Raw genomic sequence first — 57,671 nt, forward strand, 5'->3', positions numbered from 1 at the left:
ATGCGAATTGCTGAAAAAAGTGCGGTAGGAATTTCAACTGTTTTTGCAGAAACACATACGGAACACCATGCTAACTGTGGTTGTGGTCATCAACATATTCCGGATCCTGACGCTTTGAATCAAAGCACAAATATAAAAGAAAGCGTATTGATTATTTTGAGTATCGGTATGCGTCCTTGCTCCGGTGCGATTTTTGTTTTGTTCCTTGCTTATATGTTGGATTTGTTCCCTTGGGGCATCGTGGCAACATTAGCGATGTCGCTTGGCACGGGAATCACGTTATCGGCATTTGCTTTGTTGGTGCGTTATGCTCGCTCAACGGCGATTAAAATCGGCCAATGGTATCGTCGACCTTTTGCTGACATAAATATTGAAACTGTGGCGAAATGTCTTGCCGGTATCATGTTGATTTTCTTTGCACTAGCGTTGATTTATGGAACGACCTTGCCGGTAAGCGGAGGTGCGACACTATTTGCGAGATAACGAGATAAAAAGAGGCGAGAATAAAAAGGATTCAGCAGAAAAAAATAAAAGCCCATAAGGAGGCTATGGGCTCAAATTCTTTCGGTATGCTTTAGTTTTTATAAAAGGAGACAAATAAAAACTATCCAAAAGAAAAAACTGGCTCCTCCTGCTGGACTTGAACCAGCGACATATGGATTAACAGTCCACCGTTCTACCGACTGAACTAAGGAGGAATAAATTTGGTATCAAAAGATAGGCCGCGTATGTTACTTATCCCTCTATAGGTTGTCAACACCTAAAATAAAAAATATTTCCCCGTTTTTAGTGTGATATTTCTATCCACAAACTCTGTGGATAAGTTTGTGAGTTATTATTTTAAAAAGCATCCCGCCCCCGATAAAATCAGGCTTTATTGAAATTCGATATAAAATTGATTGTAAAATAACATTTTTTTATTTTTCAAATAGTTAACAAAAATCTAGAGAATTTTTTAAAATTTTTTTATAAATTTGTGATTCAGGCCACTTGACAAATATAACTCTGTGTAAAACTTCATTTTTTATCACTCAATGTGGCGTGATAAATGTGTTAAAATGCGCAGCATTTAGAATATACCGTAAAAAAATGACCGCACTTTATGTCAGAGAAAATTAATACCAAGCCTTTTATCCTTCATTCCGATTTTAAGCCCTCCGGCGATCAGCCACAAGCCATTGCCAAGCTCGCCGAAAATTTAGAAGACGGCTTGGCGCACCAAACTTTACTGGGCGTTACCGGCTCCGGAAAAACCTTTACGATTGCCAATGTGATTGCGCAGTTAAACCGACCGGCCATGTTGCTTGCCCCGAATAAAACCCTCGCGGCGCAGCTTTATGCGGAAATGAAAGCCTTTTTTCCTGAAAATGCGGTGGAATATTTCGTTTCTTACTATGATTATTACCAACCGGAAGCCTATGTGCCGAGCAGTGATACCTTCATTGAAAAAGATGCGTCTATTAACGATCAAATCGAGCAGATGCGTTTGTCGGCGACTAAGTCTTTTTTGGAACGTCGGGATACCATTGTGGTCGCCTCAGTTTCCGCTATTTATGGTTTGGGCGACCCGGATTCTTACTTGCAAATGATGTTGCACTTGCAGCAAGGGGCGATAATCAATCAGCGTCAGATTTTGGCGAAGTTGGCAGAATTGCAATATACGCGTAACGATCAGGCGTTTCAGCGCGGTACATTTCGTGTACGTGGGGAAATTATCGATATTTTCCCGGCAGAATCCGACGAGCGCGCAGTACGTATCGAATTATTTGATGATGAAATTGAGCGTTTAAGTTTATTCGATCCACTCACAGGAAGTAGCTTTGGTGCCGTGCCACGTTTCACCGTGTATCCAAAAACGCACTACGTCACACCGCGCGAGCGCATTTTAGATGCCATTGAAAAAATTAAAGTGGAACTGGCGCAACGACGGGAATATTTCATTAAAGAGAATAAATTGTTAGAAGAACAACGCATTAGCCAACGTACTCAATTTGATATTGAAATGATGAACGAATTGGGCTATTGCTCGGGGATTGAAAACTACTCACGTTATCTGTCGGGCAGAGATGAAGGCGAACCGCCGCCAACCTTATTTGACTATATGCCGTCCGATGCCATTTTAATTATCGATGAATCTCACGTCACCGTGCCGCAAATCGGCGGGATGTATCGTGGCGACCGTTCCCGTAAAGAAACGTTGGTGGAATATGGCTTCCGTTTGCCTTCAGCGTTGGATAACCGTCCGTTGCGTTTTGAGGAATTTGAACGTTTGGCTCCGCAAACTATCTATGTTTCGGCTACCCCGGGGCCTTATGAGCTAGAAAAATCCGGTGCAGAAATTATCGATCAGGTTGTGCGTCCAACAGGCTTACTCGATCCGCAAATTGAAATTCGTCCGGTGTCTATTCAAGTGGATGATTTGCTTTCTGAAGCGCGTCAAAGAGCGGATAAAAATGAGCGCGTTTTAGTGACGACGCTGACTAAAAAAATGGCGGAAGATTTAACGGATTATTTGGATGAACACGGGATTCGAGTGCGTTATTTGCACTCCGATATTGATACCGTAGAGCGGGTAGAAATTATCCGTGATTTGCGCTTAGGCGAATTTGATGTGTTGGTCGGGATTAACTTATTACGGGAAGGCCTGGATATTCCTGAAGTATCACTCGTGGCTATTTTAGATGCGGATAAGGAAGGCTTCTTGCGCTCCGAACGTTCTTTGATTCAAACCATCGGACGTGCCGCGCGAAACTTGAATGGTAAAGCGATTTTGTATGCGGACAGCATCACCAAGTCTATGGAAAAAGCCATTACGGAAACCAATCGCCGCCGTGAAAAACAAACGAAATACAATGAAGATCACGGCATTGTGCCGCAGGCGTTAAATAAAAAAGTGGGCGAATTGTTAGACATCGGTCAGGGCGCCAATCAAAAAGCGAAAGCCAATAAACAACGCGGAAAAATGGTGGCAGAACCGACCGCACTTTATACGGTGCCAACCTCACCGAAAGAATATCAACAACAAATCAAGAAACTGGAACAGCAAATGTATAAATTTGCGCAAGATTTGGAATTTGAAAAAGCCGCTGCGGTGCGGGATCAATTACAGCAATTGCGGGAAAGTTTTATGCTATCAGGCGAGTAAAAGTGCGGTCGTTTTTTCCGGTATTTTTAATAAAAAAGGCGAAATCAATTCGCCTTTTTTGTTTTTTAAAGATGCTTATTGCACTAACAAATAGAAGTTGCTGTCACCACGGATAATGTTTAATGCAATGGCGGACGGTTTGCTATCCAAGGCTTTGCGCAATTGACCTAAGTTTTCGACTTTTTGGCGGTTAATGCCAATGATGACATCGCCATTTTTCAAACCACGTTGTTCCGCTAAAGAATTTGGTTTGATTTTTCCAATAGACACGCCTTTCATGCCTTTTTCATCGTAGTTATTCAATTCTGCGCCATCCAATGCCGGTAATAGGCTATTGGCGGTGGTTTGGGTTTGCTCGTCTGATTGTAACGTAACTTTGGCGGTATTGGATTTGCCATCACGTAAATAGGTCAGCTCAATTTGTTTACCTGCGCCGGAAGTCGCGATTTTGGCACGCATTTCCGCAAAGCTAGAAATCGCTTGACCGTTCATTGCTGTGATGACATCGCCTGCTTTTAAGCCGGCTTTATCGGCAGCAGAGCCCGGCATCACTTCGCTCACGAAAGCACCTTTTTTTGCTTCGATATCAAAAGCTTGAGCTAAATCGGCATTTAATTCTCCGCCTTTAATGCCTAACATACCGCGACGAACTTCACCAAATTCAAGAATTTGTTGCACGAGATTGTTCGCCATGTTGCTCGGAATCGCAAACGCAATACCCGCGTTGCCGCCACTTGGAGAAATAATGGCGGTATTAATGCCGATGAGTTCGCCGTTTAAATTGACGAGCGGGCCACCGGAGTTACCACGGTTTACGGCAGCATCTGTTTGAATATAGTTTTCGTATGTGCCGCTGTCAGAGCCCATGGAGCGACCTAAAGCAGACACGATACCGGAGGTCACGGTTTGTCCTAAACCGAACGGATTACCAATAGCAACCGTGAAATCGCCTACGCGTAATTTATCGGAATCCGCGAGTTTAAGTGCGGTCAAATTTTTCGGATTTTCTACTTGAATCAATGCCACATCAGACATTTCGTCAGCACCGATCACTTTCGCTTTAAATTCGCGGCCATCGTGTAATTGCACGGTAATTTTGTCGGCATCTTTAATCACGTGGTTGTTTGTTAATACATAACCTTTTTCCGCATTGATAATGGCGCCGGAACCAATACCTTTGAAATTACGCGGTGCGCGATTGCGATCGAACATGTCCGGGCCAAAGAAGAATTTAAATTCTTCCGGAATATCATCATCCATTTCAGCTGAACTGCCTTTTTGTTTTCCTTCGACGGAAATAGACACCACGGAAGGTAATACTTTTTCCAGCATTGGTGCCAAGCTTGGAAGTTGCTGTCCTGCTACGATGGAAACTGGTGTTTCTGCTTGGCTCATCATTGGGGTTGTTAAAATGCTTAATCCGAGAGCAATGCCGGTTAAAACAAAATGACGTTTTTTCATTAAATGTTCTCCAATCAAAAAAAATAAAAAACGAAATCTCAATGAGTTTCGGTGATGACTATGACAAGTAAAATGGTTGAATGTTCTTGGTTTTTTATTTAATTCATGAGGAAAAAGAAAAGTGCGGTGAGTTTTTTTAATAAATGTTCAAACAATAAAACGCCCTTCAATTGAAGGGCGCTTATTGAATTATCTTTCTGCCTTGAATAAACCTGAAGAACCTTCGGAATAGTCTTTCGGTGGATCTTCTGTTTTAGACGGGGAAACGTTGCCTTTTTCATCCAATAAACTGTGTTGGAACAAGGTGCTGTCGTTCAGTTCCGGCAGTAGTTGAGTCGAGGAGCGTGCAAGATGTTGGTACAGTTTTTGATAATCTTGCGCAAGAGATTTCAACAAATCGGCGCTTTCCGCAAAATGTTTTTCCAATTGTTGTTTTTGGCTTTCCAATTGCTCTTTTGCGACTCGCAATTCCGCTTCGGTTTTCACTTGTTTTTTGGTGGACTCTTTTGTGAGTCGTAATAAGAAATAACCAATAACAAAACCCACCACCAAACCGATTAACGCGGCTTGCCACATTTCAGCTGTCCAAGTTTGCATAAATAACCTCCTCTAATTTATGTGAAACAATTGGCTAAATCATAGCCTGAACCGCTTTCTATTTCCATGTGTTAGATCACAGAACGAAAATTTTCCGGGAAATAAAAGGGCGAATATTCTTTCGCCCTTTAAAAACATTTTGAAAAATGACCGCACTTTATGACCAATTTTCGCGTTTTGCTTTTTGTAATTTGGCGTAGGCAGCCAGTAATTTTTGATGCTCATCGAAATTGGCAAGGGTTTCATCGCTAGCAGGCAAATTATAGAACGGATTTCCACCTTGAATCGCGCCCCACGCAAATGCTACCGCGTCTTTGCCGTACATTTTCTCGAACACCGAACGATATTGTTGCGGATCGCGGTGTTCATCCATAAACAATTCAAGGCTGCTGATTAAGCAACGATAATAGTTGGCGCGTTCGGCGGTGAACACGGAGCTGTTCATGTTATATGTCCAGTTCGCCCAGTCTAATGCCATGGCCAAGTCGCCTAACGCGAGATAAAGCATGGATTTTAATTCGCCGATGCGCAAGGTTGTCCAGCCGCTGGCTTTCGGTGCCACGATGCCGATAAATTCGCGTACGCGGGTGGCATCGTCAATGCCTTGTTCATCCAGTTCCCCCAGCAGTTCTTGATAGGTTTCTTGGTCGTGGTGAAAGTGCGGTAAATCCAACAGGATTTCACGCCAGTCCATGCCCATGTTGCTGTTGGCGTAAATTAAGTCGTCTGCCGGATAAATATCGGACATGCCCGGCACGATGATGCGGCAGGCGTAAACACCTAAGTGGTTATAGTCCATGATGTAAACCTCTTTGCTTTCCTCGCGGAGAATCGTCATGAGGTTATCATATTCTTCATGGGTATCTTTGCCGGAGAAGTTCCAATCGGCGAACTCGTAATCCGGAGTGTCTTTGAATAAATCCCAAGAAATTAAACCGCTAGAATCAATGAAGTGGGTTTCCAAATTGGCGTGTTCGGCCACATCATCGTTATTGAATGACGGCGGGGCGAAAACGTCTAACTCTTTTAGGCTACGACCTTGTAATAATTCCGTGACGGTGCGCTCTAATGCCACTTGGAATTTTGGGTGTGCCCCGAAAGAGGCAAAACACGTGCCATTGGTCGGGTTGAGCAAAATGACACAAATCACCGGATATTTGCCGCCAAGAGAGGCGTCATACGCCAAAATCGGGAAACCTTCCTGTTCCAGTTTGTCGATAGAGGCTTGAATGGAAGGATAATGAGCCATCACTTCCTGCGGAATTAACGGCAGGCTGATCGCTTCGGCGATGATTTTATTTTTCACATAGCGCTCAAACACTTCGGACAATCCCTGCACGCGCGCTTCAAATTGGCTGTTGCCAGCGGACATGCCATTGGAAACATAGAGGTTAGAGATAATATTTTGCGGAATATACACCATCTGTTGATCTGATTGGCGTACATAAGGCAGCGCGACAATACCTCGCTCATAGTTGCCTGATTGTAAATCCACCAAAAGTTCAGGTGTCAGCTCCTGATTCGGATCGAAATGTTCAAATAAATGATCGTCTAAAATGCCTTGAGGCAACAACGCCTCGTCTTCAATCGGGAACCATTTTTCGTTTGGATAGTGCACAAAATCGCTGTTGGCAATGTCTTGCCCTAAATAGAAATCCGTCCAGAAATAGTTGGTGGAAAGACGCTCAAAATATTCGCCCAATGCGGAAGCTAATGCCGCTTTTTTACTGGCGCCCTTGCCGTTGGTGAAACATTGCGGACAGTCTTTGTCGCGAACATGTACCGACCACACGTTTGGCACGGGATTTAACCACGAGGCTTCTTCAATGTTAAAGCCAAGTGCGGTCAGTTTTTGTTGAAATTTTTCAATACTTTCCTCAAGGGCGGCATCTTTGCCGGGAATAAAAGTTTGTTCGGTCATAATGTTCCTATTTTTGATGTATTTTTTTCTTGAATCGCCAAGAAAATATGAATTTTTCCCCTCTTCCGTAAATGGGTGAGGGGAAAGTGTAACTAAATTTAAAGCGGCAGCCCGGCGAGCACGGCATAACCTTCTTGCATGCCATGTACGCGATAGTCTGTATCTGCTTCAATAAACGCCGCTTGCCCTTGTTTCAACGTGAGTTTTTGTTGTGCGGCTTCCAATGTGATTTCGCCCGCCATCACTAAGAGAATCGTGCCGTTTAAAGTGCGGTCGGAAATCTCGGTGTTTTTTGCGTAAGGCATATTGCTCAAGGCAAAATCGGCAATGGGCGTGGGGTAGGTGTAAACCTGATTTTTAGGCGCCGGCGCGATAATTTGAGGGACGATTTCACTGCAATCAATGATTTTTAGTAATTGTTCGATATCAACGTGTTTTGGCGTTAGACCGCCACGAATGACGTTGTCGGAACAGGCCATTAGTTCAATATTTTGTCCGCGTAAATAAGCATGTGGCACACCAGCTGCTTGGAAAATACCTTCGCCGACCTGCAAATTAACAATGTTGAACAAGTAGAAACTCATTAAACCTGCATCTAACTTGTCGAGGGAAATCTGCATGGCGTGTAATGTGTAAAGCATCCAGTAGTCTGGATCCTGCATGGCAAGCTGATTTTGCTCGTAAGCCTTCTGTTGGCTATCAATAATCGGCAAGAGCCATTGTGCTAATTGATCTTGTGTTGCCAACATAATGTCTGCGTAAAAATCCGCTAAATCTTGCGAGGCTAATTTTGTTGCCAGATCCGCAAGTGACGGGCGTTGACGTAACGTATCGAGAATTTGGGCTTTGGTTTTAAAACCATGTAAAAGCCAAAAATCGGACAAAGCAATCATCATTTCCGGCTTATGGTTATCGTCCTTATAGGTGCGCTTCGGATCATTTAACGGAATGCCTACTACATTTTCTTGCGCGAAGCCGATTTTAGCTTGTTCTTTGGTTGGGTGTAACTGAATGGAAAGCGGATTGGCAACATCTAAAACTTTCAGCAAATAAGGCAAATTATCCCCAAATAATTGGCGGCTTTGTTGTCCAAGTGCGGTGGGATTTTGGTGTAAAAAATCGTCTAATGATATTTCCTCTTTTGTGCCAATAACCTGTGACGGTGCCGATGGGTGAGCGCCAAGCCAGTATTCGGCATAGTGAGATTCAGTTTTATCAATATGCAATAAATGAGGAATATAACGTTCACCGCCCCACACATAATGTTGAAGGCGACCATTCAGCGGATAAATACCTGCCATAATTTGCTCTCTGTTAGATTTGCTGTTCTATAAAATCGGGGCGCATTCTAGCATATTCTCACCTTTGGCTGTTGCTATAGAAAAGCTTTTTTTATACATTTAGCAGCGTCTAACATTTCTTTTTTAACCAAATTAAATGTAGACGTTTCAGACCATTGAATGAACCCTAGGAGGAATAAACATGGCACAAGGACATTATGAATTAAAAGTCGCGAAAGACGGTCAATTTATGTTCAATTTGATTGCTACTAACGGACAAGTGATCTTAACCAGCGAGCTTTACAAAACCAAAGCCTCTGCGCAAAACGGCATTGCCTCCGTGCAGAAAAATGGCGTTGATGAGAAAAATTTTGAATTTCGCACGACAAAAAGCGATCAACCGTATTTCGTGTTGAAAGCGGCTAACCATCAAGAAATCGGTCGTAGCCAATATTATTCCTCACAGGCCGCCGCACAAAAAGGCGTGGAATCCGTGATGAATAATGCTTCAACCGAAGATATTCGTGAAATTGCGGCATAACATGCAAGAATAAATAAACATTATCGGCACTGAGGTGCCGATTTTTTTATCTAAAATCAGTGTGTTAATCAGAAAACAGGTTTTCTTTTTAAAATGCGATCTTCATCATATTTTTTACTGACGTATTGAAGTAATATTCCACAAAGCACTTTGCCTTTGAAGGGAAAACACCAGATCTGGTAAGTGTGGTATTTGGGGCATAAACCATGTCGTAAATTAAGGAGAAAACGTATGTTTAAACAGCTTCAACAGGTTGGTAAGGCATTTATGTTGCCGATTGCCATTTTACCTGCAGCCGGTTTGTTACTAGGGATTGGGGGCGCATTGTCCAATAAAGCCACCGTGCAAGCCTATCCATTATTGGATCATTCTGTTTTGCAAGGTGTGTTTCAGATCATGTCGGCAGCCGGTTCGGTGGTGTTCGGCAATTTGGCATTATTGCTTTGTATCGGTTTGGGCATTGGTTTAGCCAAACGGGATAAAGGGGTTGCGGCGTTGGCGGCAACCGTCGGCTATTTGATCATGACCGGTACGATTGCAGCATTGATTCCGCTGTTCTCACCGGAAACCAAAGGAATTGATACAGGGGTGATCGGTGCTTTGGTGATGGGCTTGATTACCGTCAAACTGCACAATAAATATCATAATATTCAATTGCCTCAAATTTTAGGCTTCTTCGGCGGTTCACGTTTTGTACCGATTGTCACCTCCTTTGCGGCGATTTTTGTCGGCGCCATCTTCTTTTTAATTTGGCCGACATTTCAAAATTGGTTGTTGTCTGCCGGTGAACATATTGCTTCTATGGGCGCAATCGGAACATTCTTTTATGGCTTCCTCATGCGCTTATGTGGTGCAGTAGGCTTACACCACATGATTTATCCGTTATTTTGGTACACCGAATTAGGCGGTACGGAAATCGTGAATGGTGAAACCATTATCGGCGCACAAAAAATCTTCTTTGCCCAATTGGCGGATCCGAATCACCAAGGTTTATTTACCGAAGGTACACGTTTCTTCGCCGGCCGTTTTGACACCATGATGTTCGGCTTGCCGGCAGCTTGTTTGGCGATGTATCACTGTGTGCCGAAAGCGCGCCGTAAAGCCATTGGCGGGTTATTCCTTGGTGCAGCGTTGACCTCTTTTATTACAGGAATCACCGAGCCTATTGAATTTATGTTCTTATTCGTTGCACCTTGGTTGTATGTTTTCCACGCCTTTTTAGACGGCGTTTCCTTCTACATTGCCGACATTTTGAATATTTCCATCGGTAACACGTTCTCCGGCGGATTTATTGACTTCCTGTTATTTGGGATCTTACAAGGCAATGAAAATACCAACTGGTTTAATGTGATTTGGGTCGGCGTATGTTGGGCGGCGCTATATTATTTCAGCTTCCGTTTCTTAATTACCCAATTTAATGTGATGACTCCGGGACGTGCAGAAGAGCAAGAAGAGAGCGTGGAACAACAAACCTCTTCTTTAACGGAAAACGCCCACGAGATCATCAGAGCCCTAGGTAGTGCAGAAAATATTGAGAACGTGGATGCTTGCATTACTCGTTTGCGGGTGGCGGTGAAAGATGTCAAATTAGTGGATAAACCACGCTTAAAAGCGTTAGGTGCCGTTGAAGTGTTGGAAGTCGGTGGTGGCGTTCAAGCGGTTTATGGTGCTAAAGCAGTATTATATAAAAGCGAGATTAACCAGATTTTAGGTAAAGAAGATTAATTTTTTCTTCGCTATGAATGTGAACGGTCAGAAATAGATTTATTTCTGACCGTTATTTTTTTCTTCAAAGACTAAAGATCTTCGGCTTGTTTCAACGCTTCTGCCGGTTGTAAAAACGCCGGGATTTTTGACCGCACTTTTTGCGGATTAAGCGTCAACGGGTAGGTGCGTTTTTGCGTCACGATAACCGTCAGCGGGGCAAACCAACCGGCGGTTTGATGGGATAGCGCCAAATTCCGCTGTTCCAAAATATCAAAGTTGAGTAATTCCAACCAATCGATGATCCGCCAAATGCAATAATGACGCGCGGGGAAGTCTCCCATTTTTGATTTAAAAAATAGGCCGTTAAGCGGATTAAACAGACTGAGAAATAAATAGCCGTCATCATTGAGAACGCGGTGAGTTTCTCGCAACACTTGATGGGGATCTTGGACAAAATTCAGCGTGTTGGCCAACACACAAGCATCCAACTGCTGTTGAATAAAGGGGAGTTCGGTGAGCTTGGCTTGTACAACTGAATGATGATCGTCTAAAAGTACGGTCAAATTTTCCGCTATTTTTTCGCTGAGGCTAATTTGGTGGCGCAAGGGCAAATCACATTGGATTTCTGCGCTAAGTCCGCCAATTTTCAGAATCTGATAACCACAAATTTTTGTAAACCAAGGGGCAAAATAAGCGTTTAATGCGTTACAATAAGCGCGCCCATTTGGCAGTTGTTGCCAACCGGTGGGCATCGCCAGTGACTTTTCATATTTAGCACGCCACATCATGGTAACTCCGAGGTTCTATGTTAATTCCGATTCCTGCGTTAAACGATAATTATATTTGGCTTTATGCACGGGAAAATTTACCGTTGCTCATCGTTGATTTGCCTGAAACCGACAAGCTGTTTCACTTGTTGGAAGAACAACATCTCTCCGTTGATGCGTTGTTGCTCACGCACAACCATGCGGATCACACGAACGGTGTTGCGGCGTTCAAGCAACGTTTCCCACAAGTACCGATTTATGGTCCGGCAGAGTGTGCTGCTTGTGGGCTGACGCAGGTGATTAATGAAGGCGACCTTATCACCGAACATTATCGAATTCAAGTATTGCCCAGTGGCGGGCATACGGCGCAGCATGTGAGTTATTGGGTGGATGGGCATTTGTTTTGCGGTGATGCGTTATTCTCCGCCGGCTGCGGACGGGTGTTTACCGGTGATTATGCGCAAATGTTCGCTACCATGCAGCGTTTTGCAGCGTTGCCTGACGACACCATCGTTTGCCCGGGGCATGAATATACGTTAAGCAATTTGGCGTTTGTGCAAAACATTTGGGCAAACAAAAGTGCGGTGGAAAATCATCGTGTTTTGGTGGCGCAATTACGGGCTGAAAATAAACCAAGTCTACCCACCACGATAGGCTTGGAAAAACACATTAATCCGTTTTTAACGGCAACTAACTTGGCGCAATTTACCCAATTACGCCAAGCAAAAGATACGTTTTAGAAATTTGATGCTTCGCAATAAAATTGCAGATTAATGGCTTTTTTCTTGCGCTAATTTGCCCAAACATGGGCAATTCAGCTAGAATATAGCCCGTTTTTATGTCTATTTTTTATATTTTAGTGGGATAAATGTTGCCGTATTTGTTGTGTCAACATAATAAAGTGCGGTGATTTTTCATGTATTTTTTATGACGATTTTAGTTCTTGGTATTAATCACAAAACCGCCTCTGTTGCCTTACGGGAAAAAGTTGCTTTTTCTGACGAAAAACGTGCTTTTGCTTTGCGTCATATTCGGCAAATTGAATTAGCCGAAAGTGCAGTGATTTTATCCACTTGTAACCGAACTGAAGTTTACCTGCACAATAAAACCGTCCCGCCACAAGAAACGCAACATTGGATTCGCCAAGCTGTACAATGGTTCGCTGAAATTCATCAACTGGACTTAGCCGAGCTTCAGCGTTGCCTTTACACTTATGAAAACCTGCCTGCCGTCAATCACTTAATGGAAGTGGCGTGTGGCTTGGATTCATTGATTTTAGGCGAGCCACAAATTTTGGGACAAGTGAAGCAAGCTTATCAAATGAGCGAGCAGCACTATCAACAAGAACAGCAAGCTATTTCCGGCGAATTATCCCGTTTATTTCAAAAAACATTTTCCACGGCAAAACGCGTGCGTACAGAAACCAATATTGGTGAAAGTGCGGTATCTGTGGCATACGCTGCTTGCAGTTTAGCGCGCCAAATTTTTGAATCGCTGAGCGAATTAACCATTTTATTAGTGGGCGCAGGGGAAACCATTGAATTGGTTTGTCGTCATTTATTGCGTCACGGTGTAAAAAACATGGTGATTTCCAACCGCACTTTAGCCCGCGCAGAAGCCCTCGTGGAGAAATTGGATACAACGGCGAATATTCAAATCCTGCCGTTAGAACAGTTACAGCAGGGCTTAAATCAAGCGGATATTGTGATTAGCTCTACCGGCAGCCCGCATATTCTGATGAGCCGCAACATGGTTGAAAAGGCGCAAATCATGCGCCGCTATCGTCCGATGTTGTTGGTGGATATTGCCGTACCGCGTGACATTGAAGAAAGTGCGGCGGAATTAGACAGTGTTTATCACTATACGGTAGATGATTTACAAAATATCATTCAACATAATTTAAACCAACGGGAACAAGCCTCTGCGCAGGCAAAGGAAATTATTCAGGCGGAATGCGCGGATTTCTTTGCGTGGTTGAAAGTCCATCAGTTTTCTAATTTGATCCGTCGTTATCGTGAAGAGGCGGAGCTTACTCGTCAGGATTTGCTGGAAAAAGCGATAGCTTCCTTACAACAAGGCGAAGAGGCGGAACAAGTACTACAAGAATTAAGTTATAAATTAATGAATAAATTGATCCATTCGCCGACAAAAGCCATGCAAACCATGGTGAAAAACGGTAATGCGGTGGGTCTGCAAACCTTTTCTAAAGCCTTGGGAATGGACGATGAATAGCCGTTCCGAATGTATTTAAATGCCGTTTAAAATCAGTCAATTTACTTTTACGGGAGAAAAAAATGCGAGAAAGTCCTCAAATCGCGAACGTTGATCTAGTAAAACAAATGAATAGTGCGGTGGTGTATAAGCTCATCGATCAGCAAGGTCCTATTTCCCGTATTCAAATCTCTGAAATAAGCCAACTTGCTCCGGCAAGTGTGACTAAAATCACCCGTCATTTACTTGCTCGCGGTTTAATTAAAGAAGTAGAACAACAAGAATCTACCGGTGGGCGTCGTGCAACCTCGATTGTGGCGGAACATAAACATTTTCGTTCTATTTTAGTGGGCATTGGACGTGAGCATTTAACGTTAGCCATTATGGATTTGTCCGCCAAATTAGTGAATAAATCCGTTTTTACGCTTGAGAATTACCCAACACCACAAGCATTTGAACAGTTTTTATTTCAACGCTTGGATGAATTTATTCAAGAAAATCAAAAACGTAGCAGTGAGTTTATTGCTATCGGTATCACTGTTCCTGGTTTTGTGGATGTTAAAAGCAACATGATTGAACAGGTTCCGCACTTTGACTTAAGCACGCCTTGGGACTTGGCAAATCACGTTGCCGAACGTTTCAATTTACCTACCTATATCGGGCATGATGTGCGTAGTTTAGCTCTTGCGGAGCACTATTTTGGTGTCACGAAAGATTGTTACGATTCGTTGCTATTGCGTATTCATCGCGGTGTTGGTGCGGGAATTGTGATTAATCACGAACTCTTTTCCGGCTATAAAAAGAATGTGGGCGAAATTGGGCATATTCAGGTGGATCCGTTAGGAAAACGTTGTATGTGTGGCAATGTGGGCTGCTTAGAAACCGTTGTGAGTAATTCAGCGATTGAAAATAAAATGTCAGAGTTATTGGAAGACGGTTACCAAAGTAAATGGCTTTCTTTGGAAGCCCATGACATTGAGGCAATTTGCAAAGCCAGCAATAAGCAAGATGCGGTAGCCACAGAGTTAATTGAACACGTTGGTACACAAATCGGGCGTGTGTTGGCAATGAGCGTCAATATGTTTAATCCGGAAAAAATCGTGATTTCCGGTGAAATAACCCAAGCCAAAAATGTCTTATTTGCCGCAATTCGTCGCACCTTGGAAAGTCATGCCTTGCCGGCGTTTGTCCAAAATACGCCATTAGTCGCATCAGAGCTTAGCAATGAAGATGTGATAGGGGCTTTCGCCTTAGTGAAACGTGCGTTGTTTGACGGCAGTTTATTGCGCCGTTTAATTGAAGAATAAATCTTCAAGAGAAAAGAGCGGTCCTCAAAAAGAATATTTTTGAGTGTCGGAGTGACTAAAAATCATTTAGGTTGAGTGAGGAGTAAACTAAGCGTTGAGTAAAATTAACGCGATTTGTTTAATCTCTATCCGAATGATCTAATTTTATTTATTTTCCCAAAAAAATGGTTGACGAGTAGGGGCAATATCCGCATAATACGCCCCGCAAAGTCAATGAGATGATTGCAAATAAATGGCTATGTAGCTCAGTTGGTTAGAGCACAACACTCATAATGTTGGGGTCACAGGTTCGAATCCCGTCATAGCCACCATATTTGCGGGACTGGCGAAATTGGTAGACGCACCGGATTTAGGTTCCGGCGCCGCGAGGTGTGTGGGTTCAAGTCCCTCGTCCCGCACCATTTATTTCATTGATATCAATATAGTAGTTGGGGTATCGCCAAGCGGTAAGGCACCGGGTTTTGATCTCGGCATCCCTAGGTTCGAATCCTAGTACCCCAGCCATACTATTCTCAGTTTCTACTTCTAATAAAAATCTATTGGGGTATCGCCAAGCGGTAAGGCACCGGGTTTTGATCTCGGCATCCCTAGGTTCGAATCCTAGTACCCCAGCCACCTTCTTTTTCTTCCCTCTAAGTTAATTCGACTTGAATTGATTTAATGAAAATTTTTATCGCAATTACCTACCGCACTTTTTCTTATTGAAGGCATTGGATTTTTTAGTCTTGGTATTTCTCCCAAGAAGAGTCATCCAAAATTTTACCAAAATGGCTTTCGATTAGTCGTTTAGTAATATCCGTTTGTGGATCGGTGAAAATTGAACGTGTCTCACCATATTCAATCATCACGCCGTCTTCCATCACTAAAATTTCATCGGCAATATGCTTAATAATCCCCAAATGCTGACCAACATAAATATAGGCAAGTCCCAGTTTGTTTTGTAACTCGAGCATTAAATTAGTCAGTTGGGTTTTGACCGTGGTATCTAATGACCCGACCGCATCATCAATAATGATAATTTGTGGATCTAAAATTAACGCTCGAGCAAGGGCAATACGCTGTTTTTGGCTCACGGAAAGCGTATTAATTTTGATGTTGGCATGATCAGGATGCATTCCCACTAATTTCAAAATGTTAAAAATTTTCTGATTTCGTTCTTGCTCGTTTAGATGGGTGGCTAATAACAAGGGGGTATCAAGAATTTGCCCTACATTGAGACGTGGATTAAACGCCGTATTCGGATCCTGAAACACCATGCGGATATGTTTGGAGCGATAGTTGTAATCACCGAAAGTGAGTGGTTTATCTTTGAATAGGATTTTGCCTGAAGTGGGTTCGGTGATGCCTACGATCATTTTTGCCAGGGTAGATTTTCCTGAGCCATTACGTCCGATAATCGCCAATGTTTTGCCCGCTTCGAGGGAAAAACTGATTTCTTCTACTGCGCGAAAATGACCGGGGTTAAGCAGACCGAGCGTATTTTTAAATGATTTTGTGAGATCTTCCACTTGTAATAATGGCATTTTCTTTCCTTTATTCTTGATCGGAGCTTAAAGTGAGCGGTTGAATCAATTCTTTTTCTTTGATTTTCTTTTCCCGTAAATTGATTGGGAAATGGCAGAAAAATTCATGCTGTTTAATACGAAGTGCGGTTGGTTTTACGATACATTTTTTCTGCGCAAATGGACAACGCGGGCCAAGACGACAGCCAATCGGCATTTGTTCCAGTAGAGGAACCGAACCTTTGAGGGTGCCAAGCTGACCTTTAAAAGGCAAAGGTTGGGTGAAATCCGGAATGGAATGCAACAAGGCTTGAGTATAGGGGTGATGTGGGGTTTCTAAAATATTCTCTTTAGGGCCGGATTCCGCATTCTGTCCGCAATACAGCACAATAAACGAATCACACCATTCGCTGATAGTGTTGATGTCATTACTGGCAAGTAAAATGGATGTACCTTGGTTTTGATTCATACTTGAAAGCAGACGGAATATTTGCACTTTTGTAATCGACTCCACTGAATTTGCCGGTTCATCGGCAATCAACAAACGAGGTTGGTTTGCCACGGCAATGGCAATCATGACTTTTTGCCCTTCTCCTTCCGTTAATTCATGAGGGTAACTGCGCATGATATCTTTGTGTTCTTTGATTCCGACGCGGTGCAGTAACTCAATGGCGCGACGTTTTTTCCAATTAAATAAACGTTGCCACCAACGACCTTTAAATGTCCATCCCGGGATACTTTGGATGAGTTGTTTACCAATTTTCTGGCTAGGATCAAGACAGGTTAACGGGTCTTGGAACACCATTGAAATTTCTTTACCCACAAGTTTACGACGTTGTGCCGGTGTGAGTTTTAGCAATTCAACATCATTAAAACGGAAACGATCAGCGGTAACAATCCAAGAATCTTTAAAGGCATTACAGATAACTTTAGCAATGAGGCTTTTGCCCGAACCGGATTCACCGACTAAGCCGCAAATTTCCCCTTCATCAATTGTAAAACTGACATTATCGACAATACGAATTAACCCATTTGGAGTTTGGATATCAATGCGAAGATTGCGAATATCTAAGAGTGCCATAGTTATCTACTCATAATATTTGGTAATTGCTCGGCATAGCCCATTGGTAAACACCAAGCCAATTAATACGCTGATGATAATTGCAAGTCCCGGCAGAATAACCGTCCAAGGGGCTAAATAAATTAATTCTAAGGAGTCTTTTATCATCGCCCCCCATTCCGGTGCAGGGCGTTGCGCGCCGAGAGAAATAAAACTGAGGGCACTAATATCCAAAATGGCAATTGTAAATGCGCGGGAAATTTCTTGAATATATTGTGGCGCAATGTTGGGTAAGATGGTTTCTTTCAGTAATACGCTGTTAGAGATGCCGTCTAAGCGTAACATCAGTACATATTCTTTTTTGAGTTCAGCTTGAATACTACGATAAATTTCATGTACGAAATAAGGCAGTAATGCCAAGGTGATTGCCAACATGGCGTTAATTAAACTTGGTTCCATTAAGGTAGCGATAATGATTGCCACGAGTAACACCGGAATGGTGAGGAACGCATCTAAAAAATGCCCCAGTACACGAGATTTAATGCCTTGCGACATGCCTGCCCAAATGCCAAGCCCACCGCCAATAAGGGCGGTCAGAATAACCACAATAATCGCCGTGCCAACGGTGTAGGTGGTGCCGATAATAATACGACTGAGCACATCCCGACCAATATCATCGGTTCCTAAAAAATAGGCGATCTGGCCGTTATTGGCCCAAGAAGGCGGCATAAGTTCTTGTCCGATAAATTGCATTTCAGCAGAGTAGGGGGCAATGAATGGACTAAAAAGTGCGGTCAAAATCAGCACTAAAAGAGCATAGAAACTGAAAAGCGCAATGCGATCTTCTCGGAAGAGTGCCCAAATATGCTTTAATGTGTCGCTTTCGCGAAAATCTTCAGGTTCTCTATCTTGCATGCCAACCCTTCTTATTTAACGGATCCAAAATAAAGATTAAGCTTTCAGATGCCACTTTAATGATAATAATACAAAGCCCGATAGTAATGATGCCGGCTGAAATACTGTTGTAGTCTTGCTGTGTGACGGCATCAATTAACCAACGTCCGATTCCCGGCCAACCTAAGGTATTTTCAACCAACATACATTGTGTAATCACCAACGTAAATAAACGGGTGGTGTGAGGAATTAACAAAGGCAAGGTGTTGCGTAAAACGTATTTACGTAACACGCTAAATTTCGACCAACCTCGTGTAGAAGCAACTTTGACGTAGTTTTGCTGGAAGATAAATTCTGCTCGCTGTTGTACTAAACGTACGATTTCCATGGTGGGTAAAATGGTTAAAACTAAGGTTGGTAATGCCAAGTGTTGTAAAACGTTTTGGATGATTTTAATCCGATAAGGCGCTTCAACAAACCAAACGTCAATAATTGGGAAACCGCTAATCGGCTTGATTTCATAAAGTAAATTGTATTGCCCGATTGCAGAAATTTCCCATGCATTAATTGCAGAAAAATACAGTAAAATCGGCGCAATCCAAAATACCGGCAAGGAGAGGCCAACAGCAGATAAAGTGCGGATGGTTTTTCCGATAAAATTAGCAGGATAAATTGCACCGATGAGCCCAAGGGGAATACCGAACAATGTTGCCAGTAAAATCGCACAAAAACAGAGTTCTAATGTTGGTGGGAGCACGGTAAAAATAGTCGATTTAAGGGCTTCGCCACCGTTATAGCTGATGCCTAAGTCACCTTGGATAAGGCGCACCAAATAATGAAAATAGCCACTGTAAAAGTGCGGTGTCATTAATTCGGCATTAAGCGGATCTTGCATCAAAATCAGGTAACTGATTAATGTTAGGATAAGGAACGTTAAAACGAGAAAAACACATTGTCGAATCAGAGAATTAAACATTACTTGTGTCCTTTTCGTAGTGATAGCGTCGAGAAATTCAAAGTGCCGAAGGGGCTCATCTCAATATTTTGTACGCGCCCATTGGCGACCAAAACTCGTTTGACGTTTGCAATAGGGATGATCGGCAATTCCGATAAAATTAATTCCTGTGCTTGGTTGTAAGCTTCGGAACGAATCTGTTGATTGGAACTATCTAATGCACTATCCATGATGTGATCGAATTTTTCGTTGCACCAGTTGGATAAATTGGTAATTTCGTTTGAGGTGCTACAACTTAAAATCGGGCGCATAAAACTGTCGGGATCTAAATTTCCCCCGAGCCAACCGGTTAAAATCATGTCGTAGTCTTCAGATTTATTATGTAATTGCTCAATTAAAAATGTTCGTGTAACCGGACGAATTTTCACTTCTACGCCGGCATTCGCAAGATCTGATTTAATTAATTCTGCCATTTTAAGCGGAGCCGGGTTATATACCTGTTCTTCATTAATCACCCACATCGTCAAGCTTAATTTTTTATCTTGTAACACTTGTTTGGCTTTCAATGGCATAAAGTCATACTCAAAATCCGGCGTATTCACGCTTGAAGCCCACGAAATATTCGGAATAATATTATTCGCCACTGTCGCTGTGTTGTGATAAATCGTTTTAATGATTCTTTTTCGATTAATGGCTTGTGAGATTGCGTGTCGCAATGCTGGATCTTGAATTGCTGTTTTTTGGAAATTAAACGCCAAATACGACAAATTCATCCCTTCAACACTTTTCATATAATAGCGTGCGTCATTTTCCTTCAGTAACCCTAACTGACTGACTTCCGGATAGGAGGCAATTTGGCATTCACCGTTAAAGAATTTCACTAAGCGCCCAGTGCGATCTGCGGATAAATCAATCAGAATGTCATGAATTTTAGCTTCTTTTTTCCAATAGTCTTCGTTTTTTTCTAAACGCACATATTGATTGCGGAAATAGTTTTTGACTTTATACGGGCCGGTGCCGACAGGCAAGGTATCCAGTTGCACTAAATTATCATCGGCATTGAGCTGTACGGCATATTCTTGCGAGAAAATAATGGCGTATTGACTTGCTAAGTGAGACAAAATAGAAGCATCAGGTTTGAATAAGGTAATCTCTACCGTATGCGGATTGATGGCTTTCACCGATTCAATTTTTTGGTTTAGCTTAATGCTTTCAAAATAAGGAAAGCGCACCTTTTTCGCCTGTTCATGGAAAATACGATATTGCGGATTTTTATAGCTGACGGAGGTTTGTTCTAACGTCGGTAAGTATGTCTCATAACCTAACACCCGATTGAGCGAAAACACGACATCATCCGCATTAAAATCACGGGTCGGTTTAAACCAATCGGTCTGATGGAATTTAATCCCGCGACGTAAATGAATGGTAATCACTTTGCCATCTGGCGAAAGCGAGTAAGATTGTGCCAATACAGGGATTGGCTCGGCAGCCGTATTCGAAATTTCAAACAGTTTATTGTAAATCTGCTCTGTTACCACGTTCATACTGGTTCCCGCATCCGCCGTTTGCGGATTAAAGGAAAAGCCGGAGGCGTGTGTGCAATAAATTAATCCATTGTCCGTCAGTTCTTCGGGCACGCGCGGTGCCGCCATCGCAGAATTTACTGCAAAAGCAAACAAACAAACGGGCGCAATCAATTTTTTATACAACATCATAAACGGATCAACAGGCTAAAATGAATGCCAAATTGTAAGATATATTCCGTGGATATTCTAGCGAATCTGCCGCTTCTGGATATTTGTCGCCCAAAATGACCGCACTTTTTTCAGTAACTTAAGCAAGTCGGTTGGTATTACGTGAGATGTGGGGGGGGATTTTTCGATGCATTTTTAGTATCTAGGCTAAAAAGTGGCTTGGCATAAATTGGCCTAATCAGATTACTGTCATGTTGATAAGACTGAATCGTGTCTGTTCAGCTTAACCTAATAGATGAAAGCAAATTGCAAGGCGTTTTTTGTATTTGTTTGAATAGTATTGAATATGTGAACAAATTCCAGTTGTTTTTGCCCCCAGTATACTGGGGGTTAGTTTCTTTACATAGAGACTAACAAAACATCTTGCTAAATAAAATTTTCTTAATACAGAGGATAATATGCTAATCCCGATTTTTGTTAATGGTCAAAGAAGATACCAAGATAACCGAGGTAATCAATACAAGTACGATCTTTCTCAACCAATGGATCAAATAAGTTATTCAACTGATATTGATGCGCAAATGCGAGATCAGACATCAACTAATCCAACTCGTAATCCAAATGGCGGTGGAATTTATGAATAAACGCTTAAAAACGGGTATATATATTATAGGACTATCTTTAATTTCAAGTGGCTCAGCCGTTTCAACACAGGTTGTTGCAAAAGAAAATAACTCAGATATTTCTCTGGTTGAAGTAAAAAACATTATTCAGATCAAGAAATTATCGATTTTATGATTAAAAGTGGATTTAAGTTTATCTCTGATGCTGACGATTCTTTAGTCTTTAAATTACGTGGTGAAAAAAATGCAGTAATTATTACGAGCGACGATATGGGTTTTGAATTTTTATCTTGGGTAATCTCTGAAAAAGGGTTTTCGTTGGAAAAATTAAATAAATTTAGTCTTGAGTCTCAACAAATGCCGAATCTTTTCGTAGATGAGAATAAAAAAGTTATTTTTATTAAATATAATCTGCCTTCGAGAGAGGGGTTTTCTAGCAATCAGATTGTTGATGCAGCTCTATATGTTACAGCTATGGGAGCCAAAATTAATAAAGCCAAAGATAGGTTAGAAAATTAATTGTATAAAAATGTTAACCAATAGTAGATAGTGTTTCATCAAATTAGAGACATCTAAAATTGGAAAAGGGAATACATCGATTTATTCTTGTTGGTACTCTTTTAAAATAGTTCTTTCCTAGAACTTGGGATTATAGTGATAGCCTTGTAACACAACAAATTTTTCATTTCTAAATACTACTGACTCAACACAGATCATGTATCAGCACTGTTTTTTGTCAGAATAAAACATATGCTTTTTCCACCGCACTTTTCTTCCATTATTTCCTTAATCCCAAGCAAATTAAGCGCCTCTTCATTTTTTCGGTATAATATCGCCCATTATCTAGTCATATAGCCTTAATCATAAAGAACGAAAACTATGCTAAATCACCTGCAAAAAGAATTAAATGAACTGGTTAATCGCGGTTTGGATCGTACGTTACGAATTGCCGTGACGGGGTTGAGTCGAAGTGGGAAGACTGCCTTTATTACGAGTTTAATTAATCAGTTGTTACATATTAATCACGTCGATAATAGCCATCTTCCTTTGTTTGATGCGGCACGCCGACATGGCATTATTGCGGCAAAGCGTATTCCGCAATTGGATTTGTCCGTTCCTCGTTTTGATTATGAAGGCAATCTTAACTCATTGTCGCAACAACCACCGAAGTGGCCACAGTCCACCAAAGGCGTAAGTGAAACACGTCTGGCGATTCGTTATCAGCGCAGTGGCGGTTTATTGCGTCATGTGAAAGAAAAAGGGACGTTGTATCTGGATATTTTTGATTATCCGGGAGAGTGGCTGTTGGATTTGCCGTTGTTGGATTTGGATTTTCAGCAATGGTCGCTGGAGTTGCAACGACAGTTTAATACGACACATTTGAAATTGGCGCAAAGTTGGTTGGAAAAAACTCAAAACGTGAATTTAACTGCGCCGGCAGATGAGGATATTTTGGCGCAACTTGCCAAGGATTACACCGATTATTTATGGCAATGCAAACAGCACGGATTGCATTTTATTCAGCCGGGGCGATTTGTGTTACCAGGTGAATTAGACGGTGCGCCGGCTTTGCAATTCTTCCCTTTGTTGCATTTAACCGAATCACAATGGCAACAATTGAAGAATGAAGCGAAAGAAAACAGCTATTTTGCAGTGTTGCAAAAACGCTACGATTATTACCGTCGGCACATTGTGAAAGATTTTTATCAACAGTATTTTTCCACCTTTGATCGGCAAGTAATTTTGGCAGATTGCTTAACGCCGTTGAATCACAGCCGCGAAGCGTTTGAGGACATGCAATTAGCGTTACATCAACTGTTTCGTAATTTTCATTACGGCAAACGTAATTTCTTGAACCGTCTTTTTTCGCCGAAAATCGATAAATTGATGTTTATTGCCACAAAAGCAGATCATATCACCACCGAACAGTTGCCGAATTTGGTCAGCCTCATGCGCCAGTTAGTCCAGGAAGGCGGGCGTTACGTGGAGTTTGCCGATATTACTACCGATTACACCGCCATTGCGTCTATTCGGGCAACGCAACAGATGGTGGTAAATCAACATGGTCGTCAATTTAAAGCGATTCAAGGCGTGCGGAGTAGCGATTTGCAAAAAGTCACGCTTTATCCCGGCAGTGTGCCGAGTAAATTGCCGAGTGCTGATTTTTGGCAACATCAAAAATTTGAATTTGATCAGTTTGAACCGCGCCGTTTAGAACAAGGCGAAAACATACCGCACTTACGAATGGATGCCGTATTACAATTTTTACTGGGCGATAAGTTATAACAGGAGCAAGCAGAATGGAAAAAACGATTTTTAGTCAACAGGAGCAGGTTGAACAACAGGATGCTTTCATCGCCAAGCAGGAATTTCATGAAGAACAGGCTGTGCCGGATACGGATGCAGACAATGTGCCGTTGGAAGGTGAATTGTTAGAAGTGCAATTTGAACAAAGTGTTCAACCGCCACCGCGTTGGTGGAAACGTGCCCTGATTGGCGCCGCACTTTTATTTCTTACGGCGACAGTGGCGCAGTCCGTGCAATGGCTGGTGGATACTTGGCAGCAAAATCAATGGATCTATTTTGCCTTTTCCTTGGTGTTATGTTTAGCGGTGTTACTTGGTATTTCTGCCATCATCGGAGAATGGCGACGTTTGGTGTACTTGCGTAAGCGGGGTGAAATGCAGCATCAAAGCCGTGAATGGCTAAAAAGTGCGGTCGTTTCTCACGGTGAATTTCCAGTAGAAAGCCATCAACAAGCGATCGCATTGTGTGAGCAAATGGGCAAATTAATGAAGCTTGATCCACAACAAAGCGATTTGGCGAAGTGGCGTCAGCAAATGAACGAATCTTATTCCGTGCCGGAAGTATTGCATTTGTTCAGCCAAAATGTATTGCTCCCTTTTGATAAACAGGCCAAAAAACTGATTAACAAAGCAACGACGGAATCGGCCGCATTAGTGGCAATTAGCCCGCTGGCGTTGGCAGATATGTTTTTTATTGCTTGGCGCAACATCCGTTTGGTCAACCAAATTGCACGGCTTTATGGCATTGAATTGGGCTATGTCAGCCGCCTTCGTTTGTTGCGCATGGTGTTGGTGAATATGGCCTTTGCCGGAGCGACAGAATTGATTCAAGATCTTGGCGTGAATTGGCTCTCGCAAGATCTTACAGCTAAACTTTCCGCCCGTGCCGCACAGGGAATTGGTGTTGGTTTACTGACAGCGCGATTGGGTATTAAAGCCATGGAATTTTGTCGTCCGTTGGCATTTGAGGCGAATGAAAAACCGCGTTTATCTCATATTCATAAAGAATTATTGAGTCATCTCGGCGCGAGTATTTTTGAGAACTTGAAAGTGAAGCAAAAAGATAAAGTGTAAACTGTAAATAAAACTTGCCAAAGTGGTTGGCGATTTTTTGTTGTAACGGTATCATGACAACCGTTTTCTATTGAATGTGCTTTTTACTTCTCGAGGCTTTTTATGGCAACGTCCCCAAATATTGATGCTTTTTCTCATATCGTGACGCGAAATCCGCAAATGCAGGACATTATCGCCAAAGCGAAAAAATTTGCCTTATTGGATGCGCCATTATTGATTCAAGGGGAAACCGGCACAGGAAAAGATGTGATTGCCAAAGCTTGCCATGATTTTAGTGTGCGTCGGAACAAGGAATTTCTTGCGGTGAATTGCGCCGGTATTCCGGGAGAAGATGCGGAAACGGAAATGTTCGGGCGACGCAATAAAGATGGCGAATTTATTGGTTTTTTTGAATATGCGGATGGCGGCACGGTGTTGTTGGACGGGGTAGAGGAGTTGCCCTTAACCTTACAGGCAAAGCTGCTCCGTTTTTTAAGTGATGGCACTTTTCGTCGTGTGGGTGAGGAAGAGGAACATTACGCCAATGTTCGCGTGATTTGCACCACACAACAGCCACTACAACATTATGTAGAACAAGGCAAAATGCGCAGTGATTTATTTCATCGATTAAATGTGCTGACGTTAAACTTGCCTCGGTTGCGAGATCGCGTGGAAGATATTGAACTACTAGCTCGTCAATTTATTCGTGAAATCAGTGAAAGACTCGCCATTTCCGCACCGCACTTTGATGCTGAATTTTTACATTATCTTCAACAATATCCTTGGTTCGGTAATATTCGTGAACTCTATAATGCCTTGTACCGCGCAGTTTCTTTAACGAAAGACAATCAGTTGCGCATTGAGGATCTAGGCTTGGAAACATCAGTCTCTGTATCGCAAGAGGTGGAGGGCTTGATGATGGAGGGTGCAACCTTAGAGGAAATGGTGGGACGATTTGAAGCGGCAGTGCTGACCAAATTTTATGCCCAATACCCTAGCTCCCGAAAACTTGCCGCGCGTTTAGGGGTTTCCCACACGGCAATCGCCAATAAATTACGCCAATACGGGATTGGCAAATCCTAGTCTTCTTCCGGCTAAATTGGATTAAATGCTTCAAGTGTCGGAAAACGTTTCACCAGTTTCAGCCATTCTGTTTTTTCAAGACGAATACTCAATAAAAACTCACCATATTCACTGATTTCTTCTTTTTCCACGCAATTGAGTTCATACAGCGCATGACGAATTTTTCCTTCTGACGGTGAAAGTTGAAGTGGGAATTGGAGAATATAGTCTGTTAAACGAACACGAATAGCTTCCAATAAAAGTTCAAGGCCATCTGCAGAATTAGCCGAAATATAGACCGCACTTGGCTGGTGTTTTTCATCGTATTCGATGTGTGGCGTTACGTTTTCCAGTTGATCAATTTTGTTGTACACCAATAATCGTGGCACATCTTGTGCACCGATTTCTTCCAGCACTTGATTCACCGCCTCGATATTTTCTAATTTGCGGGGATCGGCGCAATCAACCACATGGAGCAATAATGCGGCTTCGGTGGTTTCCTGTAGGGTGGATTTGAAAGCAGAAATTAAATCGTGGGGCAAATCCCGTAGAAAGCCTACTGTGTCCGCCAAAATCGTTGTGCCGACATCTTTTAAACTGAGACGGCGTAATGTGGGATCGAGCGTAGCAAATAACTGATCCGCCGCATACACATTGGCAGCGGTCAATAAATTAAACAGGGTAGATTTTCCGGCATTGGTGTAACCCACTAAGGAAATGGTCGGGATATCTGCTTTTTGGCGCGTTTGACGATTCTGATTACGTTGCTTGGCAACTTTTTCCAAGCGATTTTGTAACTGGTTGATACGCACTTTAATTAAACGGCGGTCGGTTTCCAGTTGAGTTTCACCGGGACCACGCAACCCCACCGCACCTTTTTGTTGATCTAACCCGGTTTTACGACGCACCAAACGTGTGGCGAGGTGTTTTAACTGGGCCAGTTCCACTTGTAATTTCCCTTCGTGAGAGCGGGCGCGTTGAGCGAAAATATCTAAAATTAAGCCGTTGCGATCCACCACGCGACAATCACACAAGCTTTCTAGATTACGGGCTTGTGCAGGCGTTAACGTATGATTTACTAAAATTAAATCGGCTTGGTATTGTTTGACCGCATCGGCAATTTCTTCCGCTTTGCCTTGCCCAACAAAATACTTGGCTTGTGGCGAGCTGCGGCTACCGGTAATGACGGTGAGAATCTCTGCCTGGGCAGATTTGGCGAGGAGTTGAAATTCGTTTAAATCATCTAAATTTTTCTGCCCATCAAAAAAACAGTGCACGATAATGGCATAGTTCAATGCGTGATGTTCATTTTTTTGGGGATTTTCAGACGCAAAAAGTGCGGTGGAAATTTCTGCAGAATCCACCGCACTTTCAGTTAAACGTTGTTGAGTTAAATTACCGAGTAAATTAGCCAATATTTTCCGCTTTGTTATTCTGCTTGAGCATCAATATTGTTTTCTACAGAAGGAGTTTCCTGTTGTTGTACTTGGTGTTGTTGCTGTTGGTTCGCATTGTGATGCGCGACAGAACGTGCTGGAACAACAGTTGAAATTGCGTGTTTATAAACCATTTGATTTACGGTGTTTTTCAACAAAATCACGAATTGGTCAAACGATTCGATTTGCCCTTGTAATTTGATACCGTTTACTAAATAGATTGAAACGGGAATGCGTTCACGACGTAGTGCATTCAAGTAAGGATCTTGTAGAGATTGTCCTTTTGCCATTTTTCTTTCCTTCTTTTTGTAAAAGATGATGAATTAAAACAATACAGCAAGCTGTATGCCTCCGCGAATCAATATAGCAACAATTATATTGAAAGTCACTAGGCGCAATCTGTGTTTTACGCTTTCGTTGAAACCGAGGTTAATACTTTTTCAAGGGCTTGAGCCGGTTGCAAACTATCCAACCATTGAATCGGTGATGTCCAACCACGTAGCCAAGTGATTTGGCGTTTTGCTAATTGGCGGGTGGCGCAGATACCACGAAAAACCATCTCATCGTGGTCATAATCACCGCGTAAATATTCCCACATTTGGCGATAACCCACACAGCGAATAGACGGCAGGTTCTCGTTTAAGTCGGGACGACGGTACAATTTTTCGACCTCTTGCTGAAAACCAAGTTCAATCATTTTGTGAAAACGCTGCTCAATTCGAAGATGTAAGACCTCTCGTTGTTCCGGTGCAATCGCAAATTGCAGAATGTCATACGGCAAGGCTTCGCCTTTTTGTGCTGTTAATTGCGTTAAGGTCTTACCAGTTAAATAAAAGACTTCTAATGCGCGGTTAATCCGCTGCGAGTCATTCGGGTTAATACGTTGTGCTGAAATCGGATCGATTTTACTGAGTTCTTGATGTAATCCACCCCAACCGATAAGTGCTGCTTTTGCCTCAATTTCCGACCGCACTTTGTCGTCTGCGGAGGGGAGGGGCGACAGACCTTCCAATAAGGCTTTGTAATACAACATTGTGCCGCCCACCAATAAGGGAATTTTGCCTTGTGCGCTAATCTCTTGCATTTCGCGTAAAGAATCTGTGCGGAAATTCGCCGCAGAATAACTTTCCGCCGGATCGCAAATATCAATTAAGCGATGAGGTGCCAGTGCCAGTTCGGCTTTTGAGGGTTTCGCCGTGCCAATGTCCATGCCGCGATAAATCAGGGCAGAATCGACGCTGATAACTTCCACGGGAAGCTGTTGGTGCAACTGGATCGCCAAATCCGTTTTACCGGAAGCGGTTGGCCCCATTAAAAAAATCGCTAAAGGTTTGTGTTCTGAATGCTGCATAGTTAGCGGGTTAATTGAGTTAAATAAGGCTGCCAGTCAATTTCGACGAGTAAATCTAACAGGCGAATTTGCTTCTGTTTCGCGAGTAACTGTTCTGTTTCGGTGAGTAAATTTACCGCATCGGCAAGCACGGTGATTGGCGGGGAGGCTAAAGGTGCCAAAAGTGCGGTCAAAAATTCAGGTAAATTTTCGAAAGATTGATCTAATAACGACACAATCATGTGTTGTAAGTTTTGTTGGCGCAAATGTGCCGATACTTTTTGTAACGTAATTTTATGTTGCGCTGCTTCTTCCATAAAAACAAAGCCGACTTGCTCGAAATAGGTTTTTTGTTGAAGCCATGCCTGCCATTGCGCATCTGATAAACGGAAAATAATCGGAATCAACAATGGTTGAGAGGTTGGTAACAAAGTTAAATTCAGCGTTTGTTTGAGTTGTTGCAAACGCGCAAGCGAGAGCAAATAAAAACGTTGTTCTTGCTGTAACAACAAGGCTTCATGTTGAATTAATGCAAGGGCGTGCAAGAAATTGGTATTTGGTTTTTTGACTTCGGTTACGTTGCTTTGCACGAGTTTTTCCGAAGACGTCCACAATGCGTTATGCGCCTCGAGTACCTTCGGTGTTATCGGCTCACGAGGGGACGAACCACCATAAAAGTGCGGTGGATTTTTTTGCTGTTTTGGCTGTTCGTGATATCGGTTTTCCGAGTAGGCATTCGCAGAATAAACTGTTGTCGGTTGGGCAAATATATTTTGTCCCGCAGCCGAGCGATTAGGTTTTGTCTGTGTGGAAACTTCCCATACACCGGCAGGTTCTTCCACGCCACATTCTGTTGGCGGTGTATTCAACGGTATTGGCTCGGAGGCTAATGCATTGCTGATGCCTTGGGTGATGAAATCATGTACCAAACGAGATTGCTGGAAACGCACTTCATGTTTGGTAGGATGTACGTTCACATCAATATCATTTGGATTAAGATCAATAAACAGCACAAAAGCAGGGTACTGCTCGTTGGTTAAATAGTCGGCATAGGCTTGTCGAATAGCGTGGGTAATGATTTTATCGCGCACCATTCGCCCATTTACATAACAATAATTTAAGTCATTTTGCGGACGATGAAAGTGGGGCATAGCTACCCAGCCGGACAAATGCAGATCATCGTGTTTCCAATCAATTTGCAACGCATTCTGAATAAAATCATCGCCACAAATCGCCGCAACACGTTTTAATTTTTGTTCATTCGTGACCGCACTTTTGTATTGGCGTAATACTTTGCCATTATGTGTGAGGGTAAAGTTGATATTAAATTTGGCTAATGCAATACGGCGAATGACTTCATCAATATGAGAAAATTCGGTTTTCTCGGAACGTAAAAATTTGCGGCGGGCAGGGGTGTTAAAAAATAAATTTGCCACCTCAACCGTTGTCCCCACCGGATGGGATGCGGGTTGAATGGTGGTTTCCATGTCGCGTCCTTGGGCATAGACCTGCCAAGCTTCGTTTTGTTCTGCAGTACGAGAGGTGAGGGTTAAACGAGAAACGGAACTGATACTGGCAAGAGCTTCGCCACGGAATCCCAAGCTTAAAATGGCTTCCAAATCGGCAAGATCAGCGATTTTACTGGTGGCATGACGGGCAAGCGCTAAAGCCAATTCTTCCTTGGCAATGCCAATGCCGTTGTCGCGAATCCGAATAAGGCTTGCGCCACCGTTTTCTATATCAATTTGAATTTTATCGGCACCGGCATCCAGGCTGTTTTCCACCAATTCTTTTACCACCGAAGCAGGGCGTTCTACCACTTCTCCGGCAGCAATTTGGTTGGCTAATTGTGGCGATAAAATACGTATAGTCATTATTTTTTCCCTGGATTATCGTCAAGCAGTTGGATTTTTTGTCCGCTTAACACTTTGCCATCTTTTAATTTAGGATTTAATTTCAACAGTTTATTCGGTGAAACTTTATATTCACGCGCGATGGAGTAAAGCGTTTCATTTTTTTGCACCGTATGGAATTTCGGTATCGCTTCTTTGACTTCCACCTTATTTTTACTTTGCTCTTTCGGCTTAGTAGGGCTGTTATTGGATTTCTCTTGTTTTTTATTTTTTTCTGTAGCCTTAGTTTCTGCCGGTTTGGTTTCCTTGGCGTTTGGGGCGTTTGTTTTTGGTGTTTTCTCTGTTTTTACCGACTGAGTTGGTTTTGCTTCTTCTATTTTTGCATCTCCTGGAATTTTGAGGGTTTCACCCACCAAGAGTTCTTTTCGCTTGAGTTTATTGAGCGTAAGGATGTCAGCAGAGGAAACTTTATATTTTAGGGCTAATTTACCTAAGGATTCGCCTCGTTTTACGCTGTGACGAATGCCACTATCTTTAATGTCGACAGATTTAATCTCTTGGGGTTTTTCCTGAGAAACTTGTGTTTGACTCTCTTTTTCTTCAACGTTTTCCTTGACGTTATTTTTGCCGTTACTTGGAATTTTAATGGTTTCGCCGATTCGTAATTCTTTGTGTTTTAATTTATTCAAAGCAAGAATGTCCGCTGCTTTTACGCCGTATTTGGCGGCAAGTTTTGTTAGACTTTCCCCAGATTTTACGGTGTGGCGTAAGGCGCTATCGTTTGTCTCAAGTGCGGTAGATTTTTCATCTGTTTTTGCCGTGGCAATTTTAGGTTCGTCTTTATAGTTTTTACGGCGGTATTCCACTAGACCGTTGTAAATGACTTGGGCGATTTTTTTACGGTATGCCGGCGTACTTAATTTAAGCTCTTCTTCTTGATTCGATAGAAAACCGGTTTCTACCAAAATGGAGGGAATATCCGGTGAGCGCAAAACACCAAGGCTGGCATGACGTGGTGTTGGACGGCTTAAAGAGGCAATTTGGGAAAAATGGCGTAAAACGATATTGCCCAATTCATATCCTACGCGTTGGCTATGACCAAATTGTAAATCCAATACGGTTTGATCTAAGTATTTTTCATTATGTGAAGCAAGCACGTTACCGGCACCGCCGAGTAATTCCGAGCGTTTTTCATGATCTTCCAGCCATTGCCCCATTTCATCATTGGCGCGGCGATTGGAGAGAACCCACACAGAAGCGCCGCGTAAATTCGGGGTTTCGGAGGAATCGGCATGGATGGAAACTAAATAGTTGGCTTTATATTTGCGGGCGATTTCTGAACGCTGTGGCACGGAAATAAAATAATCGCCGTTACGGGTAAGTACTGCACGGAAGTGAGGATCTTTATCCAGTAACGCTTTCAATTCTTTGGCGATGGAAAGTGTGACATTTTTTTCATAAATTTTGAGATTGTGTCCGATTGCGCCGGGGTCTTTTCCGCCATGGCCCGGGTCGATCGCTATCGTCCAAGTATTATTTGCAAACGCCGAGAGTGCAAAAAAGAAAAGGCTGTTAATCAAAAGAAATCTAAACATCGTTTTGGGTTTCATTGTGATAAAAGGTTAATTCAGTTTTTCAATAATGTGTCGACCGGTTTCAGATTTAGCAATTAATTCAATATTGCGGGCATGTTTGGCGTAATGAATATTGACGAGTAAATCCGGTGCAGAGAGCAAACCGACACCTTTTTCAGCCCACTCAATTAAACAAATTGTGTTTTCTGCGAAGTAATCTCGGATGCCCATAAATTCAAGTTCTTCCGGATCAGACAGGCGATATAAGTCAAAATGATAAATATTTTTTCCTGAAATTTTATATTCTTCCACGAGCGTATAAGTAGGGCTTTTTACATTGCCTTGATAACCCAACGCTTGAATCATGCCACGGCTTAGTGTGGTTTTTCCCGCACCGAGTTCTCCGTTTAGATAAAGTGTAATGCCTTTATGATTTGGCACTTGGCAAATGGCATCAATGAGTTTTTTGCCAAAATCACACATGGCATTTTCATCAGAAATATATTGAATTAATGTTTCAGTCATCTTCTTCGCCGATTGAAAAATAAGGCTGGATTGTACCGCACTTTGAGGGAATTATGTAGTTTTATGATTGCGTAACGTTGCCAAGAGTCATGGCGCAAATTTCATCATTAAAGTTGCGAACTAGGCAAAAAAAATCCCCCGCAAAAGCGAGGGATTGTGAATTTGGAGCGGGAAACGAGGCTCGAACTCGCGACCCCGACCTTGGCAAGGTCGTGCTCTACCAACTGAGCTATTCCCGCAGAGATTTGATGTTGAGAATGGAGCGGGAAACGAGGCTCGAACTCGCGACCCCGACCTTGGCAAGGTCGTGCTCTACCAACTGAGCTATTCCCGCATTCACATCAAATGAATGAGACGGCATTATACGAATATTTTTAGGCAGTGCAAGTATAAAATCATGAAAATGATGCGCTTGTTTATATATTCGTCGATTTAGTCCATCTTTAAAAAATGTTCTCGATAGTAAGCGAGTTCTTTGATGGATTCGCGAATATCGTCTAAGGCCAAATGGGTGTTTTGTTTACTAAAGCCGTCCAGAATTTCCGGTTTCCAGCGGGCGGCTAATTCTTTTAATGTACTGACATCAAGGTGGCGATAGTGGAAGTAGTCTGCAAGCTCGGGCATATATTTAAAGAGAAAGCGTTTGTCTTGTGCCACACTGTTGCCACAAATCGGTGATACCCCTTTCGGCACGTATTTTTTGAGAAAATCTAAGGTTTGTAATTCGGCGGCGCGTTCGGTTAATTTGCTGTTTTTAACACGTTCAACCAGCCCATTGGCGGTGTGGGTTTTCACGCACCAGTCGCTCATTTTATTGAGTAATTCGTCAGATTGATGGATGGCTAAAACAGGGCCTTCGGCAAGAATATTTAAATTTTTATCGGTCACAATCGTCGCGATTTCAATAATGCGTTCTTTTTCCGGATCTAAGCCTGTCATTTCAAGATCAATCCAGATCAGATTTTGTTTATCTAATGTCATTATATAAGGTATCCTATGCGAAAATTTTCCTTATTCTAGCGAAAAACGCGAGAAAAAACGACCGCACTTATATGAGTAAACCTAAATTAACGCAAAATCAAAAACGCCGAATTCAGTCCAATAATCATAAGGTATTACATCGCCATCAGAAGAAAGACATTGATTGGCAGGATGAGATGTTGGGCGAGTCGCAGGATGGCTTGGTTGTTACACGCTATGCCCGTCATGCGGATGTAGAAAATGTGCAAGGCGAGATTTTTCGTTGTAACTTGCGTCGTACATTAGCGAGCGTTGTTGTAGGGGATCGCGTGATTTGGCGGCAAGGCAATGAACAATTGCAAGGGGTGAGTGGCGTAATTGAAGGGGTTCATGGGCGCAAAAATGAAATTTCCCGTCCGGATTATTATGATGGCATTAAAGTCATCGCTGCCAATATTGATCGTATTATTATCATTTCTTCCGTACTGCCAAGTTTGTCACTGAATATTATTGATCGTTATTTGGTGGTATGCGAAGAAGCCAACATTGAACCAATTATTGTGTTGAATAAAGCCGATATGCTGACGGAAGAACAATGGCAAGACGTGGATTCACAGCTGAAAATTTATCGTGATATCGGCTATCAAACGTTGATGGTTTCAGCGCAAAATAAAAAAAATCTGGAAAAACTGACCGCACTTTTATCGGATGGCGTGTCTATTTTTGTAGGGCAATCCGGTGTGGGAAAATCCAGTTTGATTAATGCCGTTTTGCCGAATGTGGCGGCGCTGGTCGGGGAAATTAGTTCAACCTCGGGTCTTGGACAACACACCACGACCTCTTCTCGTTTATATCATTTACCGCAGGGTGGTAGTTTAATTGATTCACCGGGCATCCGTGAATTTGGTTTGTGGCATTTGGAAGATGAGCAGATTACAAAAGGTTATCGAGAATTCCAAACCGTGCTGGGCACCTGTAAGTTCCGTGATTGTAAGCATTTAAATGATCCCGGATGTGCCTTACGTCAGGCGGTAGAAGAAGGCAAGATCAGTGCTGTTCGCTATGAAAACTACCATCGCTTGTTGACCAGTAAAAAGGAAATGAAATCGCAGCGACATTTTTCTGCTGAATAAAGGTGGTTTACCATTTTTTAGGTATGACATGTTAACTTTTAGTTAATGAAATGACCGATTTTTCTTTTTTTTTGTGATCTAATTCAAATTTTAAGCCAAATCGCCTTGCGCATTCATTGTGTTCGTCTGATACTGCATCATATTTATTTTTATTATTTAAATAAATATTTAACGAATCCCATCCACTTTTTCCAGAGGAAAATCATATGTATTCAAAAGATGTTGAAATCACAGCACCTAACGGCTTGCATACTCGTCCGGCGGCACAATTTGTAAAAGAAGCAAAAGCATTTGCCGCAGATATTACAGTTACTTCTGCAGGAAAAAGTGCGAGTGCAAAAAGTTTATTTAAATTACAAACATTAGCCTTAACTCAAGGGACGGTGATTACGATTTCTGCTGAAGGTGAAGATGCGGAAAAAGCGGTTGAGCATCTTGTTGCATTAATTCCTACGTTAGAATAATTCTGTCGCCATAATTTGCGTTCTTATGTTTTTAATAAAAGCATGGAGAGCCGTGAGTTATGGCTTTGTTTTATTTGTTCGGTGATTGATTTTTGTTCAATTTACATCAATGAATTTAGATAATAGAGAAGGTCATTATGATTTCAGGAATTCCAGCCTCTCCCGGCATTGTTTTTGGTAAAGCGCTTGTCCTTAAAGAAGAAAAAATTGTTCTGGATACGCAAAAAATTAAAGAAAGCCAAATTGATGCCGAAATCGCGCGTTTTTATGAAGGGCGCAGTGCGGCAGTTGAACAATTAAATTCAATTAAAGATCGTGCTTATGCTTCTTTAGGGGAAGAAAAAGCGGCGATTTTCGAAGGCCATTTAATGATTCTGGAAGATGAGGAGTTAGAGGAAGAAATTCTTGATTATCTTCGTTCAAATAAGGTGAATGCTGCCGTAGCTGCCAATGTAATTATTGATCAGCAAGTCGCCATGTTGTCTGAAATTGATGACGAATACCTAAAAGAACGTGCCGGCGATATTCGCGACATTGGCAATCGATTGATTAAAAATATTTTAGGTATGCACATTGTTGATTTAGGCGAAATTAATGAAGAAGCGATTTTAGTTGCCTATGATTTAACGCCGTCTGAAACGGCACAGCTAAATTTAGACAAAGTGTTAGGTTTTGTGACGGATATCGGCGGTCGCACATCACATACGTCCATTATGGCACGTTCTCTTGAGTTGCCTGCAATTGTAGGGACGAACAATGTTACTGAGTTGGTGAACACAGGTGATTTCTTAATTCTTGATGCCTTAAATAATGCGGTTTACGTTAACCCTTCCCAAGACGAAATCCAGCGTCTAAAAACGTTACAAGCGAAGTTAGCAGAAGAAAAAGCCGAATTGGCAAAATTAAAAGATTTACCGGCATTGACGTTAGATGGACACCGCGTGGATGTGGTGGCCAATATTGGGACCATTCGCGATGTTGAAGGTGCCGAGCGTAACGGCGCAGAAGGCGTGGGTTTATATCGTACTGAATTCTTATTTATGGATCGCGATCAGCTACCAACCGAAGAAGAGCAATTTATTGCTTATAAAGAAGTAGTAGAAGCCATGAATGGTAACTTGGTGATATTGCGTACCATGGATATCGGTGGAGATAAAGAATTACCGTATTTGAATTTGCCGAAAGAAATGAACCCATTCCTCGGTTGGCGTGCTATTCGTATTGCGTTGGATCGTCGTGAAATTTTAAATGCGCAATTAAGAGCGGTGTTACGGGCATCCGCTTACGGTCGATTAGCCGTTATGTTCCCGATGATCATTTCTGTGGAAGAAATTCGAGAACTTAAATCTGTGATTGAAGAATTAAAAGTTGAATTACGTAATGAAGGCAAAGATTTTGATGAAAATATTCAAATCGGTGTTATGGTGGAAACCCCATCCGCTGCGGTGAATGCCAAATTCTTAGCAAAAGAGGTCGATTTCTTCAGTATTGGTACGAACGATTTAACCCAATATACGTTGGCTGTGGATCGTGGCAATGAACTCATTTCTCATTTGTATAACCCAATGAGTCCGTCTGTGCTGAATTTGATTAAACAAGTCATTGATGCGTCACATGCGGAAGGAAAATGGACCGGTATGTGCGGTGAATTGGCTGGTGATGAAAATGCCACGATCTTACTATTAGGTATGGGCTTGGATGAGTTTAGTATGAGTGCAATTTCTGTGCCACGCATTAAGAAATTAATTCGTAACGTCAATTATCAAGATGCAAAACTCTTAGCTGAAAAAGCGTTACAGCAACCAACGGCAGCAGAAATTGAGCGCTTAGTTGCTGATTTTTTAGCAGAAAAAGCATTAAATTAGATACAATTTTCGCTTTTTAAGCTAGAATACGACTAGATTTTAAACTTCAGGAGATGATAAAAAATGGGTTTATTTGACAAACTATTTGGATCAAAAGATAAGAAAGCAGTTGATGTAGAAATCTATGCGCCGCTTTCCGGTGAAATTGTGAATATTGAAGATGTTCCGGATGTTGTTTTCTCCGAAAAAATTGTTGGTGATGGTATCGCAATTCGCCCAACCGGTAACAAGTTGGTTGCTCCGGTGGATGGCGTCGTAGGTAAAATCTTTGAAACCAATCACGCGTTTTCTATGGAATCCAAAGAAGGCGTTGAGTTATTCGTTCACTTTGGTATTGATACCGTTGAATTAAAAGGTGAAGGTTTTACTCGCGTGGCGCAAGAAGGTCAAAGCGTTAAACGTGGTGACACCATTATCGAATTGGATTTAGCTTTATTGGAAGCCAAAGCGAAATCTGTGTTAACCCCAGTGGTGATTTCCAACATGGATGAAATCAGCAATATGGAGAAAAAATCCGGTGAAGTGGTTGCCGGTGATTCCGTTGTGTTGGTGTTGAAAAAATAAATAGATTTTAAAGCAGTGAAAGGCTTACTTGTTATGAGTAAGCCTTTTTTATAAGTTCAAAAACACATTGAATAATGACCGCACTTTGATTGCCGCAAAAGTGCGGTCATTTTTTTCAGCGTTTTTAGTTTTCAATACCTTTGTGACGCAGCAACGCATCTAACTGTGGTTCACGGCCACGGAAGTTTTTGAACAAGGTCATCGGTTCTTCAGAGCCGCCTTTGGTGAGAATTTCATCCAAGAAGGATTGACCTGTTTGTGGATTGAAAATCCCTTCCTCTTTAAAACGCGAGTAGGCATCTGCCGATAAGACTTCCGCCCATAAATAGCTGTAATAGCCTGCCGCATAGCCGCCGGCAAAAATATGGCTGAAACTGTGCGGCATTCTTCCCCATTCTGCGCCAGGGATGACGGCAACTTGGCTTTTCACTTCGTGTAACATCGCTAACACTTGATTTTGCTTGCTCGGATCAAATGTGTGGTGCAAGCGGAAATCAAATAGCGCAAATTCTAATTGACGCAAAACAAACATTGCCGCTTGGAAGTTTTTGGCTTTGAGTAATTGGCTGAGCTTTTCTTTTGGTAGCGGCTCTCCGGTTTGATAATGACCTGAAATGAACTGTAGCGCCTCTTCTTCCCAGCACCAGTTTTCCATAAATTGGCTCGGCAATTCCACCGCATCCCAAGGTACACCGTTAATGCCGGCAACATCGGCTACATCAATTTGAGTCAACATATGATGCAATCCATGACCGAATTCATGGAATAGCGTCGTGACTTCATCATGCGTGAATAAGGCAGGTTGATCGCCAAGCGGGCGGTTGAAGTTACAGGTTAAGTACGCCACTGGTTTTTGTAGGCTGCCGTCAATCTTTTTACGACGACCGATACAATCATCCATCCAAGCGCCACCGCGTTTATGTTCACGAGCGTATAGGTCTAGATAGAAACTGCCGCGTACCTCGTCTTTTTCATCAAGCAAATCGAAGAAACGGACATCTTTATGCCAGGTTTCGACGCCATGGCGCTCTACCGCGCGAATATTGAAAATGCGTTTAATCAATTCAAATAAACCGCTCAATACGCGATCTTCCGGGAAATACGGACGCAATTCTTCATCGTTAATGGCATATAAGTGCTGCTTTTGTTTTTCGCTGTAAAAAGACAGATCCCAAAGTTCAAGTGTGGTCAAATTATAGTGCGTTTTGCAGAAGTCTTTTAATTCTTGTAATTCACGTTCGCCTTGGGCTTTAGAGCGTGTGGCGAGATTTTCTAAGAAATCCAACACCTGCTGAGGATTTTCTGCCATTTTGGTGGCGAGAGATAATTCGGTGTAAGTGTTGAAATCCAATAATTTGGCTAATTCCACGCGTAGGCTAAGGATCTCCTGCATAATTGCCGAGTTATCCCATTTACCGGCATTTGGCCCTTGATCGGAAGCGCGGGTGGCAAAGGCACGATACATTTCTTCGCGCAATTCACGGTTTTCACAATAGGTCATGACCGGAATATAGCTTGGGTATTCCAAAGTGAAGCGATAGCCGCTGACACCTTTGCTTTCCGCAGATTGTTTAGCTGCTTCCAGTGCCGATTCCGGCAAGCCTTTGAGCTGGCTGACATCTTCAACGATCTTTTCCCAGCCCATGGTGGCGTCTAATACGTTATTGCTAAATTGTGAATTCAGTTCGGACAAACGGGCAGCAATTTCGCCATAGCGTTTTTGTTTTTCTGGCGGCAAGGAAATGCCCGATAATTTGAAATCGCGTAGGCTGTTTTCAATGGCTTTCTTTTGCGCTTGAGTATAACCGGCAAATTCAGGGCTATTTTTTAATTGTAAATAGGCTTCATATAATCCCTGATGTTGACCGAACCACGTGCTGTATTCGGCTAATAATGGCAAGCAAGCTTGATAGGCTTCACGTAATTCCGGGCTATTTTTCACCGAGTTTAAATGAGAGATTGGCGACCATACTTTGCTGAAACGATCACCGGCTTCGGTTAACGGTAGAATGAAATTTTCCCAAGTAAAGTGCGGTTGATTTACCACGCGTTCTACCGTTTCGCGGTTTTCTTGAATAAGTTGTTTGATAGCGGATTCAATGTATTGCGGTTCAATTTTAGAAAATGCCGGAAGTGCGGTTGGCGTCAGTAATGGGTTTGTCATTAAGCTATCCTTAATATAAATAAACGTAGTGAGTAAAATTGGGCTCGATTTTATGATTTCAAGCTTGAAAAATCTACCAATTCAATTATTATTGCGAATAATTTTTATTTTGAGGTGTGCAATGAAATACTTTTACATTGGATTAGGGTTTATTTTTTTAGCGTTAGGTCTTATTGGTATTGTTGTGCCTATTTTTTTGCCGACCACGCCATTTTTGCTTTTAACGTTGTTTTTCTTTACAAAAGGTTCGACACGTTTACATAACTGGTTTGTGGGCACAAAGATTTATCAAGCACATTTAAAAGATTTTCATGAACAACGCGCTTTAACTAAAAAAGCCAAAATCTACATTTTGAGTTTTTCCACTACGATGTTGTTAATGGGGTTTTATTTCACACCAAGCATTGTCGGCAAAAGCATTATCATGAGCGTGTTATTGATTAAATATTGGTTCTTCTTTTTCTGGATTAAAACCCTCGAAGCAGAATAAGCTTCAAACATTCGTGTATAATGAGCGCAACTTATTTCATGAATGTATTTCAATGCGTAATTTCCTCTTTAAAAGTGCGGTGCTTTTTTTAGGTGTTTTTTTTCTCAACGGATGTGATGAACACGCTCAAAAGCCCGCCGAATCCTCTCTAACGGTTGATGCATCTGCAACGCCGGAATTCTCTCAATCCCGTCGCCAATTATTGGTTCGCGGTGTTTACTCCGATTTATTTCTCAACCCACAACAAGCATCTAACATTGAGCAAGCTGCCTTTTTGCGTGATCTTTTTGAAGGATTGGTGATTTACGATACCAAAGGCAATATTGTTCCGGCAGTGGCGGAAAATTGGCAAACTCAAGACAATAAAACGTGGCTATTTAGGTTACGCGAAACTGCTAAATGGTCTAATGGTGAATCCGTGACGGCTCAGCAATTCGTGGCAAGCTGGCAGGCATTGGCGAAATCTAACAGCCCGCTAAAAGATTATCTGGCGTACATGAATCTGCTCAATGCGGAGAAAGTATTAAAGCAAGAACTGCCACCAGAGGCGCTGGGAATTGTGGCGGAAAACGACCGCACTTTACGTTTCACTTTAGATAAACCGACACCGTATTTGCCACAAATGTTGGCTCATAGCAGCTTGTTGCCGCAATATTTAAAACCTCATGAAGGCATCGTGACCAACGGGGCGTATCAAGTCAGCGGTCAGCAAGGTGAACGCATTCATCTCGAACAAAATCCTCACTATTGGGCGAAAGAAAAAGTTTCCTTCAAAAACGTGGATTATCAAAAAATCACCTCAACACAGGAGGTGAGTGCGTTAGATATTGTGTGGCAACCGCAACAATACGTTGAACAGACACAATATTTCCCGCAACTCTGTACTTATTTCTACGTGTTTAATTTCAACATGCCACAATTGGCACAAAGTTCGGTGCGTAAAGCTTTAGCGATGCTGACGTCTCCTCGCCGTTTACTGCCTGAAAACCCAAGTCGGTTCTATTTAACGGATAATTTTTTACCGCAGTCTATGCAAACGGTAGAAAGTCGTTGGGAACAAACACCGGTAGAACAATTATTGAGTCAAGGTCAAATTAGCGAAAAAGCCCCGTTAAAACTGACGTTAAGCTACGATCAGTCAGAACTGCAGAACCAGTTAGTTCAAGGGCTGATTCGTATGTGGTCGCAGTCGGATATGATCCGAATTATTGGCGAAGGCATGTCGAAATCACAGCTATTGGAAAATATTGCCAAAGGCAATTTCCATATTGCCCGTTCCGGTTGGTGCGCTGATTATAACGAACCCTCCGCATTTTTAAGTTTGTTTTATAGCCATAGTCCAGATAATAAAAGCGGTTATCGTAACGAAGAAGTGGATCGTTTGTTTGAGCAAAGCTTGAAAGTGATTCCATCGCCAGAACGCACCGCACTTTATAGCAGAATTGAGCAAATTTTGCAGGAAGAAAATGTGGTGTTGCCACTATATCAGTCTCGGGTCCCTGTTTATCTTCATCCAACCTTAAACGGTTACGACTCAGCCAATCCAACAGAGGTTATTTACAGCAAGGATTTGTTCCGACGGATTGAGTAAAGTGCGGTGGAAAATAAGAACATTTATTTAAGTGTTAAAAGTATGCTTGGATAGATATTTGAGATAACCGCCTATAGAAAAACAAAAAGCACAAACGCAATGAACGTTTGTGCTTTTTTATCTAATGTGAGGCTGTTATTTTTTCGGCACTTCTTCTTGGCAATAGGGGCATTCCATTAAATGTTGTTCGCCGTTATGCACGATAAAATGGCCCATTTTTTTAGCTTTGGTATCCAAATAAGCGGTGTTATAGCGGTTTTCGCCAACATTCAGGGGTACACGTTCTACCACATTGATACCGGATTGTTTCATGGTTTCGATTTTTTCCGGGTTATTGGTGAGTAAGCGAATTTGTTTGACGCCCAACAAATCGAAAATGTCTGCACACACGCCAAAATTACGTTCATCGGCAGCAAAGCCCAAAGCCAAATTAGCCTCGATGGTATCCATGCCCTTATCTTGTAAGGAATAAGCGCGAATTTTGTTAATTAAGCCAATGCCACGACCTTCTTCACGGTGATAAATCAATACGCCGCGACCTTCTTGTTGAATTTGGCGTAAGGCGGCGGCAAGCTGGAAACCGCAGTCGCATTTTAAACTATGCAAGGCATCGCCGGTGAGACATTCGGAGTGGATGCGTGCTAAAACGGGTTCCTCTGAATGGCTGATGTCGCCGAAGACTAAAGCAACATGTTCTTTTTTCGTGTCGGGAAATTCAAATCCCACGATTTTAAAAAGTCCGAATTCTGTGGGTAAATTTGCTTGGGCAACGAGTTCAATTTTTGCCATAACGTATCCTTATTTTGTCCTTATTCTTTTTCTTTTGCCGGGTTCTGGTGATAAAATGGCGGCTCAATTTTATCTATGGTTATGAATATGTTAAAAAGGTTGTCATTATATACACTATTGCTTTGTCTTGTCCCTCTTTTTGTCTGGTTGTTCTCTTGGCAGTGGAGTGGCAGTCTCATTTTTGAAGACTACGAGCATCCTTTATATTGGTTGACAGAAAGTGGGAGTGTGCCTTACGCCATTATCACTTGCGGCGTTTTTGCGTTGCTTTTTTTACCATTATTTCCTCAGCGAAAACAATGGGTTTTAGCTGTTGCTGTAATGGCTTTTTCAATGGTTGTGACACAAGGATTGAAATCCGGGTTGAAAAACGCGTTTACCGAGCCTCGACCTTTCGTGACTTATGTTGCTGACCAAACCGGCACAAGTACCGAGGCTTTTTATGCGCAAGATCGTAAAGCTCGGGCGCAATTTGTTGAGCAATTTTATCAAACGCAAGCATCTGTACCGGAATGGATCAAAGGGCATTACGCAAGCGAAGTAGGCTATTCTTTTCCATCCGGGCATACGATTTTTGCAGCCAGCTGGCTTATGTTAACGGTGGGATTCGTACAATTAATCGGTAATCGAAAAGGGCGTGCAAAATTATTAATTGCATTTATGAGCTGTTGGGCGGTGTTGATGCTGGTCAGTCGTTTACGTTTCGGCATGCATTATCCGATTGATTTATTGATTTCTGTGTTAATTGCCTGGTTAGTACATTGGGTAATTTTTGCATTTTTAGCGAAAAAACAGTATTTCCAAAAAACGGAATAAGTAGCTAAAAGTGCGGTAGGTTTTTCAGGTATTTGTTAAGTCGTGTAAAAGGAGAAGCGTATGTTATACGGGCTTGATATTGGGGGCACCAAAATTGAATTAGCGGTGTTTAATTCTCAGTTAGAGAAGCAATATAGCGAGCGGGTGGAAACGCCGAAAAACAGCTATGAAGATTGGTTGAATGCCATTGTCAATTTAGTGAAGAAAGCCGATGAAAAATTTGGTTGCAAAGGGTCTGTGGGGTTAGGTATTCCGGGTTTTGTAAACCAAAGTACCGGTATTGCTGAAATTACCAATATTCGCGTGGCAGACAATAAACCTATTTTGCGCGATTTATCAGCTCTTTTAGACCGTGAAGTCCGCGCCGAGAATGATGCAAACTGTTTTGCGTTATCGGAAGCTTGGGATGCTGAAAATGCACAATATCCTTCGGTGTTAGGCTTGATTTTAGGCACCGGTTTTGGGGGCGGATTTGTATTGAATGGTAAAATTCATTCAGGGCAAACCGGTATGGCTGGTGAACTAGGGCATTTACAGCTGAACTATCACGCGTTGAAATTACTCGGCTGGGATAAGGCGCCGATTTATGATTGCGGTTGTGGCAACAAAGCTTGTTTGGATACCTATTTATCCGGTCGTGGTTTTGAAATGCTATACCGTGATTTGAAAGGCGAAGCGTTACCGGCAAAAGACATCATTCAACGTTTCTATGCGGGCGATAAAAGTGCGGTGGATTTTGTCGGCGTTTTTGTTGAGCTTGCGGCGATTTCTATCGGCAACATTATTACGGCTTTCGATCCGCATCTTGTCGTACTCGGCGGAGGATTATCCAATTTCGATTATTTATACGAAGCGTTGCCAAAAGCGTTACCTCCGCATTTGATGCGTAGCGCCAAAGTACCGGTGATTAAAAAAGCCAAATACGGTGATTCCGGCGGCGTACGTGGTGCGGCTGCATTGTTTTTATCCCGCTAATGATGATTAAAAATAAAAAGGCTGAATTTATTTCAGCCTTTCTTTTTTCTTTGAGATTATGGTTTTAACAAATTATCAATGGTTTCGACTTCCAGTCTGCCTTGTTCTACACGAATGGCTTTGGCGACTTGCTTGATCATTTTATCCCGAGGATTCTTTTCATCCAGCGTATAAATCGGTGTACTGCTCAAGTAAGCGGAAATATTACTGGCAAGTAGGGGAATGAGGTTTTGCACTTGCCCCATATACTGTTGTGGCGAGCCGGACCAACGAAGCACACGAATATCTTTCAAATAGACGGCGCCTTTTTGTGCATCATAATAAGGTACCGTGTCGAAGGTGAGATTCAGTTTGGCAGAAAATTGATCAGTCGGGAGTTGAAATAATCCATCAATGATGCCACTTAACTCCAATCGTTTTTCTGCGTTTTGCCCAATTTTGGCGCTGAAATCATGCAAGTTGTAGTTCACACTAGCTAGGCCGGGAATGCCGTAACTGTTTTTATAATGATTATGTTGTTTGAGTAATTGGTTTATTTCGCTTTCGCCGATAGCTAAGGCAAAAGCGGAAGTTGAGCATGTTAATGTCATAAAACAGGCACAAATGAAAGTCATGCCTTTTTGTTTTAACCATGTAAACATAGATGTTCTCCAAAGTGTAAGGTTTAAAAAAAATCAAAAAACGGTTAAACTAGACCGCACTTTTATTGGTTTCAGGAGTTTTTATGCGTCAATATATCGTCAAAGCAACACTATGTTCTTCAATTTTATTGCTCTCTGCGTGCGGATCTTTATTTCCGTCGAGCAACACTCACAAACCGGGAGCGGTGGTTGAGGCCGGCTCAACATCCGCGCCAACGTTTGATGTTAATGCCTTTGTACAAAAAGCGGAAACATTGCCACGCTTTGAATATACGCACAACAATACTCATTATGTCGCGTATCTTAATGGACAACCGGAATTGATTAAAGTTACGCACGACGGTGAGAATAAATTATTTTTCTATAAAGCCGGAAAAGTGTCTGCTGTGCAAGAAAACGGGAAAGTGTACAGCGTAAATGATGCCAATGAATCGCATAACGCGTTCGTCGCCGAAGGGACTAAATTGTACAAAATGTTGGGAACAAACAGTGCAGATAAAGGAGCGGCTAACGTAAAAACCGGCAATGATGCCAAATTGAATTACCTTTGCATCGCTAAAATTCAGCAGGTTGCACAAACGTCACGTGTATTTCGTAGTTCGGCAAATCATGCTAACAGCGATTCCCGCCTTACCGCTGATGTTCGTTTGAACGGCAATCAATTTTATAAAATGGATTGTCAATTAGCCGGTGATCGTGTAGCTAAATTAAGTTTAATTAAAAAATAGCACGGGCTATTTGCTTAAAAGTGCGGTTAATTTTGACCGCACTTTATGTTTGTGGGGAACGAAAATATGTCGCAATTATCCGCATTACCTTTTGAGGAATATGTTCAGCAAGTGCTTGCCGAGCATAAAGGTGAGCGCGTATATCATTTTACTTATAACGATAAAGATTTTTGGTTGAAACAACCGGAACAATTACACGGTGTGTGGCATTTTTTGAAGCCGAAACCGAAACAAGCCTTTAAAAACGAAATTCAAAGTTTGCAATATCTTGCGGAACATCAAGCGCCGGTTCCTCACCTTGAAATGTTTGGTGAGGATTTCTTGGTGTTGGAAGACGGCGGAAACAGTGTGGCGCATTGGATGGGGCTTCATCTTTCCGAACAACAAAAACGTGTTATTTTATTGGATGCGGCGGTGGCATTGGCTGCATTACATCAGCAAGGGTTGGTGCACGGACGTCCAGCGATTCGCGATATTCTATGGCGTGATGGTCAAGTGTTGTTTATTGATTTTGAAGTGAATGCGACTAAGCGGGCTTTAAGTAAGCAAAAAGCGCGTGATTTGTTGCTGTTTATCTATAATTTATGTCGTGAAGATGAATTGTCCGATGAGATCATTTGCGATGTTATGCGAAAATACCGTGAATGTTGCGAGCCACAGGAGTGGCTGGATATGTTAGCATCCGTAGAGCATTATCGTTGTATTTATTATTTATTGCTGCCCTTTAAATCGATCGCCAAGCGAGATCTTATCGGGATTTACCGGCTATACCGGAATATTGAACAAGTGAAAAAGGAGGACTAAATGAAAAAAATCATTATGACATTATTTATTGTTTTGAGTCTCAGCGCCTGTTCCGTCGGTGTAGGTGTTGGTGGCGGTTCTAATGGTGTCGGCGTAGGCGTTGGTGTTGGCACCGGCGTTCGATTCTAAAAAAATGCCCGATAATGTTTCTTATCGGGCATTTTATTTTTTACTGTTTAACATACGACTTTAATGTCTGTTCCACTTCATAAATCCAATCTAATTCATGTTGCGTGAACCCTGCTTGTAAACGGGCATCAGTATTGATTACCCCTTTAAAAATCACAATACGATATTTATGTAGCAGTTCGGTAAAACATTTCATAGCCTCTAATCCGCGCTTGGCGGAAAGTGCGTGATACCAATGATTACCGATATAAACGTGTCCGATTTCATCCGTTAAAATCACATCTAAAATTTTGACGGCGGCCATATCTTTCCGTTGCGCAATTTTTTCTTGTAACACAGGCGTGGCATCCAGCCCTCGCGCTTCCAGTACACGCGGCACTAATGCCATACGTTCCCAAATATCATGCGCGGTTGCCTGTGCCATTTCCCATAAACCGGCATGGGCTTCAAAATCGCCGTATTGATATCCAAGCGTATGCAAATGCGCGTTGACTAAGGAAAAATGGGTGCTTTCTTCACGTGCGACACGTAGCCAATCCTTTACAAATGCCATGCCTTCGCCTAATTCTTGTTGCGCATTTCGGCCAAACCGCCAAGCTGCATCTAAGCCTAAATTAATGGCATTAAATTCAATATGGGCAATAGCATGCAACGTTGCGGCATAACCTTCTTCTGTGGCGAAAGAACGTTTCGGCACATCTTTCGGTGCAACGAGCAGCGGCTTCTGCGGAATACCGGCAAGATCCATTTGTGGTGTTATTTCCGGAAAATCGGATAATTCCGTCAATTTAATCTGCGGTAATAGCTCATCATAGAGATGATTTACTAAGCGGCATTTTTCTAACGGATCCGTGGTTTGTAGTGCCGTGGTGACGGCATGCCAAAAATCTTGAGCAGCATAAAGTGCGGTCATTTTTTCCCTCATTTTTTTATTGTTCTTCCGGAACGTAACGAATTAACCCTTCTTGTTGTGTGGTGGCAATGAGTCTGCCATCTGCCGCAAAAAATTGACCACGTGCAAGGCCGCGGGCGGCATAGGCGTTGTTGCTTTCAATGGCATATAACAGCCAATCATTCATATCAAACGGGCGATGGAACCAAATAGAATGGTCGATGGTGGCAACTTTCATGCCTTTTTGTAAAAAGCCTTTTTCATGGGGATGAAGTGCGGTCAAAATGCAATGAAAATCGGAGAAATAGGCAAGCAGACATTGTTGAATGCGATAGTCTGTCGGTGCTTCGCCATTGGTGCGTACCCAAGAGTATTGTTGTGGTGGTAGTTTATGTCCGCGGAACGGGTTATTTAAATATTTGGTGCGAATATCAAATGGACGCTCTGCCGTAAATTTATCGCGCACGGCTTCCGGAATGGTTTGTGCCATTTGCTGAATGACCGAGCTTTCTGACATGAGGGCATCAGGTGCTTCTACCTTTGGCATCTCGCTTTGGTGTTCAAAGCCTTGTTCCAAGGTTTGGAAAGAGGCGGTGATATGACAAATCGGTGATTTATGTTGAATAGCTTTTACCCGCATCGCCGTGAAATTTCTGCCCTCGCGTAAAATTTCGACGTCATAAATAATCGGATATTGACTGTCGCCCGGCGAGAGAAAATAGGCGTGGCAAGAATGTAAAAAACGATCTTGAGGGGCGACTTGAATCGCTGCAGAAAGTGCCTGCGCCACGACTTGACCACCAAACACTTGGCGAAACCCGAGATCTTGGCTTGCGCCGCGAAAAAGTAAATCGTCGATTTTTTCCAGTTTTAACAGTTCGATAAGTTGGTTAAGTGCGGTCATGATTTTCCTCATTTGTTTAAAGTTCAGGCTGTTCTGATGTGATCCGGAGATAACATTTGCAATTCAATAGGGCTTATTGCATAATGCGAAGCCTTAATCGCACTATCAAATCTTGCGGTTAATTCAATGGAAACCTTTTCGGTCCCTCGCAATGAAGTCTGGTTTACCAGGTCAGGTTCGGAAGAAAGCAGCCAGAGTCAGAATTTTCGTGTGCCGAGACTAAGCCGGAAAGGTTTCCACCTTTCCAGCCTTTCCTTTTAAATACGTTGTGTCAGTTGCTTGAAAAAGCCATTTTCTTTATTGATCAATTCGCTGTACGAACCTTGTTCAATTAATCGACTGTTATCGATCACCACAAGTTGATCAAACTGCTCAATGGCCGTTAAACGGTGCGTCACCATAATTAAAGTCTTGCCGACACTGTGAGCCAAAATCGCTTGCAGAATATTGCGTTCGGTTTCGCGATCCAAGCCTTCTGTCGGTTCATCTAAGAGTAAAATAGGCGCATCATTTAATAACACACGCGCTAAGCCTAAACGACGTTGTTCACCGCCCGATAACGGACGACCGCCGTCTCCCAGCCATAAATCTAATCCTTGTTCTTGATTCACTAATTTTTCCAAGCCCACTTGTTGTAGCACAGCAACCATTTTTTCATCGCTTAATGGCGCATGGGTAGCCAGTTGCAAGTTGTTACGCAACGTATCGCTAAACACATGCACGCGTTGGGTTAAGAAACAAAATTGTTGGCGTAAACTGCTTTCGCTATAGGCTTGAATGCGATTGCCGGCGAATAAGATTTCCCCTTGATTGGCATCATAATTGCGTACCAATAATTGAAGTAGCGTCGATTTGCCGCTGCCGGTTTTTCCTAAAATGGCAAGTTTTTCACCGGTTTGAATATGGAGATTTAAGTCCACTAATGCCGGGTTATCACGTTGCGGATAAGTGAAATGAACTTGATTAATTTGCAATAACGGCGCTTGAGTTTGGCTTTCAACAAGTTGTGTACCGGAAAAATCCACCAGCGGTTGCTGTTCGATAATATCTGTCACCCGTTCAGCCGATGCTACCATTTGCCCGATGTGCAAAAATGCGGCGCCGATCGGCATCAGAATTTCAAACGAGGCGAGGGCGGCAAAGGCAAACAAGCCAATCAACGCGGCGCGGTATTCATCGCTGCCCAAATCCACTTGTGCGGCAAACCACATCACAATACATAACACCAAGCCGTTGGCGAACAACAAAAGTGCGGTGGAAAATCCTGATAAATTCGCTTCCTGTTGTTGATAGGCTTGCCATTGCTGTTCGGTTTGGCTCAATTTCCCTTTTAGTTTTTCTTCCCCGTTAAATAACAACAGTTCTGCTTGTGCTTGAATAAATTCCACAAATTGCGTGCGGTAAAGCGCGCGCGATTGGGTTAGTTTTGCGCCGAATTTGTTGCCCAGATGGTAAAAGATTGTTGGAATCACCAATAATAATGTCAGTAACGTGAGACCAAGGAACAGTGCAAGTGGCACATGAACAAAACTTAATCCAATGCTAATAAATGTAATCACCACAATGGCGCTGATAAACGGTGCAATCAGGCGAAGATAAAGTCCGTCCAAGGTATCTACATCGGCAACCAAACGGTTTAATAAATCACTGTTACGATAGCGATTGAGCACGCCCGGGCTTAACGGAATAATTTTGCTAAACACTTGCACGCGTAATTTGGCTAACACGCGGAAAGTGGCATCGTGGGTAACGACTTTTTCAAAATAGCGTGCCACAGTACGCCCGATGGCTAAACCGCGTACGCTGGCAGACGGATAGAAAAAGTTAAAGAGCGAACCCAAGCCGGCAATGGCGGTCGCCGCCAAGAACCAACCGGAAAGGGTAAGTAACCCGATGCTGGAGGCAAGTCCTAGAATCATTAACAAACCACCGAAAATTAACGGCAGTTTGGCAAATTTAAATAAACGAATAAAAGGCAATAAAGCACGCATTAGTTAATATCCTGTTGTCGTTGTGCCAATAATTCGGCGAAGAAACCTTGATGTTGCAGTTGGTCAAAATGTCCCTGCTGAATAATTTGTCCGTGGCGCATCACCAAAATGGTGTCGCATTGTTTCAGATCTTCAATGCGGTGGGTTATCATCACGGTTGTTTGTTGGCGACTGATGTGTTGCAAGGCTTGTAATACCTGATTTTCCGATTGCGCATCAAGGCTGGCAGTCGGTTCATCTAATAACAACAAATTGCCTTTACGCAGTAGCGCACGTGCAACGGCTAAACGTTGTGCTTGACCCACTGACACGCCAATGCCGCCTTCTTTAATTTCTGCCTCTAAGCCGAGACGGTCGGTAAATTCTTTCGCTTGCGCTAATGCCAACGCGTGATCGATTTCTTGCGCGGAAGCTTGAATGTCGCCCAATAATAAATTCTCTTTAATTGAGCCTTGCAACAACAACGGGTTTTGTCCAACCCAGGCAATGTGTTTGCGCCATTGGGCTAAATCGACATCGCGCAATTCTTGCCCGTTGATTTTCAGGCTGCCTTCATAAGATAAAAAGCCCAAAATGGCATTGATCAGCGAGGTTTTTCCGGCACCGCTTTGCCCTACAATCGCAATGTGGCTCTGGGCCGGAATATGGAAATTCAGCGCCTCTGTTAGCGGTTTGCCTTGTGGCGACAAGACAACCACATTTTCACCTGAAATTTCCACCGCACTTTGGCTTTCAAATGCCGCTTTGCTGTCGCCTTGGGCGATTAAATAATCTTCTTCTAAGAAATCTACAATGGCATCTGCCGCACCGATACCGGCGGCACGGTCATGATAATAGGTGCCGAGGTCGCGTAATGGTTGGTAAAACTCCGGTGCAAGAATGAGGCAGAAGAAACCGATAAAGAGTGTAATCGGCATGCCGTAACTGCCGAATTCCACTTGTCCTAAATAACTGAAACCGAAATACACTGCCATTAATGCAATAGAAATCGAAGTGAAAAACTCGAGGACGGCAGAGGAGAGGAACGCCATTTTTAGCACATCCATGGTAGTTTCACGGAAATCTTCCGTACTGTTTTCAATATGGCGGGTTTGCTCGGAAGTGCGGTCGAATAAACGTAAGGTTTCCAAACCGTGCAGACGATCGAGGAATTGACCGCTTAACCGCGCAAGGGTATCCATGTTCTTTTGGCTGCTGTCTGCTGCCGCTTTTCCCACCAAAATCATGAAGATAGGAATCAGCGGTGCAGTGCCCATTAAAATCAAACCGGCTGCCCAGTTTAACGGGAACACGGCAATCAGAATAATCATCGGCACAATGGCGGAAAGCGCTTGTTGCGGTAAATAGCGGGCGTAGAAATTGTGCAGGTTTTCCACCTGTTCCAACATGATGGTTGCCCAGCTGCCGGCAGGTTTATTGTTAATCGTTGCAGGGCCAACTTGATGGATTTTATCCAAAATTTGCTGACGAATAATATTCCGCAATAATTGACCGCACTTGAAGCCGATTTTTTCTCGGATCCATAAAATCAGCGCACGTAGCGCAAAGCCGACGACTAAGCCGATAAAGTAAGGCGCTAAACCGGTGGCCGGTTCGCCCAGAATAATGAGCTTATGCAGCAAAGAGGCCAAGAGATAAGTCTGCCCCACTAAAATCACTGAGGAGAACGTAGCGAGCAGAATGTTGAGATTCAAATATTTTTTAATCGGCTTTTGCTGTGTGCGAAGCCATTGTTGCAAATATTTTTGACGAGATTTATCCATAAGTTATGTTGTATCAGAAACAGAAAAACGGAAGGTGGGCGTTATTGCCCACCCTGTATTGCACAATGTGTTGTCTCGGTGCAATGACCGAACAGTTATGCTTTTTGCGCATCCAAATAACGCTCAGCATCTAATGCCGCCATGCAGCCGGTGCCGGCAGAGGTAATGGCTTGACGATAGTTGTGATCCATCACATCGCCTGCGGCAAAAACGCCTTCCACGGAAGTGGCGGTTGCATTGCCGTCTAAACCGGATTTCACCACGATATAGCCGTTTTTTAATTCCAGCTGGTCTTGGAAAATTTCCGTATTCGGTGCATGACCGATGGCCACGAAGACGCCGTCTAATGCGACCTCTTCCGTTGCGGCGGATTGCACGTCTTTCAAACGTACGCCGGTCACGCCCATGTTGTCGCCCAACACTTCATCTAAAGTGCGGTTGGTATGCAGTACGATTTTGCCTTCTTCCACTTTTTTGTATAAGCGGTCGATGAGAATTTTTTCTGCACGGAAACTTTCGCGGCGATGGATTAAATGCACCTCAGAAGCAATGTTGGCTAAATAGAGTGCTTCTTCCACAGCGGTGTTACCGCCACCGATGACGGCAACCGGTTTGTTGCGATAGAAGAAACCGTCACAAGTGGCACAAGCGGAAACGCCACGGCCTTTGAAGTTTTCTTCGGAAGGCAAGCCTAAATAACGGGCAGAAGCACCGGTGGCGATGATTAACGCATCGCAGCTAAAGGTTTGTGCATCGCCGTATAATTTGAATGGGCGAGAAGATAAATCTACACGGTTAATGTGATCGAAGACGATCTCGGTCTCAAATTTTTCTGCGTGTTGCAACATTCTTTGCATTAATTCCGGACCGGTCGTTTCACCGAAATCACCCGGCCAGTTTTCAATTTCACTGGTGGTAGTGAGTTGTCCGCCTTGTTGTAACCCTGTGACGAGCACCGGTTTCAAATTAGCGCGTGCCGCATAAATAGCTGCAGTGTAACCGGCAGGGCCGGAGCCTAAAATGAGTAATTGCGCGTGTTTAATATCCGACATAATCAATCCTTATCAACTTGAAATTTGTGGGCGGTATTATAGAAGATTTCCCATCAGTACAACAACGAATAGAGCAATCGGCGGTATTTATTGGTTACCGGATCGTTGTTGCCGATGGCGGCTAAAATGGATAAAAATTCCTGCTTAATTTTGCCGTCTTCCGCACCTAAATCTTGACGTAAAATGGTAAATAACAACTCCAAGGCTTCTTCGTTGCGGTTAGCTTGGTGTAATTGCAACGCCAATTTCAACGCAAGATCATGGGTTGGCTGTTTCGCAAATTCTTCCTGTAATTGTTGAATTTCCGGTGTATCAGCAGCTTTAATCAACAACTCAATTTGCGCTTGTAAACCTTGCCAGCGACTGTCACGATCTTGCAATGGGATCTTGTTTAAAATCTGTTGCGCAGGCTCAGTTTTTTTCATCGCGATATAGGTTTCCGCATAGAGTAGCGCGATCTCGCTGTTTTTCTGATCAGACAACTCCCACGCCTCTTTTAACAACGGCAATGCCTGCGCATAATTTTCCACTGCAAGCAAATCCAACGCCTGATTAAATTTGATTTCTTCCTCTTTCGGCAAAATCACACTCAAACGCTGTTGCAATGTGGTGTTGTCCAACGCTCCCTGAAAGGCATCCAACGCTTGTCCGTCTCTAAATAAATAAGTGGTCGGCAAGGCTTGAATACGGAATTGCGCCGCCACCATTTGTTCTTTTTCACAATTGACTTTGGCTAACACAAATTGCCCTTGGTATTGGTTGGCATAATTTTCCAAGGTTTTCACAAACGCCACCGAATCTGCATGGCTTGGCGCATAAAACGTGATCGCCAAAGGATGATGTTGTGAAAGCTGTAAAATTTCGTTGAGATTTTGCTCGTTTAGATCACGAATGGCTGGAAAATCAGTCATGTTCTTCTCTTGTTTTGAATGAAATGAATGGCGCGCATTATAGCAAAGTGCGGTGGGATTTTTTAGTGTTTTTCAGGGGATGGCATCTTAAAGGATTGTAATATTAGCGACTCGCATAAAGGCGATCCGGATAGGGTCTAAATACGCAAAACATCCGAAAAATTGACCGGACTTTAAAATAAAAAGATCTAAACATCCTCAATTTGAAACTGCTTACGCCAGCGATTCGGTGAAATCTTATGTTTCTTCAAGAAGTGCTGACGCAAGGCGGTATCGCTATGAAATCCGCTTTGTTCTGCAATATCAGTAATAGATAAATCTGTGCTTTCCAAAAGCTCTCTTGCTCGCTGTAGCCTTGCTTCAATTAACCATTGATTTAATGACATTCCGGTTGCTTTGCGAAAATGTCGGGTGAAAGTGCTACGGCTCATTGACAAACGTTCGGCAAGGCTATCAGTCGAATGAAGTGCGGTCAGATTTTCATTTAAATAAGCAAGCAACGCATTGATATTATGATTAGGTGTGGAACGAGAAATAGGGCGTTCGATAAATTGTGCTTGTCCGCCTTCACGATGAGGGGGGATAACCAGTATTCGGGCAATATGATTGGCAATTTTCACACCATATAATTTACGGACAATAGAAAGGCAACAATCCATTGAAGCGGCTGTTCCTGCTGAGGTAATCAGTCGATCTTCTTCTAAATAAATAGGATTTAAATCCCATTTCACCTGCGGAAAACGATTAGTAAAATCACTATCTCCTAGCCAATGTGTGGTTGCTTTTTTACCGTTAAGTAGACCACTGCACGCCAACACATAGGCGCCATAACATAAACCCACCACTGTCGCACCACGTTGATACGCTTGCCGTAACGCTGTTAATAAAGCCTCGCTCGGCATCACTTGAGTATCATGCCATCCAGTCATCACAACAATATCGGCATTCTCTAACCATTCTAAACCACCATCTAAATGTATGTGAAATAGCGAGTTTGTCAGGTTGTCCGAATCGCTAACGATTTTATACTCAAATAACGGCTTGCCGTTTAAATCCGACATAGAAAAAACGGAATATGCCATCGCAAAATGAATGGGCATCATTTGTTCATACACAATCAAAGCAACTGTGGGTGTATTCATTTTATTTCTCCTACTTTGATATGAGCATAACACAGAAATGACCCGATTATTACGTTTATTGATTTCTTATCCATTTTTGCGCAATTTTGTTCTCACTATAATATGTTTATTCATTCAATAACGTATAGAAAAGGAAAAACAATGAACTTAAAAACCTTAATTAGCACTACAGCATTGGCTATTAGTGCAAATACTTTCGCTGTAGATCTTGCCTCTAAAAACACTGATAGCTACCAACATATCCGCAATGCTACTGGTCGCCTGAACTATGCTGGGAAAACTTTTTTAATTGATCCGATGCTTGCTGAAAAAGGACGTTATGCAGGCTTTGAAGGGACATTAAATAGCCATTTGCGTAATCCACTTGTGGAATTACCGATGAAAACAGAAGATACTTTCAAAGATGTTGATGCCATTATTTTGACTCATACACATGAAGATCATTGGGATGAGGTTGCACAAAAAATTTTACCTAAATCCATCAAAATTTTTGTGCAACATGAACGGGATGGCGACTTACTCAAAGCGCAAGGTTTTACTAACATAACCAGTTTATCGCTAGAAAAACCGGTGGAGTTCGAAGGTATTATTTTAAATAAAACCGGCGGTTCTCACGGCACAACGGAAATGTACGCAGTACCACAATTAGCTGAGATTTTAGATGAGGCGATGGGAGTAACATTCCAAGCGAAAGGTCATCCAACGGTGTACTTGGTTGGTGACACAGTTTGGACTGCCGAAGTAAACAAAGCCATTAATCGTTATAAACCTGATGTAATGATTATGAACACCGGTGATGCGCGTACCTTAGCTTTTCCGAATGACGGCATTATTATGGGGTTACAAGATGTTGCTCATGCTCGTAACATGCTACCGAATACAAAACTTATCACAGTGCACATGGATGCGGTAAACCATATGTCTGTTTACCGTAAGGATTTACGTCAATTTGTCCAAGCAAACAAGCTTGAAAATGTAGTAATTCCAGAAGATGGTGAAACAGTGAATTTTTAAAAACAAGCGGTTGAGTTCTTAGGATAATTTACAAAAAACACCTAAAAATTTGACCGCACTTTTCATCTCCTTTTTTATCTATTATTTCCTATCGGTAAAAAATGTTGTTCATAAAGTGCGGTTTATTGCTTAATCATTTATCCGTACAATCTGCCTCATCAGATATTAAGGAGGCAACGATGAAAAAAATGCCTGTGTTATTTGTCGGACATGGTAGCCCGATGAATGTGTTGGATAAGGAAAATCCTTTCAATCAAAATCTCAGCCTGATTACGCAAAAATTTGCCAAACCGAAAGCCATTTTGATGATTTCGGCGCATTGGTACAGCAGCCGTTTGCAGGTTACATCAGGCGAACAGCCTGAAATGATTTATGATTTTTACGGATTTCCTGAAGCACTCAGTCAGGTGCAATATCCCGCGCCCGGTTCGCCTGAATTGGCGGAGCAAGTGCGGTCGTTATTGCAGCCGGAAAATGTTGAGATGAACTCAACGCGCGGTTTTGATCATGGCGCATGGGCGGTGTTGAAGTTTCTCTATCCCGATGCGGATATTCCGGTAGTGCAACTTAGTCTTAACCGTTTGCAACCGGCACAGTGGCATTTCAACCTGGCGAAAAAATTGGCTGCTTTGCGTGAACAGGGCGTGTTGATTATCGGCAGTGGCAACATTGTGCATAATTTGAGAGCCATAAGCTGGGAATATATTGATCAAATTGGCGCAGGCTATGACTGGGCGTATGCGTTCCGTGATCACATTAATCACGCAATGACCACACAAAATGACGATGAATTGGTGCATTATGACCAATTTGGCGAAAGTGCGGCGCTTTCTGTCCCAACACCGGATCACTATTTGCCCCTCTTGTATGTAATGGCTTTGCGTGAGCCGGATGAAAAAGTGGCATTTTTCAATGATCATTTGATTGCCGGTTCATTGAGTATGACCTCTGTGTTGGTGGGTTAAAATGAACGCAACACTTTATGTTGAAATGCCATAAATTGGTATTGTAATGGGGCGGGGCGGTGGCGGGCATCTCGCTTTCCGTTGCCGAGTTTGAGGTGCCGTTCACGCAAGGATCCGCGC

General features: G+C 42.6%; 52 protein-coding genes, 7 tRNA genes and 1 other RNA gene (1 of these 60 running past the window's edge). 30 read left to right on the forward strand and 30 right to left on the reverse strand.

Annotated elements, in window-relative coordinates; all coding sequences use genetic code 11:
- Positions 1-483, forward strand: the final stretch of a protein-coding gene (gene zevB, locus HMPREF9064_RS06165; protein WP_006717668.1) for a zinc transporter permease subunit ZevB. The gene continues 540 nt to the left of window position 1, outside the view; only the last 483 of its 1,023 coding nucleotides appear in the window; its start codon lies beyond the left edge, outside the window; it ends in the stop codon at positions 481-483.
- Positions 484-622: 139 nt separating this feature from the next.
- Here the strand turns inward: zevB and HMPREF9064_RS06160 are convergent.
- Positions 623-698: transfer RNA gene (locus HMPREF9064_RS06160), tRNA-Asn, on the reverse strand.
- A gap of 404 nt (positions 699-1,102) precedes the next feature.
- On the opposite strand from HMPREF9064_RS06160, the gene uvrB reads away from it, so the two are divergent.
- The gene (uvrB, locus tag HMPREF9064_RS06155; RefSeq protein ID WP_006717670.1) at positions 1,103-3,145 is read left to right on the forward strand and encodes an excinuclease ABC subunit UvrB; all 2,043 of its coding nucleotides are present in this window, start codon (positions 1,103-1,105) and stop codon (positions 3,143-3,145) included.
- A 75-nt stretch (positions 3,146-3,220) separates the two neighbouring features.
- On the opposite strand, the gene HMPREF9064_RS06150 is transcribed toward uvrB, so the two are convergent.
- From HMPREF9064_RS06150 to manA, 4 genes are all read right to left on the reverse strand, one after another.
- Positions 3,221-4,606, reverse strand: coding sequence for a Do family serine endopeptidase (locus HMPREF9064_RS06150; protein WP_006717671.1), 1,386 nt, complete (start codon positions 4,604-4,606; stop codon positions 3,221-3,223).
- 189 nt (positions 4,607-4,795) lie between these two features.
- Entirely contained in the window at positions 4,796-5,203 is a 408-nt protein-coding gene (locus tag HMPREF9064_RS06145; RefSeq protein ID WP_006717673.1) for a Z-ring associated ZapG family protein, read from the reverse strand.
- A 157-nt stretch (positions 5,204-5,360) separates the two neighbouring features.
- Positions 5,361-7,124 carry a 30S ribosomal protein S12 methylthiotransferase accessory factor YcaO gene (ycaO, locus tag HMPREF9064_RS06140; RefSeq protein ID WP_006717675.1) on the reverse strand — a complete coding sequence of 588 codons (1,764 nt, stop codon included), beginning with the start codon at positions 7,122-7,124 and terminating at the stop codon, positions 5,361-5,363.
- Between the two features lie 98 nt (positions 7,125-7,222).
- Positions 7,223-8,425, reverse strand: coding sequence for a mannose-6-phosphate isomerase, class I (gene manA, locus HMPREF9064_RS06135; RefSeq protein ID WP_006717678.1), 1,203 nt, complete (start codon positions 8,423-8,425; stop codon positions 7,223-7,225).
- 181 nt (positions 8,426-8,606) lie between these two features.
- On the opposite strand from manA, the gene HMPREF9064_RS06130 reads away from it, so the two are divergent.
- On the forward strand, positions 8,607-8,945 hold the full coding sequence (locus tag HMPREF9064_RS06130; RefSeq protein WP_006717680.1) for a YegP family protein: 339 nt from the start codon (positions 8,607-8,609) through the stop codon (positions 8,943-8,945).
- Between the two features lie 231 nt (positions 8,946-9,176).
- The gene (locus HMPREF9064_RS06125; RefSeq protein ID WP_006717682.1) at positions 9,177-10,670 is read left to right on the forward strand and encodes a PTS transporter subunit EIIC; all 1,494 of its coding nucleotides are present in this window, start codon (positions 9,177-9,179) and stop codon (positions 10,668-10,670) included.
- A gap of 71 nt (positions 10,671-10,741) precedes the next feature.
- Here the strand turns inward: HMPREF9064_RS06125 and HMPREF9064_RS06120 are convergent, their stop codons facing one another.
- Entirely contained in the window at positions 10,742-11,437 is a 696-nt protein-coding gene (locus tag HMPREF9064_RS06120) for a class I SAM-dependent methyltransferase (RefSeq protein WP_032998110.1), read from the reverse strand.
- A 20-nt stretch (positions 11,438-11,457) separates the two neighbouring features.
- Between HMPREF9064_RS06120 and gloB the strand changes: the two genes are divergently transcribed.
- The 7 genes from gloB (at position 11,458) to HMPREF9064_RS06085 (ending at position 15,552) form a co-directional block, all read left to right on the forward strand.
- The gene (gene gloB / locus HMPREF9064_RS06115) at positions 11,458-12,159 is read left to right on the forward strand and encodes a hydroxyacylglutathione hydrolase (protein WP_006717685.1); all 702 of its coding nucleotides are present in this window, start codon (positions 11,458-11,460) and stop codon (positions 12,157-12,159) included.
- Between the two features lie 187 nt (positions 12,160-12,346).
- Positions 12,347-13,651, forward strand: coding sequence for a glutamyl-tRNA reductase (hemA, locus tag HMPREF9064_RS06110; RefSeq protein ID WP_006717687.1), 1,305 nt, complete (start codon positions 12,347-12,349; stop codon positions 13,649-13,651).
- A 62-nt stretch (positions 13,652-13,713) separates the two neighbouring features.
- On the forward strand, positions 13,714-14,937 hold the full coding sequence (locus HMPREF9064_RS06105) for an ROK family protein (protein WP_006717689.1): 1,224 nt from the start codon (positions 13,714-13,716) through the stop codon (positions 14,935-14,937).
- Positions 14,938-15,171: 234 nt separating this feature from the next.
- A tRNA-Met gene (locus tag HMPREF9064_RS06100) sits at positions 15,172-15,248 on the forward strand.
- A 5-nt stretch (positions 15,249-15,253) separates the two neighbouring features.
- A tRNA-Leu gene (locus HMPREF9064_RS06095) sits at positions 15,254-15,338 on the forward strand.
- A gap of 28 nt (positions 15,339-15,366) precedes the next feature.
- Positions 15,367-15,441: transfer RNA gene (locus tag HMPREF9064_RS06090), tRNA-Gln, on the forward strand.
- Between the two features lie 36 nt (positions 15,442-15,477).
- Positions 15,478-15,552: transfer RNA gene (locus HMPREF9064_RS06085), tRNA-Gln, on the forward strand.
- Positions 15,553-15,656: 104 nt separating this feature from the next.
- Here the strand turns inward: HMPREF9064_RS06085 and HMPREF9064_RS06080 are convergent.
- The 5 genes from HMPREF9064_RS06080 to HMPREF9064_RS06060 are packed head-to-tail and all read right to left on the reverse strand — an operon-like array spanning position 15,657 to position 21,060.
- Complete coding sequence (locus HMPREF9064_RS06080; RefSeq protein ID WP_006717691.1) at positions 15,657-16,460, reverse strand: peptide ABC transporter ATP-binding protein; 804 nt, start codon at positions 16,458-16,460, stop codon at positions 15,657-15,659.
- 10 nt (positions 16,461-16,470) lie between these two features.
- Positions 16,471-17,520 (reverse strand): peptide ABC transporter ATP-binding protein, encoded by a 1,050-nt coding sequence (locus HMPREF9064_RS06075; protein WP_006717693.1) that lies wholly within the window; start codon positions 17,518-17,520, stop codon positions 16,471-16,473.
- 6 nt (positions 17,521-17,526) lie between these two features.
- Positions 17,527-18,414, reverse strand: coding sequence for an ABC transporter permease subunit (locus tag HMPREF9064_RS06070; protein WP_006717696.1), 888 nt, complete (start codon positions 18,412-18,414; stop codon positions 17,527-17,529).
- Positions 18,404-19,369, reverse strand: coding sequence for an ABC transporter permease (locus HMPREF9064_RS06065; RefSeq protein ID WP_006717697.1), 966 nt, complete (start codon positions 19,367-19,369; stop codon positions 18,404-18,406). Before HMPREF9064_RS06065 ends, HMPREF9064_RS06070 begins: the two co-directional genes overlap by 11 nt.
- The gene (locus tag HMPREF9064_RS06060) at positions 19,369-21,060 is read right to left on the reverse strand and encodes an ABC transporter substrate-binding protein (RefSeq protein ID WP_032998112.1); all 1,692 of its coding nucleotides are present in this window, start codon (positions 21,058-21,060) and stop codon (positions 19,369-19,371) included. The genes HMPREF9064_RS06065 and HMPREF9064_RS06060 overlap by 1 nt, the downstream gene beginning before the upstream one ends.
- 618 nt (positions 21,061-21,678) lie before the next feature.
- Here HMPREF9064_RS06060 and HMPREF9064_RS09885 point away from each other — a divergent pair.
- The 5 genes from HMPREF9064_RS09885 to HMPREF9064_RS06040 all read left to right on the forward strand — a co-directional run bounded on the left by HMPREF9064_RS09885 (position 21,679) and on the right by HMPREF9064_RS06040 (position 26,107).
- Positions 21,679-21,840, forward strand: a complete 162-nt coding sequence (locus HMPREF9064_RS09885; protein ID WP_155811783.1) for a hypothetical protein — start codon at positions 21,679-21,681, stop codon at positions 21,838-21,840.
- The gene (locus HMPREF9064_RS06055) at positions 21,837-22,184 is read left to right on the forward strand and encodes a hypothetical protein (RefSeq protein WP_006717706.1); all 348 of its coding nucleotides are present in this window, start codon (positions 21,837-21,839) and stop codon (positions 22,182-22,184) included. Before HMPREF9064_RS09885 ends, HMPREF9064_RS06055 begins: the two co-directional genes overlap by 4 nt.
- A gap of 360 nt (positions 22,185-22,544) precedes the next feature.
- A complete protein-coding gene (locus HMPREF9064_RS06050; RefSeq protein ID WP_006717708.1) occupies positions 22,545-23,951 on the forward strand; it encodes a YcjX family GTP-binding protein in 1,407 nt (468 codons plus the stop codon).
- Between the two features lie 14 nt (positions 23,952-23,965).
- The gene (locus HMPREF9064_RS06045; RefSeq protein WP_006717709.1) at positions 23,966-25,045 is read left to right on the forward strand and encodes a TIGR01620 family protein; all 1,080 of its coding nucleotides are present in this window, start codon (positions 23,966-23,968) and stop codon (positions 25,043-25,045) included.
- A 102-nt stretch (positions 25,046-25,147) separates the two neighbouring features.
- Positions 25,148-26,107, forward strand: a complete 960-nt coding sequence (locus tag HMPREF9064_RS06040; protein WP_006717712.1) for a sigma 54-interacting transcriptional regulator — start codon at positions 25,148-25,150, stop codon at positions 26,105-26,107.
- An 11-nt stretch (positions 26,108-26,118) separates the two neighbouring features.
- Here the strand turns inward: HMPREF9064_RS06040 and hflX are convergent, their stop codons facing one another.
- From hflX to orn, 9 genes are all read right to left on the reverse strand, one after another.
- A complete protein-coding gene (gene hflX / locus HMPREF9064_RS06035) occupies positions 26,119-27,501 on the reverse strand; it encodes a ribosome rescue GTPase HflX (protein WP_006717714.1) in 1,383 nt (460 codons plus the stop codon).
- A 14-nt stretch (positions 27,502-27,515) separates the two neighbouring features.
- Complete coding sequence (hfq, locus tag HMPREF9064_RS06030; RefSeq protein ID WP_006717716.1) at positions 27,516-27,812, reverse strand: RNA chaperone Hfq; 297 nt, start codon at positions 27,810-27,812, stop codon at positions 27,516-27,518.
- Positions 27,813-27,928: 116 nt separating this feature from the next.
- Positions 27,929-28,873, reverse strand: coding sequence for a tRNA (adenosine(37)-N6)-dimethylallyltransferase MiaA (gene miaA / locus HMPREF9064_RS06025; protein WP_006717719.1), 945 nt, complete (start codon positions 28,871-28,873; stop codon positions 27,929-27,931).
- Between the two features lie 2 nt (positions 28,874-28,875).
- Positions 28,876-30,726 (reverse strand): DNA mismatch repair endonuclease MutL, encoded by a 1,851-nt coding sequence (gene mutL, locus HMPREF9064_RS06020; protein ID WP_006717721.1) that lies wholly within the window; start codon positions 30,724-30,726, stop codon positions 28,876-28,878.
- A complete protein-coding gene (locus HMPREF9064_RS06015; protein WP_006717723.1) occupies positions 30,726-32,315 on the reverse strand; it encodes an N-acetylmuramoyl-L-alanine amidase in 1,590 nt (529 codons plus the stop codon). The genes mutL and HMPREF9064_RS06015 overlap by 1 nt, the downstream gene beginning before the upstream one ends.
- A 12-nt stretch (positions 32,316-32,327) precedes the next feature.
- Positions 32,328-32,804 (reverse strand): tRNA (adenosine(37)-N6)-threonylcarbamoyltransferase complex ATPase subunit type 1 TsaE, encoded by a 477-nt coding sequence (tsaE, locus tag HMPREF9064_RS06010; RefSeq protein ID WP_006717725.1) that lies wholly within the window; start codon positions 32,802-32,804, stop codon positions 32,328-32,330.
- A gap of 163 nt (positions 32,805-32,967) precedes the next feature.
- Positions 32,968-33,043: transfer RNA gene (locus HMPREF9064_RS06005), tRNA-Gly, on the reverse strand.
- Between the two features lie 19 nt (positions 33,044-33,062).
- Positions 33,063-33,138: transfer RNA gene (locus HMPREF9064_RS06000), tRNA-Gly, on the reverse strand.
- Positions 33,139-33,236: 98 nt separating this feature from the next.
- Entirely contained in the window at positions 33,237-33,785 is a 549-nt protein-coding gene (orn, locus tag HMPREF9064_RS05995) for an oligoribonuclease (RefSeq protein WP_006717727.1), read from the reverse strand.
- A 71-nt stretch (positions 33,786-33,856) separates the two neighbouring features.
- Between orn and rsgA the strand changes: the two genes are divergently transcribed.
- From rsgA to crr, 4 genes are all read left to right on the forward strand, one after another.
- On the forward strand, positions 33,857-34,897 hold the full coding sequence (rsgA, locus tag HMPREF9064_RS05990) for a small ribosomal subunit biogenesis GTPase RsgA (protein ID WP_032997825.1): 1,041 nt from the start codon (positions 33,857-33,859) through the stop codon (positions 34,895-34,897).
- 206 nt (positions 34,898-35,103) lie between these two features.
- Positions 35,104-35,361, forward strand: coding sequence for a phosphocarrier protein Hpr (gene ptsH, locus HMPREF9064_RS05985; protein WP_006717733.1), 258 nt, complete (start codon positions 35,104-35,106; stop codon positions 35,359-35,361).
- A 137-nt stretch (positions 35,362-35,498) separates the two neighbouring features.
- Positions 35,499-37,226, forward strand: a complete 1,728-nt coding sequence (gene ptsI / locus HMPREF9064_RS05980; RefSeq protein WP_006717735.1) for a phosphoenolpyruvate-protein phosphotransferase PtsI — start codon at positions 35,499-35,501, stop codon at positions 37,224-37,226.
- Positions 37,227-37,289: 63 nt separating this feature from the next.
- Positions 37,290-37,790: a PTS glucose transporter subunit IIA gene (gene crr / locus HMPREF9064_RS05975; protein WP_006717737.1), complete on the forward strand. Its 501-nt coding sequence runs from the start codon at positions 37,290-37,292 to the stop codon at positions 37,788-37,790.
- Positions 37,791-37,914: 124 nt separating this feature from the next.
- Here crr and prlC read toward each other — a convergent pair whose 3' ends face one another.
- Complete coding sequence (prlC, locus tag HMPREF9064_RS05970) at positions 37,915-39,954, reverse strand: oligopeptidase A (RefSeq protein ID WP_006717739.1); 2,040 nt, start codon at positions 39,952-39,954, stop codon at positions 37,915-37,917.
- 121 nt (positions 39,955-40,075) lie between these two features.
- Here prlC and HMPREF9064_RS0109420 point away from each other — a divergent pair, with 121 nt between their 5' ends.
- Positions 40,076-40,444: a YbaN family protein gene (locus HMPREF9064_RS0109420; protein WP_032997827.1), complete on the forward strand. Its 369-nt coding sequence runs from the start codon at positions 40,076-40,078 to the stop codon at positions 40,442-40,444.
- A 52-nt stretch (positions 40,445-40,496) separates the two neighbouring features.
- Positions 40,497-42,035 carry a peptide ABC transporter substrate-binding protein gene (locus tag HMPREF9064_RS05965; protein ID WP_006717742.1) on the forward strand — a complete coding sequence of 513 codons (1,539 nt, stop codon included), beginning with the start codon at positions 40,497-40,499 and terminating at the stop codon, positions 42,033-42,035.
- A gap of 135 nt (positions 42,036-42,170) precedes the next feature.
- On the opposite strand, the gene ribA is transcribed toward HMPREF9064_RS05965, so the two are convergent.
- On the reverse strand, positions 42,171-42,824 hold the full coding sequence (gene ribA / locus HMPREF9064_RS05960; protein WP_006717744.1) for a GTP cyclohydrolase II: 654 nt from the start codon (positions 42,822-42,824) through the stop codon (positions 42,171-42,173).
- A gap of 75 nt (positions 42,825-42,899) precedes the next feature.
- On the opposite strand from ribA, the gene HMPREF9064_RS05955 reads away from it, so the two are divergent.
- Positions 42,900-43,640: a phosphatase PAP2 family protein gene (locus tag HMPREF9064_RS05955; protein ID WP_006717746.1), complete on the forward strand. Its 741-nt coding sequence runs from the start codon at positions 42,900-42,902 to the stop codon at positions 43,638-43,640.
- A 60-nt stretch (positions 43,641-43,700) separates the two neighbouring features.
- The gene (gene nagK, locus HMPREF9064_RS05950; RefSeq protein ID WP_006717748.1) at positions 43,701-44,615 is read left to right on the forward strand and encodes an N-acetylglucosamine kinase; all 915 of its coding nucleotides are present in this window, start codon (positions 43,701-43,703) and stop codon (positions 44,613-44,615) included.
- Positions 44,616-44,671: 56 nt separating this feature from the next.
- Here the strand turns inward: nagK and HMPREF9064_RS05945 are convergent, their stop codons facing one another.
- Positions 44,672-45,256 (reverse strand): DUF1439 domain-containing protein, encoded by a 585-nt coding sequence (locus tag HMPREF9064_RS05945; RefSeq protein ID WP_006717751.1) that lies wholly within the window; start codon positions 45,254-45,256, stop codon positions 44,672-44,674.
- Between the two features lie 83 nt (positions 45,257-45,339).
- Between HMPREF9064_RS05945 and HMPREF9064_RS05940 the strand changes: the two genes are divergently transcribed.
- The 3 genes from HMPREF9064_RS05940 to HMPREF9064_RS09965 all read left to right on the forward strand — a co-directional run bounded on the left by HMPREF9064_RS05940 (position 45,340) and on the right by HMPREF9064_RS09965 (position 46,917).
- Positions 45,340-45,984, forward strand: a complete 645-nt coding sequence (locus HMPREF9064_RS05940; protein ID WP_006717754.1) for a hypothetical protein — start codon at positions 45,340-45,342, stop codon at positions 45,982-45,984.
- Positions 45,985-46,050: 66 nt separating this feature from the next.
- The gene (locus HMPREF9064_RS05935) at positions 46,051-46,788 is read left to right on the forward strand and encodes a BUD32 family EKC/KEOPS complex subunit (protein ID WP_032997829.1); all 738 of its coding nucleotides are present in this window, start codon (positions 46,051-46,053) and stop codon (positions 46,786-46,788) included.
- Positions 46,789-46,917 carry a lipoprotein gene (locus HMPREF9064_RS09965; RefSeq protein ID WP_006717757.1) on the forward strand — a complete coding sequence of 43 codons (129 nt, stop codon included), beginning with the start codon at positions 46,789-46,791 and terminating at the stop codon, positions 46,915-46,917.
- A 40-nt stretch (positions 46,918-46,957) separates the two neighbouring features.
- On the opposite strand, the gene HMPREF9064_RS05930 is transcribed toward HMPREF9064_RS09965, so the two are convergent.
- Together HMPREF9064_RS05930 and tesB are read right to left on the reverse strand one after the other, a co-directional pair.
- Positions 46,958-47,830: a ferritin-like domain-containing protein gene (locus HMPREF9064_RS05930; protein WP_032997831.1), complete on the reverse strand. Its 873-nt coding sequence runs from the start codon at positions 47,828-47,830 to the stop codon at positions 46,958-46,960.
- Positions 47,831-47,846: 16 nt separating this feature from the next.
- A complete protein-coding gene (tesB, locus tag HMPREF9064_RS05925) occupies positions 47,847-48,713 on the reverse strand; it encodes an acyl-CoA thioesterase II (RefSeq protein ID WP_032997833.1) in 867 nt (288 codons plus the stop codon).
- Positions 48,714-48,848: 135 nt separating this feature from the next.
- Between tesB and ffs the strand changes: the two genes are divergently transcribed.
- An RNA gene (gene ffs / locus HMPREF9064_RS09710) (signal recognition particle sRNA small type) lies at positions 48,849-48,947 on the forward strand.
- Positions 48,948-48,970: 23 nt separating this feature from the next.
- Here ffs and cydC read toward each other — a convergent pair.
- The 5 genes from cydC to HMPREF9064_RS05900 form a co-directional block, all read right to left on the reverse strand.
- Positions 48,971-50,704 (reverse strand): heme ABC transporter ATP-binding protein/permease CydC, encoded by a 1,734-nt coding sequence (gene cydC / locus HMPREF9064_RS05920; protein WP_006717760.1) that lies wholly within the window; start codon positions 50,702-50,704, stop codon positions 48,971-48,973.
- The gene (gene cydD / locus HMPREF9064_RS05915) at positions 50,704-52,467 is read right to left on the reverse strand and encodes a heme ABC transporter permease/ATP-binding protein CydD (RefSeq protein ID WP_006717761.1); all 1,764 of its coding nucleotides are present in this window, start codon (positions 52,465-52,467) and stop codon (positions 50,704-50,706) included. Before cydD ends, cydC begins: the two co-directional genes overlap by 1 nt.
- Before the next feature lie 95 nt (positions 52,468-52,562).
- Positions 52,563-53,519, reverse strand: coding sequence for a thioredoxin-disulfide reductase (gene trxB, locus HMPREF9064_RS05910; protein ID WP_006717762.1), 957 nt, complete (start codon positions 53,517-53,519; stop codon positions 52,563-52,565).
- A 53-nt stretch (positions 53,520-53,572) separates the two neighbouring features.
- Positions 53,573-54,430: a co-chaperone YbbN gene (locus HMPREF9064_RS05905; protein ID WP_006717763.1), complete on the reverse strand. Its 858-nt coding sequence runs from the start codon at positions 54,428-54,430 to the stop codon at positions 53,573-53,575.
- Between the two features lie 188 nt (positions 54,431-54,618).
- On the reverse strand, positions 54,619-55,572 hold the full coding sequence (locus HMPREF9064_RS05900) for a GlxA family transcriptional regulator (RefSeq protein WP_006717764.1): 954 nt from the start codon (positions 55,570-55,572) through the stop codon (positions 54,619-54,621).
- 141 nt (positions 55,573-55,713) lie between these two features.
- Here HMPREF9064_RS05900 and HMPREF9064_RS05895 point away from each other — a divergent pair, with 141 nt between their 5' ends.
- Together HMPREF9064_RS05895 and ygiD are read left to right on the forward strand one after the other, a co-directional pair.
- Positions 55,714-56,586: an MBL fold metallo-hydrolase gene (locus HMPREF9064_RS05895; protein ID WP_032997834.1), complete on the forward strand. Its 873-nt coding sequence runs from the start codon at positions 55,714-55,716 to the stop codon at positions 56,584-56,586.
- Between the two features lie 179 nt (positions 56,587-56,765).
- Complete coding sequence (gene ygiD / locus HMPREF9064_RS05890) at positions 56,766-57,551, forward strand: 4,5-DOPA-extradiol-dioxygenase (RefSeq protein ID WP_032997836.1); 786 nt, start codon at positions 56,766-56,768, stop codon at positions 57,549-57,551.
- Positions 57,552-57,671: the final 120 nt, after the last annotated feature.

This window comes from Aggregatibacter segnis ATCC 33393 (assembly GCF_000185305.1).
Classification (GTDB): Bacteria; Pseudomonadota; Gammaproteobacteria; order Enterobacterales; family Pasteurellaceae; genus Aggregatibacter; species Aggregatibacter segnis.

Coding starts and splice junctions, on each gene's coding strand:
- uvrB (WP_006717670.1), top strand. CDS start 1,103: ATGTCAGAGAAAATTAATACCAAGCCTTTTATCCTTCATTCCGATTTT.
- HMPREF9064_RS06150 (WP_006717671.1), bottom strand. CDS start 4,606: ATGAAAAAACGTCATTTTGTTTTAACCGGCATTGCTCTCGGATTAAGC.
- HMPREF9064_RS06145 (WP_006717673.1), bottom strand. CDS start 5,203: ATGCAAACTTGGACAGCTGAAATGTGGCAAGCCGCGTTAATCGGTTTG.
- ycaO (WP_006717675.1), bottom strand. CDS start 7,124: ATGACCGAACAAACTTTTATTCCCGGCAAAGATGCCGCCCTTGAGGAA.
- manA (WP_006717678.1), bottom strand. CDS start 8,425: ATGGCAGGTATTTATCCGCTGAATGGTCGCCTTCAACATTATGTGTGG.
- HMPREF9064_RS06130 (WP_006717680.1), top strand. CDS start 8,607: ATGGCACAAGGACATTATGAATTAAAAGTCGCGAAAGACGGTCAATTT.
- HMPREF9064_RS06125 (WP_006717682.1), top strand. CDS start 9,177: ATGTTTAAACAGCTTCAACAGGTTGGTAAGGCATTTATGTTGCCGATT.
- HMPREF9064_RS06120 (WP_032998110.1), bottom strand. CDS start 11,437: ATGTGGCGTGCTAAATATGAAAAGTCACTGGCGATGCCCACCGGTTGG.
- gloB (WP_006717685.1), top strand. CDS start 11,458: ATGTTAATTCCGATTCCTGCGTTAAACGATAATTATATTTGGCTTTAT.
- hemA (WP_006717687.1), top strand. CDS start 12,347: ATGACGATTTTAGTTCTTGGTATTAATCACAAAACCGCCTCTGTTGCC.
- HMPREF9064_RS06105 (WP_006717689.1), top strand. CDS start 13,714: ATGCGAGAAAGTCCTCAAATCGCGAACGTTGATCTAGTAAAACAAATG.
- HMPREF9064_RS06080 (WP_006717691.1), bottom strand. CDS start 16,460: ATGCCATTATTACAAGTGGAAGATCTCACAAAATCATTTAAAAATACG.
- HMPREF9064_RS06075 (WP_006717693.1), bottom strand. CDS start 17,520: ATGGCACTCTTAGATATTCGCAATCTTCGCATTGATATCCAAACTCCA.
- HMPREF9064_RS06070 (WP_006717696.1), bottom strand. CDS start 18,414: ATGCAAGATAGAGAACCTGAAGATTTTCGCGAAAGCGACACATTAAAG.
- HMPREF9064_RS06065 (WP_006717697.1), bottom strand. CDS start 19,369: ATGTTTAATTCTCTGATTCGACAATGTGTTTTTCTCGTTTTAACGTTC.
- HMPREF9064_RS06060 (WP_032998112.1), bottom strand. CDS start 21,060: ATGTTGTATAAAAAATTGATTGCGCCCGTTTGTTTGTTTGCTTTTGCA.
- HMPREF9064_RS09885 (WP_155811783.1), top strand. CDS start 21,679: ATGAATAAACGCTTAAAAACGGGTATATATATTATAGGACTATCTTTA.
- HMPREF9064_RS06055 (WP_006717706.1), top strand. CDS start 21,837: ATGATTAAAAGTGGATTTAAGTTTATCTCTGATGCTGACGATTCTTTA.
- HMPREF9064_RS06050 (WP_006717708.1), top strand. CDS start 22,545: ATGCTAAATCACCTGCAAAAAGAATTAAATGAACTGGTTAATCGCGGT.
- HMPREF9064_RS06045 (WP_006717709.1), top strand. CDS start 23,966: ATGGAAAAAACGATTTTTAGTCAACAGGAGCAGGTTGAACAACAGGAT.
- HMPREF9064_RS06040 (WP_006717712.1), top strand. CDS start 25,148: ATGGCAACGTCCCCAAATATTGATGCTTTTTCTCATATCGTGACGCGA.
- hfq (WP_006717716.1), bottom strand. CDS start 27,812: ATGGCAAAAGGACAATCTCTACAAGATCCTTACTTGAATGCACTACGT.
- miaA (WP_006717719.1), bottom strand. CDS start 28,873: ATGCAGCATTCAGAACACAAACCTTTAGCGATTTTTTTAATGGGGCCA.
- mutL (WP_006717721.1), bottom strand. CDS start 30,726: ATGACTATACGTATTTTATCGCCACAATTAGCCAACCAAATTGCTGCC.
- HMPREF9064_RS06015 (WP_006717723.1), bottom strand. CDS start 32,315: ATGAAACCCAAAACGATGTTTAGATTTCTTTTGATTAACAGCCTTTTC.
- tsaE (WP_006717725.1), bottom strand. CDS start 32,804: ATGACTGAAACATTAATTCAATATATTTCTGATGAAAATGCCATGTGT.
- orn (WP_006717727.1), bottom strand. CDS start 33,785: ATGACATTAGATAAACAAAATCTGATCTGGATTGATCTTGAAATGACA.
- rsgA (WP_032997825.1), top strand. CDS start 33,857: ATGAGTAAACCTAAATTAACGCAAAATCAAAAACGCCGAATTCAGTCC.
- ptsH (WP_006717733.1), top strand. CDS start 35,104: ATGTATTCAAAAGATGTTGAAATCACAGCACCTAACGGCTTGCATACT.
- ptsI (WP_006717735.1), top strand. CDS start 35,499: ATGATTTCAGGAATTCCAGCCTCTCCCGGCATTGTTTTTGGTAAAGCG.
- crr (WP_006717737.1), top strand. CDS start 37,290: ATGGGTTTATTTGACAAACTATTTGGATCAAAAGATAAGAAAGCAGTT.
- prlC (WP_006717739.1), bottom strand. CDS start 39,954: ATGACAAACCCATTACTGACGCCAACCGCACTTCCGGCATTTTCTAAA.
- HMPREF9064_RS0109420 (WP_032997827.1), top strand. CDS start 40,076: ATGAAATACTTTTACATTGGATTAGGGTTTATTTTTTTAGCGTTAGGT.
- HMPREF9064_RS05965 (WP_006717742.1), top strand. CDS start 40,497: ATGCGTAATTTCCTCTTTAAAAGTGCGGTGCTTTTTTTAGGTGTTTTT.
- ribA (WP_006717744.1), bottom strand. CDS start 42,824: ATGGCAAAAATTGAACTCGTTGCCCAAGCAAATTTACCCACAGAATTC.
- HMPREF9064_RS05955 (WP_006717746.1), top strand. CDS start 42,900: ATGGTTATGAATATGTTAAAAAGGTTGTCATTATATACACTATTGCTT.
- nagK (WP_006717748.1), top strand. CDS start 43,701: ATGTTATACGGGCTTGATATTGGGGGCACCAAAATTGAATTAGCGGTG.
- HMPREF9064_RS05945 (WP_006717751.1), bottom strand. CDS start 45,256: ATGTTTACATGGTTAAAACAAAAAGGCATGACTTTCATTTGTGCCTGT.
- HMPREF9064_RS05940 (WP_006717754.1), top strand. CDS start 45,340: ATGCGTCAATATATCGTCAAAGCAACACTATGTTCTTCAATTTTATTG.
- HMPREF9064_RS05935 (WP_032997829.1), top strand. CDS start 46,051: ATGTCGCAATTATCCGCATTACCTTTTGAGGAATATGTTCAGCAAGTG.
- HMPREF9064_RS09965 (WP_006717757.1), top strand. CDS start 46,789: ATGAAAAAAATCATTATGACATTATTTATTGTTTTGAGTCTCAGCGCC.
- HMPREF9064_RS05930 (WP_032997831.1), bottom strand. CDS start 47,830: ATGACCGCACTTTATGCTGCTCAAGATTTTTGGCATGCCGTCACCACG.
- tesB (WP_032997833.1), bottom strand. CDS start 48,713: ATGACCGCACTTAACCAACTTATCGAACTGTTAAAACTGGAAAAAATC.
- cydC (WP_006717760.1), bottom strand. CDS start 50,704: ATGCGTGCTTTATTGCCTTTTATTCGTTTATTTAAATTTGCCAAACTG.
- cydD (WP_006717761.1), bottom strand. CDS start 52,467: ATGGATAAATCTCGTCAAAAATATTTGCAACAATGGCTTCGCACACAG.
- trxB (WP_006717762.1), bottom strand. CDS start 53,519: ATGTCGGATATTAAACACGCGCAATTACTCATTTTAGGCTCCGGCCCT.
- HMPREF9064_RS05905 (WP_006717763.1), bottom strand. CDS start 54,430: ATGACTGATTTTCCAGCCATTCGTGATCTAAACGAGCAAAATCTCAAC.
- HMPREF9064_RS05900 (WP_006717764.1), bottom strand. CDS start 55,572: ATGAATACACCCACAGTTGCTTTGATTGTGTATGAACAAATGATGCCC.
- HMPREF9064_RS05895 (WP_032997834.1), top strand. CDS start 55,714: ATGAACTTAAAAACCTTAATTAGCACTACAGCATTGGCTATTAGTGCA.
- ygiD (WP_032997836.1), top strand. CDS start 56,766: ATGAAAAAAATGCCTGTGTTATTTGTCGGACATGGTAGCCCGATGAAT.